This window comes from Micrococcus antarcticus, from assembly GCF_044872765.1.
Taxonomy (GTDB): Bacteria; Actinomycetota; Actinomycetes; order Actinomycetales; family Micrococcaceae; genus Micrococcus.
Window position 1 is genome coordinate 1,982,900 of the sequence record NZ_CP085253.1, and the last position, 55,974, is coordinate 2,038,873.

At 72.9% G+C, this 55,974-nt stretch carries 52 protein-coding genes, 1 pseudogene and 1 riboswitch (2 of these 54 only partly in view); of the genes and pseudogenes, 29 read left to right on the top strand and 24 right to left on the bottom strand.

Annotated elements, in window-relative coordinates:
* Both LG274_RS09350 and LG274_RS09355 read left to right on the top strand, forming a co-directional pair.
* A protein-coding gene (locus tag LG274_RS09350; RefSeq protein ID WP_404464094.1) for an IS481 family transposase crosses the window boundary here: on the top strand, positions 1 to 238 show its 3' portion. Its footprint begins 758 nt before the window's first position; the window shows 238 of its 996 coding nt (coding positions 759–996); its start codon lies off the left edge, out of view; it ends in the stop codon at positions 236 to 238.
* A gap of 302 nt (positions 239 to 540) precedes the next feature.
* On the top strand, positions 541 to 897 hold the full coding sequence (locus LG274_RS09355) for a serine/threonine protein phosphatase (RefSeq protein ID WP_404464096.1): 357 nt from the start codon (positions 541 to 543) through the stop codon (positions 895 to 897).
* Positions 898 to 915: 18 nt separating this feature from the next.
* Here LG274_RS09355 and LG274_RS09360 read toward each other — a convergent pair.
* The 3 genes and pseudogenes from LG274_RS09360 to LG274_RS09370 all read right to left on the bottom strand — a co-directional run.
* Positions 916 to 1,464 (bottom strand): annotated as a pseudogene (locus LG274_RS09360) (formylglycine-generating enzyme family protein); the annotation flags it as partial.
* Positions 1,465 to 1,553: 89 nt separating this feature from the next.
* Positions 1,554 to 2,534, bottom strand: a complete 981-nt coding sequence (locus tag LG274_RS09365) for an NAD-dependent epimerase/dehydratase family protein (RefSeq protein WP_404464098.1) — start codon at positions 2,532 to 2,534, stop codon at positions 1,554 to 1,556.
* Between the two features lie 56 nt (positions 2,535 to 2,590).
* Complete coding sequence (locus LG274_RS09370) at positions 2,591 to 2,905, bottom strand: helix-turn-helix domain-containing protein (protein WP_404464100.1); 315 nt, start codon at positions 2,903 to 2,905, stop codon at positions 2,591 to 2,593.
* 112 nt (positions 2,906 to 3,017) lie between these two features.
* Here LG274_RS09370 and LG274_RS09375 point away from each other — a divergent pair, with 112 nt between their 5' ends.
* The 3 genes from LG274_RS09375 to LG274_RS09385 all read left to right on the top strand — a co-directional run bounded on the left by LG274_RS09375 (position 3,018) and on the right by LG274_RS09385 (position 5,985).
* Entirely contained in the window at positions 3,018 to 3,194 is a 177-nt protein-coding gene (locus LG274_RS09375; protein WP_404464102.1) for a hypothetical protein, read from the top strand.
* 107 nt (positions 3,195 to 3,301) lie between these two features.
* Positions 3,302 to 4,558, top strand: coding sequence for a biotin synthase BioB (gene bioB / locus LG274_RS09380; RefSeq protein WP_404464104.1), 1,257 nt, complete (start codon positions 3,302 to 3,304; stop codon positions 4,556 to 4,558).
* Positions 4,559 to 4,695: 137 nt separating this feature from the next.
* Positions 4,696 to 5,985 (top strand): adenylosuccinate synthase, encoded by a 1,290-nt coding sequence (locus tag LG274_RS09385; protein ID WP_404464106.1) that lies wholly within the window; start codon positions 4,696 to 4,698, stop codon positions 5,983 to 5,985.
* Positions 5,986 to 6,136: 151 nt separating this feature from the next.
* Here the strand turns inward: LG274_RS09385 and LG274_RS09390 are convergent, their stop codons facing one another.
* The gene (locus LG274_RS09390) at positions 6,137 to 8,356 is read right to left on the bottom strand and encodes a catalase (protein ID WP_404464107.1); all 2,220 of its coding nucleotides are present in this window, start codon (positions 8,354 to 8,356) and stop codon (positions 6,137 to 6,139) included.
* Between the two features lie 110 nt (positions 8,357 to 8,466).
* Here LG274_RS09390 and LG274_RS09395 point away from each other — a divergent pair, with 110 nt between their 5' ends.
* Together LG274_RS09395 and LG274_RS09400 are read left to right on the top strand one after the other, a co-directional pair.
* Positions 8,467 to 9,273: a carbon-nitrogen hydrolase family protein gene (locus LG274_RS09395; RefSeq protein WP_404464109.1), complete on the top strand. Its 807-nt coding sequence runs from the start codon at positions 8,467 to 8,469 to the stop codon at positions 9,271 to 9,273.
* Positions 9,274 to 9,395: 122 nt separating this feature from the next.
* A complete protein-coding gene (locus tag LG274_RS09400; RefSeq protein WP_248116440.1) occupies positions 9,396 to 9,971 on the top strand; it encodes a hypothetical protein in 576 nt (191 codons plus the stop codon).
* A gap of 216 nt (positions 9,972 to 10,187) precedes the next feature.
* Here LG274_RS09400 and LG274_RS09405 read toward each other — a convergent pair whose 3' ends face one another.
* Positions 10,188 to 10,838: an IclR family transcriptional regulator gene (locus tag LG274_RS09405; RefSeq protein WP_248116442.1), complete on the bottom strand. Its 651-nt coding sequence runs from the start codon at positions 10,836 to 10,838 to the stop codon at positions 10,188 to 10,190.
* A gap of 149 nt (positions 10,839 to 10,987) precedes the next feature.
* Here LG274_RS09405 and hutU point away from each other — a divergent pair, with 149 nt between their 5' ends.
* The 4 genes from hutU (at position 10,988) to hutH (ending at position 17,151) form a co-directional block, all read left to right on the top strand.
* On the top strand, positions 10,988 to 12,685 hold the full coding sequence (gene hutU / locus LG274_RS09410) for a urocanate hydratase (RefSeq protein ID WP_366371476.1): 1,698 nt from the start codon (positions 10,988 to 10,990) through the stop codon (positions 12,683 to 12,685).
* Positions 12,686 to 12,782: 97 nt separating this feature from the next.
* Positions 12,783 to 14,159 (top strand): YjiH family protein, encoded by a 1,377-nt coding sequence (locus tag LG274_RS09415; protein ID WP_404464112.1) that lies wholly within the window; start codon positions 12,783 to 12,785, stop codon positions 14,157 to 14,159.
* A gap of 56 nt (positions 14,160 to 14,215) precedes the next feature.
* The gene (gene hutI, locus LG274_RS09420) at positions 14,216 to 15,421 is read left to right on the top strand and encodes an imidazolonepropionase (protein ID WP_298986439.1); all 1,206 of its coding nucleotides are present in this window, start codon (positions 14,216 to 14,218) and stop codon (positions 15,419 to 15,421) included.
* 116 nt (positions 15,422 to 15,537) lie between these two features.
* Positions 15,538 to 17,151 (top strand): histidine ammonia-lyase, encoded by a 1,614-nt coding sequence (gene hutH, locus LG274_RS09425; protein ID WP_404464114.1) that lies wholly within the window; start codon positions 15,538 to 15,540, stop codon positions 17,149 to 17,151.
* Between the two features lie 158 nt (positions 17,152 to 17,309).
* Here the strand turns inward: hutH and LG274_RS09430 are convergent, their stop codons facing one another.
* Entirely contained in the window at positions 17,310 to 18,620 is a 1,311-nt protein-coding gene (locus LG274_RS09430; protein WP_404464116.1) for an MFS transporter, read from the bottom strand.
* Positions 18,617 to 19,279, bottom strand: coding sequence for a flavin reductase family protein (locus LG274_RS09435; protein ID WP_298710524.1), 663 nt, complete (start codon positions 19,277 to 19,279; stop codon positions 18,617 to 18,619). The genes LG274_RS09430 and LG274_RS09435 overlap by 4 nt, the downstream gene beginning before the upstream one ends.
* 102 nt (positions 19,280 to 19,381) lie before the next feature.
* Between LG274_RS09435 and LG274_RS09440 the strand changes: the two genes are divergently transcribed.
* Entirely contained in the window at positions 19,382 to 20,059 is a 678-nt protein-coding gene (locus LG274_RS09440) for a GntR family transcriptional regulator (RefSeq protein WP_298710523.1), read from the top strand.
* Between the two features lie 38 nt (positions 20,060 to 20,097).
* Here LG274_RS09440 and hutG read toward each other — a convergent pair whose 3' ends face one another.
* The 5 genes from hutG to LG274_RS09465 all read right to left on the bottom strand — a co-directional run bounded on the left by hutG (position 20,098) and on the right by LG274_RS09465 (position 25,112).
* Positions 20,098 to 21,144, bottom strand: coding sequence for a formimidoylglutamase (gene hutG, locus LG274_RS09445; protein WP_298710520.1), 1,047 nt, complete (start codon positions 21,142 to 21,144; stop codon positions 20,098 to 20,100).
* Positions 21,145 to 21,218: 74 nt separating this feature from the next.
* Positions 21,219 to 21,734, bottom strand: coding sequence for a CoA-binding protein (locus tag LG274_RS09450; RefSeq protein WP_298986453.1), 516 nt, complete (start codon positions 21,732 to 21,734; stop codon positions 21,219 to 21,221).
* Positions 21,735 to 21,737: 3 nt separating this feature from the next.
* Positions 21,738 to 23,099 carry an O-acetylhomoserine aminocarboxypropyltransferase/cysteine synthase family protein gene (locus LG274_RS09455; protein ID WP_404464119.1) on the bottom strand — a complete coding sequence of 454 codons (1,362 nt, stop codon included), beginning with the start codon at positions 23,097 to 23,099 and terminating at the stop codon, positions 21,738 to 21,740.
* A 245-nt stretch (positions 23,100 to 23,344) separates the two neighbouring features.
* Positions 23,345 to 24,163 (bottom strand): DUF1648 domain-containing protein, encoded by an 819-nt coding sequence (locus LG274_RS09460; protein WP_319075454.1) that lies wholly within the window; start codon positions 24,161 to 24,163, stop codon positions 23,345 to 23,347.
* Between the two features lie 46 nt (positions 24,164 to 24,209).
* Positions 24,210 to 25,112 carry an EamA family transporter gene (locus LG274_RS09465; RefSeq protein ID WP_404464122.1) on the bottom strand — a complete coding sequence of 301 codons (903 nt, stop codon included), beginning with the start codon at positions 25,110 to 25,112 and terminating at the stop codon, positions 24,210 to 24,212.
* Between the two features lie 185 nt (positions 25,113 to 25,297).
* Between LG274_RS09465 and LG274_RS09470 the strand changes: the two genes are divergently transcribed.
* The 4 genes from LG274_RS09470 (at position 25,298) to LG274_RS09485 (ending at position 30,501) form a co-directional block, all read left to right on the top strand.
* Positions 25,298 to 26,737, top strand: coding sequence for an acyl-CoA dehydrogenase family protein (locus LG274_RS09470; protein WP_319075457.1), 1,440 nt, complete (start codon positions 25,298 to 25,300; stop codon positions 26,735 to 26,737).
* On the top strand, positions 26,734 to 28,152 hold the full coding sequence (locus LG274_RS09475; protein WP_298710509.1) for an MFS transporter: 1,419 nt from the start codon (positions 26,734 to 26,736) through the stop codon (positions 28,150 to 28,152). The genes LG274_RS09470 and LG274_RS09475 overlap by 4 nt, the downstream gene beginning before the upstream one ends.
* Positions 28,149 to 29,534 (top strand): LLM class flavin-dependent oxidoreductase, encoded by a 1,386-nt coding sequence (locus LG274_RS09480; protein ID WP_298710507.1) that lies wholly within the window; start codon positions 28,149 to 28,151, stop codon positions 29,532 to 29,534. Before LG274_RS09475 ends, LG274_RS09480 begins: the two co-directional genes overlap by 4 nt.
* Positions 29,535 to 29,634: 100 nt before the next feature.
* Positions 29,635 to 30,501 carry a siderophore-interacting protein gene (locus LG274_RS09485; RefSeq protein ID WP_298710505.1) on the top strand — a complete coding sequence of 289 codons (867 nt, stop codon included), beginning with the start codon at positions 29,635 to 29,637 and terminating at the stop codon, positions 30,499 to 30,501.
* Positions 30,502 to 30,594: 93 nt separating this feature from the next.
* On the opposite strand, the gene LG274_RS09490 is transcribed toward LG274_RS09485, so the two are convergent.
* Positions 30,595 to 32,067: an MDR family MFS transporter gene (locus LG274_RS09490; RefSeq protein ID WP_404464126.1), complete on the bottom strand. Its 1,473-nt coding sequence runs from the start codon at positions 32,065 to 32,067 to the stop codon at positions 30,595 to 30,597.
* A 202-nt stretch (positions 32,068 to 32,269) separates the two neighbouring features.
* Positions 32,270 to 34,378, bottom strand: coding sequence for an acetate--CoA ligase (gene acs / locus LG274_RS09495; RefSeq protein ID WP_404464128.1), 2,109 nt, complete (start codon positions 34,376 to 34,378; stop codon positions 32,270 to 32,272).
* A gap of 193 nt (positions 34,379 to 34,571) precedes the next feature.
* Here acs and LG274_RS09500 point away from each other — a divergent pair, with 193 nt between their 5' ends.
* The 7 genes from LG274_RS09500 (at position 34,572) to LG274_RS09530 (ending at position 41,884) form a co-directional block, all read left to right on the top strand.
* Positions 34,572 to 35,846: an acyl-CoA dehydrogenase family protein gene (locus LG274_RS09500; RefSeq protein ID WP_298710501.1), complete on the top strand. Its 1,275-nt coding sequence runs from the start codon at positions 34,572 to 34,574 to the stop codon at positions 35,844 to 35,846.
* Between the two features lie 202 nt (positions 35,847 to 36,048).
* Positions 36,049 to 36,140: riboswitch (SAM riboswitch) on the top strand.
* A gap of 153 nt (positions 36,141 to 36,293) precedes the next feature.
* Positions 36,294 to 37,100: a methionine ABC transporter ATP-binding protein gene (locus LG274_RS09505; protein WP_404464130.1), complete on the top strand. Its 807-nt coding sequence runs from the start codon at positions 36,294 to 36,296 to the stop codon at positions 37,098 to 37,100.
* Between the two features lies 1 nt (position 37,101).
* On the top strand, positions 37,102 to 37,767 hold the full coding sequence (locus LG274_RS09510) for a methionine ABC transporter permease (RefSeq protein WP_298710497.1): 666 nt from the start codon (positions 37,102 to 37,104) through the stop codon (positions 37,765 to 37,767).
* A gap of 246 nt (positions 37,768 to 38,013) precedes the next feature.
* Positions 38,014 to 38,784 carry a MetQ/NlpA family ABC transporter substrate-binding protein gene (locus LG274_RS09515; RefSeq protein ID WP_298710495.1) on the top strand — a complete coding sequence of 257 codons (771 nt, stop codon included), beginning with the start codon at positions 38,014 to 38,016 and terminating at the stop codon, positions 38,782 to 38,784.
* Positions 38,785 to 38,925: 141 nt separating this feature from the next.
* Positions 38,926 to 40,338, top strand: a complete 1,413-nt coding sequence (locus tag LG274_RS09520) for an LLM class flavin-dependent oxidoreductase (protein ID WP_404464133.1) — start codon at positions 38,926 to 38,928, stop codon at positions 40,336 to 40,338.
* A gap of 53 nt (positions 40,339 to 40,391) precedes the next feature.
* Positions 40,392 to 41,117 (top strand): Tat (twin-arginine translocation) pathway signal sequence, encoded by a 726-nt coding sequence (locus tag LG274_RS09525; RefSeq protein ID WP_404464135.1) that lies wholly within the window; start codon positions 40,392 to 40,394, stop codon positions 41,115 to 41,117.
* Positions 41,117 to 41,884, top strand: coding sequence for a hypothetical protein (locus LG274_RS09530; RefSeq protein ID WP_298986484.1), 768 nt, complete (start codon positions 41,117 to 41,119; stop codon positions 41,882 to 41,884). The genes LG274_RS09525 and LG274_RS09530 overlap by 1 nt, the downstream gene beginning before the upstream one ends.
* Positions 41,885 to 41,957: 73 nt before the next feature.
* On the opposite strand, the gene LG274_RS09535 is transcribed toward LG274_RS09530, so the two are convergent.
* Positions 41,958 to 42,362, bottom strand: a complete 405-nt coding sequence (locus LG274_RS09535) for a YtxH domain-containing protein (RefSeq protein WP_298986486.1) — start codon at positions 42,360 to 42,362, stop codon at positions 41,958 to 41,960.
* Positions 42,363 to 42,493: 131 nt separating this feature from the next.
* Positions 42,494 to 45,055 carry an HAD-IC family P-type ATPase gene (locus LG274_RS09540; protein WP_404464138.1) on the bottom strand — a complete coding sequence of 854 codons (2,562 nt, stop codon included), beginning with the start codon at positions 45,053 to 45,055 and terminating at the stop codon, positions 42,494 to 42,496.
* A 247-nt stretch (positions 45,056 to 45,302) separates the two neighbouring features.
* On the opposite strand from LG274_RS09540, the gene LG274_RS09545 reads away from it, so the two are divergent.
* The 4 genes from LG274_RS09545 to LG274_RS09560 all read left to right on the top strand — a co-directional run bounded on the left by LG274_RS09545 (position 45,303) and on the right by LG274_RS09560 (position 48,428).
* A complete protein-coding gene (locus LG274_RS09545) occupies positions 45,303 to 46,121 on the top strand; it encodes a DUF4397 domain-containing protein (RefSeq protein ID WP_404464140.1) in 819 nt (272 codons plus the stop codon).
* A gap of 52 nt (positions 46,122 to 46,173) precedes the next feature.
* Positions 46,174 to 46,863: a class F sortase gene (locus tag LG274_RS09550; RefSeq protein ID WP_404464142.1), complete on the top strand. Its 690-nt coding sequence runs from the start codon at positions 46,174 to 46,176 to the stop codon at positions 46,861 to 46,863.
* 76 nt (positions 46,864 to 46,939) lie between these two features.
* Positions 46,940 to 47,488 carry an RNA polymerase sigma factor gene (locus tag LG274_RS09555; RefSeq protein ID WP_404464144.1) on the top strand — a complete coding sequence of 183 codons (549 nt, stop codon included), beginning with the start codon at positions 46,940 to 46,942 and terminating at the stop codon, positions 47,486 to 47,488.
* Positions 47,475 to 48,428, top strand: coding sequence for a hypothetical protein (locus tag LG274_RS09560; RefSeq protein ID WP_404464146.1), 954 nt, complete (start codon positions 47,475 to 47,477; stop codon positions 48,426 to 48,428). The genes LG274_RS09555 and LG274_RS09560 overlap by 14 nt, the downstream gene beginning before the upstream one ends.
* Positions 48,429 to 48,533: 105 nt before the next feature.
* Here LG274_RS09560 and purL read toward each other — a convergent pair whose 3' ends face one another.
* The 4 genes from purL to LG274_RS09580 form a co-directional block, all read right to left on the bottom strand.
* Positions 48,534 to 50,840 carry a phosphoribosylformylglycinamidine synthase subunit PurL gene (gene purL, locus LG274_RS09565; RefSeq protein ID WP_404464148.1) on the bottom strand — a complete coding sequence of 769 codons (2,307 nt, stop codon included), beginning with the start codon at positions 50,838 to 50,840 and terminating at the stop codon, positions 48,534 to 48,536.
* Entirely contained in the window at positions 50,837 to 51,634 is a 798-nt protein-coding gene (purQ, locus tag LG274_RS09570; protein ID WP_248116496.1) for a phosphoribosylformylglycinamidine synthase subunit PurQ, read from the bottom strand. The genes purL and purQ overlap by 4 nt, the downstream gene beginning before the upstream one ends.
* Positions 51,634 to 51,912: a phosphoribosylformylglycinamidine synthase subunit PurS gene (gene purS, locus LG274_RS09575; RefSeq protein ID WP_404464150.1), complete on the bottom strand. Its 279-nt coding sequence runs from the start codon at positions 51,910 to 51,912 to the stop codon at positions 51,634 to 51,636. Before purS ends, purQ begins: the two co-directional genes overlap by 1 nt.
* 296 nt (positions 51,913 to 52,208) lie before the next feature.
* Positions 52,209 to 53,255 (bottom strand): hypothetical protein, encoded by a 1,047-nt coding sequence (locus LG274_RS09580; RefSeq protein ID WP_404464152.1) that lies wholly within the window; start codon positions 53,253 to 53,255, stop codon positions 52,209 to 52,211.
* A gap of 125 nt (positions 53,256 to 53,380) precedes the next feature.
* On the opposite strand from LG274_RS09580, the gene LG274_RS09585 reads away from it, so the two are divergent.
* Positions 53,381 to 53,614 (top strand): hypothetical protein, encoded by a 234-nt coding sequence (locus LG274_RS09585; RefSeq protein ID WP_248116502.1) that lies wholly within the window; start codon positions 53,381 to 53,383, stop codon positions 53,612 to 53,614.
* 4 nt (positions 53,615 to 53,618) lie between these two features.
* On the top strand, positions 53,619 to 54,095 hold the full coding sequence (locus LG274_RS09590) for a YchJ family protein (RefSeq protein WP_298710480.1): 477 nt from the start codon (positions 53,619 to 53,621) through the stop codon (positions 54,093 to 54,095).
* Between the two features lie 37 nt (positions 54,096 to 54,132).
* Here LG274_RS09590 and LG274_RS09595 read toward each other — a convergent pair whose 3' ends face one another.
* The 4 genes from LG274_RS09595 to LG274_RS09610 all read right to left on the bottom strand — a co-directional run.
* Entirely contained in the window at positions 54,133 to 54,282 is a 150-nt protein-coding gene (locus tag LG274_RS09595; protein WP_404464155.1) for a hypothetical protein, read from the bottom strand.
* Between the two features lie 49 nt (positions 54,283 to 54,331).
* Positions 54,332 to 54,529, bottom strand: a complete 198-nt coding sequence (locus tag LG274_RS09600) for a helix-turn-helix transcriptional regulator (protein WP_248116508.1) — start codon at positions 54,527 to 54,529, stop codon at positions 54,332 to 54,334.
* Between the two features lie 3 nt (positions 54,530 to 54,532).
* Positions 54,533 to 55,078 carry a hypothetical protein gene (locus LG274_RS09605; RefSeq protein ID WP_404464157.1) on the bottom strand — a complete coding sequence of 182 codons (546 nt, stop codon included), beginning with the start codon at positions 55,076 to 55,078 and terminating at the stop codon, positions 54,533 to 54,535.
* A gap of 159 nt (positions 55,079 to 55,237) precedes the next feature.
* Positions 55,238 to 55,974, bottom strand: partial view of a DUF952 domain-containing protein gene (locus LG274_RS09610; protein WP_404464159.1) — the 3' portion only. The gene runs 235 nt beyond the window's last position; only the last 737 of its 972 coding nucleotides appear in the window; its start codon lies beyond the right edge, outside the window — the gene reads right to left on this strand; its stop codon occupies positions 55,238 to 55,240.

Below are 55,974 nucleotides of genomic sequence, written 5' to 3' on the forward strand. Positions count from 1 at the left end.
GCTCGGGATCAAGCCCAAGCGGACTCGGCCCTACCGGCCGCAGACGAACGGGAAGATTGAGCGGTTCCATCGCACGCTCGCTGACGGGTGGGCCTACGCCCGGTTCTACAGCTCAGAGACGGAGCGCAGGGCCGCGTTGCCTGGATGGCTGCACTTCTACAATCATCATCGCGTCCACTCCGCGATCGGCGCCGTGCCTGCCACCAGGCTCAACAACCTCCCTGGACATCACACCTAGCTGTACTGACCGGACACGTTGATCGCCGCCCGCACTATTCCCCTCGCCTCGCGTCTCAGCAGGCGGATCCACTCGGTTCATGGCGAGCGGTCAGGGTTCCACCGCCACGGGTGTCAAGCGCTCTACGGCGTGTCGCGGTATGCAGCATATGTCGAGATGCGGCAAAGACTGCACGCGACTCGCCGTGAACCGTTCGGGGAGGGGGCGGGATCCGGTGTGTGAGGGAGCCTGGCCGGACGCCCCTGCCGTGTTGGGGCGGGGAGCAGGCTGGGGTATCGAGTCGACAACTCTAGGCTGTCACCGTGACCACTATTTTCGATCACCTCCGCGCTGATGACCGCGAGCACGTCGGGTACATCGAGATGACCGACGACGGCCTCTTCATCCCCTACGACCTCCTGCGTCGGCGATGCGGTGAACCCATGGAGTTGACCGAGGCCGAAGAACTGCTTGACACCATCGGTTTGCAGGCGTTGGGCGAACAGTGGCTGCTTCGCACCGAGGGTGACGCATGGGTGCCCGTGGACATCCAGGAGTTCTCACGAGAGTCCGTCACAGTGGCGCCGCAACTCGATGACAGGGCGGTGGCCAAGGCGCTGGATCTCACCGCGACGGTGATGTTGTTGTTGCCGACGGATCGGCTCCGTTCCGCCGAATGAGGCTGGGCGGTTCCCTTCTCAGGCGAAGATCTCCCGCAAGGGTGTCCACCCCACGGGAAGCGGCCCGCGGATGGCGGCTCGTCGCCTGTCTGCCTCGTGGGACCAGCCCTGAGCTTGCCCCGGGCTGCCGACCGGACCCCGGGCAAGGCGGAGTCCCACGTCCTCCAGGACGGCGTTCGGGGCGCTGCCCCGGCGCACTGAGGCGCGCACGCTCCAGGGCTCATCCGCCCAGCCACCCCCGCGCAGACTGCGGTAGTCGCCGTAGCGGGCGGGGCTGGCGTAGTCCCAGCACCATTCCCAGATGTTGCCGAGCATGTCGTGCAGACCGTACGGGTTGGCTTTCTTCATGCCGACGGGCTGGGGGCCCTCGAGGTGGTCGAGGCCGGTCCAGGCGATGTCTTCAAGCGGCCCGTAGGTGGGCGAGGTCGTTCCGGCGCGGCAGGCGTACTCCCACTCGGCCTCGGTGGGCAATCGGTACCCGTCAGCGCTCGTGTTCCAGGTGACGGAACGTCCGTCCCCAGCACGCGTGTAGGCCGGCTGCAGCTCTTCAGCATTGGATAGCTCGTTGCTGTCGAGATGCAGCGAAGAATCCACACGGCTCGCTGTGAACTCGGCGCAGAAGTGGGCGGATCTCGGTCATCGTGAAACCGGGCCCCTTAGCCGCTGGTGGGGCTGAGGGCGGCGCGCAGGGCGGTTTCCTCCTGGTCGGACAGCCCCACGGGGCGCTCCGTCGTGCGCGCCTCCTCGGTGGCCAGGGCGGCCGCGAGGGTTTCGCGCAGCGGGCGGCGGACCAGCCCGTGGGCCAGGGCCGCCGAGGAGTCGACGCTGCCGACGTGACGGAACCCCGGCAGCGGAATCCAGAGGGGCAGCGAGGACGGCCCCGCCCACGGGGCGATGCCCTGGGACAGTAGGACGTCGTCGGGGATCACACGCGGCTGAGCGGCCGACCCGGTGACCTCGATGCTCGCCCGGTAGAGGTCTGCCAAGGTGTGGGTCTGACCGGCGGCGTTGAACGTGCCGGTGACCGTGTGTTCCATGCAATGCAGAATCCACGCGGCCAGGTCTGCCACGTCGATGAGGGAGACGGGGAACGTCGCATCGGGCACCAGCACGTCGGTCCCCGTCGGGTGTGCGAATCGCCAGGGGTAGTAGCCGGACCGTCCGGTGTCGTCGCCAGCGCCGCCGATCAGCCCGGGGCGGATCACGGTGACCTGCCCATCCGCGCCTCGGTAGATGTCTTCGCAGCGGCGCTTGACCCCGGGGTACTGGTTCATCTCGGTCATCAGGTCGATGTCCGCGGGCGGTGCCAGGGGGGCGTCCTCGTCCTGACCGGGTGTGTCGAACGAGGCGTAGACGCTCGTGGTCGAGACGAAGAGGCGGTGGCGGGTGGTGAGCTCCGTGATGGCGTCGCGGGCGTGGGCCGGATGGGATGTCAGGTCGACGACGGCGTCCCAGGTCTGAGCGGCGACCGGGGCGAGGGCGTCGGGATCGTCCCGATCGGCGCGGATGAAGGTGACACCGGACGCGGCGGGGGCTGACCCGCGGGCGAGGCACGTGACGGCGTGGCCGTCGTCGAGCGCGGCGCGGGCGAGTGCCCGGCCGAGGAAGCCGGTGCCGCCGAGGAGGAGGATGTGCATGTCCTCAGTGTGTCGGGCGGACGCGTCGATGTGGGGCGAATCTGCTGTGAGCGGCGTCAGGCTGCCATAGCCAGGACCGCGGGTCCGAGACGGTCCGTCCTGTCGAGTACGGACGCTGCGCGGCGGGCAATCTCGTGGACAGGAGTTTCGAGGGCGTCAGAGACCGCGTGAAGCACCTCGGAGGACGGATCTTTGAGGCCGCGCTCGAGTTCAGAGAGGTACTGCGGAGCGATACCGGCCCGCTCGCCCACGTCTGTGAGCCGCTCTCGTCGCGTGTGCCGCTCCTGCTGAACGACATGGCCGATCGCTTCCCGCCACAGCAGCTGCCGGTGCTGGTCCGATCTATCCGCAAGGTACACGACTTCTCCCATGGGCCCACGATAAGGCGGTGAGCATGCTGTCGGGAGTTCCTTGATTCAGCCAGGGAAGCCCCGGCGGTAAGAGTCCCTTCTCCTGTGCTGTCAAGAGGTGAGGCGCTAGAACGTGTATGAATCAAATTGGCGCGTTTTTGAAATCTTCGCTGCATCTCGACAGCTGGTGGCCGTCACGGCCCTCGGGGCGATGTTCGCTGCTGCCGCCCACGGCATCCTCGCGGCGACGACGACGCTCGAGGAGCAGCCCCGGCCCGAGCCGGTCCCTCTGGACCGGCGCACTCGCTGACGTCAGGGTCGTGGTCCCGCGCTCCTGAACGCTGTTCAATGAACACTGTTAGAGTCCGTCGGGTCAGACCCACCCGGGGCCGAGCCCCGCCCACCGGAGAGGCCCGCATGACCGCCACCCAGGACGCCCCCGCCGTCGACCCCCGCCCCGCCGCCGCCCTCGACCCCGAGGCCCTCGTGGACCGCATCGGGGCGGGCCACCGCCTCACCGCTGACGAGGCCGTCGCTGTGCTGGACGCCCCGGACGCGGACACGTTCCGCATCGTCGCGGCGGCCTCGCGCCTGCGCGAGAAGCACTTCGGCCGCACCGTCAAGGTCAACTACCTGGTCAGCCTCAAGACCGGCCTCTGCCCGGAGAACTGCACCTACTGCTCCCAGCGGCTCGGCACCGAGGCCGAGATCCTGCGCTACACGTGGCTCAAGCCGGAGGAGGCCGTCCGCCAGGCGGGCCTGGGCATCGCCGGCGGCGCCTCGCGCGTGTGCATGGTGGCCTCCGGCACCGGCCCCACGGACCGTGACGTCGACCGCGTGGCCGGCATGGTCGGCGACCTCAAGGCCCAGCACCCGGACGTCGAGGTGTGCGCGTGCCTCGGCTTCCTCAAGGACGGCCAGGCCGAGAAGCTTAAGGACGCCGGCGTCGACGCCTACAACCACAACCTCAACACGGCCGAGTCCCACTACGAGTCCATCTGCACCTCCCACACCTACGAGCAGCGCGTGGACACCGTGCAGCGTGCCGGCGCCGCCGGCCTGTCCTCCTGCAGCGGCCTGATCGCGGGCATGGGAGAGACGCACGAGCAGCTCGTCGAGGCCGTCCTCGCGCTCCGCGACCTGGATTCCGACTCCATCCCTGTCAACTTCCTCATGCCCTTCGACGGCACCCCGCTGCAGGGCCACCAGCAGCTCACGCCGCTCGAGTGCCTCCGCATCCTGGCCATGGTCCGCCTGGCCTGCCCGGACAAGGAGCTGCGGATCGCCGGCGGCCGCGAGATGCACCTGCGTTCCCTGCAGCCGGTCGGCTTGCAGGTGGCGAACTCGATCTTCCTCGGCGACTACCTCACCTCCGAGGGCCAGGACGCCGAGGCGGACCTCGCCATGATCGCCGACGCCGGCTACACCGTGCTCGGCGCAGACACGGCCGCGGCCCCGGGGGCGGACGACGCCGCCGCCTCCTCCTCCGGCGGCTGCTGCGGCTCCGGCGGGTGCGGAGGAGAGGGCGAGCCGACCGCGGAGGCGGGCGCCGACGTCGTGATCCCGGACGAGCCGACGCCGGACATCGCGGACCCGGCGGCGGGCGGCCCTGCCGCGCCCAAGCCCGAGCTGCGCCGCCGCGGTGCAGGCACGGACGCCCCGGCGAACGCCTGAACCGTCCGCGCTCCAGCGACATGACAGCGGTGCCGTTCAGCGGAGGTGCCGCTGAGGCGCGGTCGCCCCCGGGGCCGTGTCCTGGCCCACTGTTAGACTCCGGGGGTATCTGCCCGCGAGCCAGAAGTGAGTGAGAAATGCCAGCCATCGCGATCGTCGGCGCCCAGTGGGGCGACGAGGGCAAGGGCAAGGCCACGGATCTGCTGGGCGGCCGCGTGGACTACGTGGTCAAGCCCAACGGCGGCAACAACGCCGGCCACACGGTGGTGGTGAACGGCGAGAAGTTCGAGCTCAAGCTCCTTCCCGCCGGCATCCTCTCGCCCAACGCGGTGCCCGTGATCGGCAACGGCGTGGTGGTGAACCTGGAAGCGCTGTTCGAGGAGATCGACGGGCTCGAGGCCCGCGGCCACTCGTGCGACCACCTGCTGATCTCGGCGAACGCGCACCTCGTGGCGCCGTACCACCAGACGATGGACAAGGTCACCGAGCGCTTCCTCGGCAAGCGCGCCATCGGCACCACGGGACGCGGCATCGGCCCGGCCTATATGGACAAGGTGGCCCGCCTCGGCATCCGCGTGCAGGACATCTTCGACGAGTCCATCCTGCGCCAGAAGATCGAGGGCGCCCTGCGGCAGAAGAACGAGCTCCTGGTGAAGCTCTACAACCGCCGCGACGTGACCGTGGACGAGATCGCCGAGTACTTCCTGGGCTACGCGGAGCGCCTGCGCCCCATGGTGGTGGACTCCGTGAACCTGCTCAACGACGCCCTGGACGAGGGCAAGGTCGTGCTGATGGAGGGCGGCCAGGCCACCTTCCTGGACGTGGACCACGGCACCTACCCGTTCGTCACCTCCTCCAACCCGACGGCGGGCGGCGCGTCCGTGGGCGCGGGCATCGGGCCGACCCGCTTCTCGCGGACCATCGGGATCGTGAAGGCGTACACCACGCGCGTGGGCGCCGGCCCGTTCCCCACCGAGCTCTTCGACGAGATGGGCGAGCAGCTGCGCACCACCGGCGGCGAGTTCGGCGTGAACACCGGGCGCCCGCGCCGCACCGGCTGGTACGACGCCGTCCTGGCCCACTACGCCGCGCGCGTCAACGGGTTCACGGACTACTTCCTCACCAAGCTGGACGTGCTCACGGGCATCGAGAAGATCCCGGTGTGCGTGGCCTACGACGTCGACGGCGTGCGCCACGACCGCATGCCCATGACGCAGACCCAGTTCCACCACGCGAAGCCGATCTTCGAGCACTTCGACGGCTGGACCGAGGACATCTCGAGCGCGCGGATGCTCGAGGACCTGCCGGAGAACGCTCGGGCCTATGTGCGCGCCCTGGAGAAGCTCTCCGGCTGCCGCATCTCGGCGATCGGCGTCGGCCCAGGCCGCGATCAGGTGGTCCAGGTGCGGGACCTCATCGAGGACTGAGCCTCCGGGCCGCACCCGGCCAGGGCGAGCCCGGTCTGCGGGCGGCCACTCGCCCACCCCCACACTTTCGCTAGGGAAAACGTCGCCTCCATCCCAACGTTCTGGGATGGAGGCGACGTTTTCCCTAGCGAAAGTTCCCCTGGGGGAGGGGTCAGTCGGCGAGGCGGCCCGTCGTCGGGAAGCGGTCCCAGACGCGGTGCGCCGGCATGAGCTCCTGGAGCTTCGCGACGGCGGACGCGCCGTCGGCGACGGTCTCCACGCCCTTGCCGGCCACGCCGGTCGTCTCGAGCACGGGCGCGCCGGCCTCGAGGGCCACGACGGCCTTGGAGTGGCGCCACATCTCCTGCAGGAGCTTGGCGACGCGCGGGTCGACCTGCGCGGCGTCGTCCGCACCGGCCTTGGCGTCCAGGCCGAGCTGCGCGTCCGCGGCGGGCGGGACGGGCCCGGCCACCACCACGGCGTCGAGCTCGACCGAGGCCGCGGTCAGGTAGGTGCGCTGCGCGACGATGCCGCCGGCCACGGGGCCGCCGGTCGGGGCGATCACCAGTGGGGTCATGCCCTCCCCGTGCACGCCCTGCACGAGCGCGTCGAGCTCCTTGGCGTCGACGTCGGCGCCCACCACGATGCCCACCTGGCGGCCGTCCAGCGGCCACTCCTTGCCCACCTGCGACAGCGCCGGCGACGGCGTGACGTCCGCGGGGGCCTGAGTCGGGGCCGGGACCTCCATGCCGAGGCCGGCGGCGACCTGCGCCGCGAGGCGCTCGTCGATCGCGCCCAGGTGCGCCAGCTGGCGCTCGCGGATGGTCTGCTCGTAGCACTTGCCCAGCTCGAAGGTGTAGGCCTGCGCCACGTGCTCGCGCTCCACCTCCGAGAGGGAGAGGAAGAACAGGCGTGCCTGCGAGAAGTGGTCCTCGAACGAGGCGGCCACCGCGCGCTCCTTCACACCGGCCTCGATCGGGGCCGGGGCGTCGATGAACGGGCGCTCGTCCGCCGGGGTCTCGAACGGCAGGCCGCCGTCGAGGGTGTTCGGGCGGTACGGGGCCACGCCGCGGTGCACGGCGCTCTGGTGCATGCCGTCGCGCAGCATGTCGTTGACCGCGGCGTGCGGGCGGTTGATGGGCAGCTGGGTCCAGTTCGGGCCGCCGAGGCGGGTGATCTGGGTGTCCAGGTAGGAGAAGAGGCGGCCCTGCAGCAGCGGGTCGTTGGTGACGTCGATGCCCGGGACCAGGTTGGCCGGGTTGAAGGCCACCTGTTCGGTCTCCGCGAAGTAGTTCGAGGGGTTCGCGTTCAGCGTCATCAGGCCGAGCGGCTGCACCGGGACGAGCTCCTCGGGCACGATCTTCGTGGGATCGAGCAGGTCGATGCCCTCGAACATCTGCTCCTCGTTGTCCTCGAACACCTGCACGCCGAGCTCCCACTCCGGGAACGCGCCGGCCTCGATGGCGTCGGCGAGGTCGCGGCGGTGGTAGTCCGGGTCGGCGCCGTTGGTGATGAGCGCCTCCTCCCACGTCACGGAGTGCGCGCCGAGCTTGGGCTTCCAATGGAACTTCACCAGCACGGTGGAGCCGTCCGCCGCGATGAGGCGGAAGGTGTGGATGCCGAAGCCCTCCATGGTGCGGTACGAGCGCGGGATGCCGCGGTCGGACATGTTCCAGATGGTGTGGTGCTGCGCCTCGGTGTGCAGGGAGACGAAGTCCCAGAACGTGTCGTGCGCGGACTGGGCCTGGGGGATCTCCCGGTCCGGGTGGGGCTTGGCGGCGTGGACGACGTCCGGGAACTTGATGGCGTCCTGGATGAAGAAGACGGGCATGTTGTTGCCCACCAGGTCCCAGGTGCCCTCGTCCGTGTAGAACTTCACGGCGAAGCCGCGGGTGTCGCGGGCCAGGTCGGAGGACCCGCGCGAGCCGAGCACGGTGGAGAAGCGGACGAAGACCTCGGTCTCCTTGTCCTTCGCGAACAGGCCCGCCTGGGAGATCTTGGCGGCGGTGCCGTAGCCGCGGAACACGCCGTGGGCGCCGGCGCCGCGGGCGTGCACCACGCGCTCGGGGATGCGCTCGTGGTCGAAGTGGCTGATCTTCTCGCGCAGGTGGTGGTCCTGCAGGAGGGTGGGGCCGCGGCGGCCTGCCTTGAGGGAGTGGTCAGAGTCCTGCAGGCGGGCGCCGTGCGCGGTGGTCAGGAACTGGCCGCCCTGGGCGACGGCGGCCGGATCGGCGCCGGTGGCCTGGCCGGTGGGGGACACCGTGGCGGGGCCCTTCTGGTCCGGGGCGGGGACCGCGACGGGGGCGTCCGGCGAGGCCTGCGCCGTCGGCTCCATCAGCTCGGGCGTGACAGGCCCGGGGGTGCCGGGAATGGGGGGCTGCTTCGAGGTCATGATCGTTGCCTTCCGTGTCGACGGGCCCGCACGGCTGCGCGCGGGCGAGGTCTGCCCTCCTAGCGTGGACCCCCCCTGTGGGTGCTGACCAGTCATGGCAGGCTGGGTGCATGAGGATCAGCGTGGGACAGTTCGGGCCGGGGGCCCGGGTCGAGCAGAACCTGGCCGCCGCCGGACGGCTCGCCGAGCGCGCCGCCGCGGAGGGCGCGGGGCTGCTCGTGCTCCCGGAGGAGGCCATGCTCGCCGCCCGGGCGACGTCGGAGGCGGACTTCCCCGGCGCCGTCGCGGCTGCGTGGGGGCCCTTCGCCGAGGGGCTGGCGGGGCTGGCCCGCGAGCACGGTCTGGCGGTCATCGCGGGCGGCTACGAGCCGAGCGGATCCGACCGCCCGTACAACACTCTCCTCGCCGTGGACGCGGCGGGTGCCGTGGCCGGCTCCTACCGCAAGCTGCACCTCTACGACGCCTTCGCGCACCGCGAGTCGGACCGCATCACCCCGGGTGACGGCGGAACCGCCGTCGTCCAGCTGGCCGGCCTGCGGGTGGGCCTGCAGACCTGCTACGACCTGCGCTTCCCCGAGGTGTCACGGGCCCTCGCGCTCGCGGGAGCGGACGTGATCGCGACCCCCGCCGCGTGGTTCTCCGGCGAGCACAAGGTGGACCACTGGCAGACGCTCCTGAAGGCGCGTGCCGTGGAGAACACGGTGTGGGTGGCGGCGGCGGACACGTGCGCCCCGGACTCGTCCGCGAGCGGTGGCACCGTGGGCCACTCGGCGGTGATCGATCCGCTCGCGCTCACCGTGGCGGCCTTGACCGACGAGCCCGAGGCCGTGGCCACCGCCGATGTGACCCGCGAACGGATCGACCAGGTGCGGCAGTTCCTCCCCGTGCTCGCCAATCGACGCGCGGACGTCCTCTGACGGTCCGCGTTACCCCTTTGCCTGGGAGCACGCCTAAAATCAGCTCAGACGTGCATCCACGCGGGCGCCCCCCCGGCGCTCGGAACGCGCCCCGTGCGACGGGGAGGAACGGGAGTATCCACATGAACACCGCCCAGAACCCCGCCCACGGCGCCACCGCCGTCGAAGCCCGCGCCGGCCGCACGGAGCCCGTGCGCCCGGTCCGCCACGCCACCGTGGACGAGACCATGATCGAGCCGACCCGTCCCGTGGACGGCTGGGGCTTCGCCAACCGCGTGATGATCGCCGCGGCGGTGCTGACCATCGCCTTCATGATCGCCCGCGTGGTGCTCTTCCCCGAGGCCGGCACCGCTGCGGTGCGGGACCTGAACCTGGAGCAGAACGGCTTCCTCCCGTCCACCGGCGAGACCGGCCGCGGGTGGGTCGTCACCCTGCAGTCCGTCATGTTCGGCCTCGTGGGCGGCGCCCTCACCGCCGCGTTCGGCTACGGGATCGTCCTCATGATGGGCGGCGCGGCCCGCTCCGCGGCCCGCTACGTGATCGGCGGCGTGATCGGCGGCCTGATCGCCGCCGCGCTCCTCCTGATGGTCTTCTCGAACACGGCGGTCGAGTCCATCGGCTTCCACGTCTTCTGGCTGCTTCCGCTGGGCGGCCTGATCGGCGGCCTCTGGGCGGGGCTCACCTCCGCGCGTCGCTGACCCACGACGGCGGTCCTCCCGTGCACGCCCGGCACGGGCGGTCGGGGGACCGCCGGACGGAATCAAGGCCCCGAGGCCCGGCATCGCGCCGGCCCTCGGGGCCTTGGTCCGTCATCACTCGCACCGTCATCACTCGCACCTTGATGAGGTGCCTTCAGCGTAGGAGCCGAGGGTGGGTAATCCAGGGGAGCCGCCTGTGGTTTGGCTGGGAATGGTTCAGTCGCCGGAGAGCGCGCGCGCGATGCGCGCCGTGGCGGCCACCAGGGCCCGGCCGCAGCGCTCGGCCAGCTCGTCCGTGCACCGGTAGTCGGGCACCAGGGTGCTGAGCGCCCCGACGACGGCGCCTCGCACCACGACGGGGGAGGTCAGGGCGGTGACGTCCGGCTCCACGGAGTGGGTGCGCTGCGTGTACTCCCCGGCGGGCACCTCTCCCCGGAAGGCGCGGCCCACGGCGCTCTCCGCGAGCGGCACCGTGCGGCCCACCCAGTTGGTGTGCCGGACCGAGTGGGTGCCCTCCACGATCGCGATGTAGAGCGCGGTCTCGCCCGGACCGTGGATCGCCAGGTACACGGACTCGCCGGTCCCGGCGACCACCTCCTCCATCGCGTCACGCGAGAGGGCCACGAGCGGTTCCCGCGTGAAGGCCCGGGCGCCGATCTGGAGGAGACGCGGTCCGGGGCGGTACTGGGCGTCGTCGTCGCGGGCCACGAGCCCCGCGCTCTCGAGGCTGCGCAGGAGGCGCAGCGCCGTGGAGGGGGGGAGGTCGGCGGTCCGCGCCGCCTCCGAGAGGCTCAGGGGCGCCTCCTCGGTGACGGCCGCGAGCAGCTCGAGCGCGCGGTCCACGGTGCGAGTCGATGCGGTGGCCATGAAGGGGAGAGTACTGCCCGGCACGCCGAGGGGGCTTGCATGTGTCGATGCTCACTGTTTCAATGGGTGGCAACACGTTGCCGCGCAACGGCAAGCCTGGGGAGTCCCCCTCGGCGACGCCGCGCACCGCCTTCTCGAGAGGAACCACCATGGCCGAGGGCTTCACCCAGCACGATCCGTCCCGCACCATCCGCGCCGACCGCGGCACCGAGCTCTCCGCCAAGTCCTGGCAGACCGAGGCTCCCCTGCGCATGCTGATGAACAACCTGGACCCGGAGGTCGCCGAGCGCCCCGAGGACCTGGTCGTCTACGGCGGCACCGGCCGCGCCGCCCGCTCGTGGGAGGCGTTCGACGCGATCGTCGAGACCCTCAAGGACCTCGAGGACGACGAGACGCTGCTCGTGCAGTCCGGCAAGCCCGTGGGCGTCATCCGCACCAACACGTGGGCGCCGCGCGTGCTGATCGCCAACTCCAACCTCGTGGGCGACTGGGCCAACTGGAAGGAGTTCCGCAAGCTCGAGGCCGAGGGCCTCATGATGTACGGCCAGATGACCGCCGGCTCGTGGATCTACATCGCCACCCAGGGCATCCTGCAGGGCACCTACGAGACCTTCGCCGCGATCGGCCGCAAGAAGTACGACGGCACGCTCAAGAACACCCTGACCCTCACCGGCGGCTGCGGCGGCATGGGCGGCGCCCAGCCCCTGGCCGTGACCCTCAACGGCGGCGTCTGCCTGATCGTGGACGTCTCCGAGGAGCGCCTGCGCCGCCGCATGGGCAAGCGCTACCTCGACGAGGTGGAGACCGACATCGACAAGGCGATCGAGCGCGTCATGCAGGCCAAGCGCGACGGCGAGGCCGTCTCCGTGGGCCTCGTGGGCAACGCCGCCGAGGTCTTCCCCGAGCTGCTCGAGCGCCAGAAGGCCGGCGAGGTCGAGATCGACATCGTGACGGACCAGACCTCCGCGCACGACCCGCTCTCCTACCTCCCGCTGGAGTACACCGTGGAGGAGTGGCACGCCGAGGCCGAGGCCGACGCGGACACGTTCACCAAGAAGGCCCAGGAGTCCATGGCCCGCCAGGTCGAGGCCATGGTCGGCTTCCAGGACATCGGCGCCGAGGTCTTCGACTACGGCAACTCCATCCGCGACGAGGCCCGCAAGGCCGGCTACTCCCGCGCGTTCGAGTTCCCGGGCTTCGTCCCGGCCTACATCCGCCCGCTCTTCTGCGAGGGCCTCGGCCCGTTCCGCTGGGTGGCGCTCTCCGGCGACCCGGAGGACATCCGCGTCACCGACGAGGCCCTGAAGGAGCTCTTCCCCGAGAACGAGCACCTGCACCGCTGGCTGGACGGCGCCGCCGAGTTCGTGGAGTTCGAGGGCCTGCCGGCGCGCATCTGCTGGCTCGGCTACGGCGAGCGCCACAAGGCCGGCCTGCTCTTCAACCAGCTCGTGGCCGAGGGCAAGGTGAAGGCCCCGATCGTGATCGGCCGTGACCACCTGGACTCCGGCTCCGTGGCGTCCCCGTACCGCGAGACCGAGTCCATGCTGGACGGCTCCGACGCGATCGCCGACTGGCCGCTGCTCAACGCCCTGACCGCCACCTCCTCCGGTGCCACGTGGGTCTCCATCCACCACGGCGGCGGCGTGGGCATCGGCCGCTCCATCCACGCCGGCCAGGTGGGCGTGGCGGACGGCACCGAGCTGGCCGCGGCCAAGCTCGAGGCCCTGCTGACCAACGACCCGGCCATGGGCGTCTTCCGCCACGTGGACTCCGGCTACTCCCGGGCCGCCGAAGTCGCCGCCGAGCGCGGCGTGCGCGTGCCTATGGAGGCGAAGATCCGCGACTGAGCGGGTCTCGGCGCGGGCGGCAGCCGCCGCCCGCGCACCTGAAGAAGCGGCCCGGGCGGGCATGACCGCTCGGGCCGCTCGGTGAAAGGACACCACGATGGCGCAGGCCCATCCCGGAGACGCAGAGCTGCATACGAACACGACGGCGATGGCCGCCATCCGCAACGACGATCCCCGCCCTCCCGCGCGGTGGCGCATGCTGGTGTACTCGGCGATCGGCGTCTTCATGTTCTTCGTGCCGATCACCATCGACGGGGTCAGCACCATCCCCCTCGACCACATGGTGACCTGGGTCCGCAGGATCCTGGGACCGGCCGAGCGCTTCGTGGGCCTGGCCATCATCGCGGCCGGCGCGGTGTACCCGTTCGCGACCGGCCGGTGGCGCCAGGGCCCCATGCGGATGACCTTCGCCTTCCTCGCGGTGCTGGGCTTCGTCACCGCGAGCATGGTGGTGTTCGGCTTCGGCCCGAGCTGGATCCTGGACAAGGCCATCGGCCCGTTCCTGCTGGACAAGCTCGTGGTCCCGGTCGGGCTGATCGTGCCCATCGGCTCCGTCTTCCTCGCCCTGGTCATCGGATACGGACTCATGGAGTTCGTGGGCGTGTACCTGCGCCCGGCCATGCGGCCGATCTGGAAGGTGCCCGGCCGTGCGGCCGTGGACGCCGTGGCCTCGTTCGTGGGCAGCTACGCCCTCGGACTGCTTCTGACGAACCGCATGTACCGCGGCGGCCGGTACACGGCGAAGGAGGCGGCCATCATCGCCGTCGGCTTCTCCACGGTGTCCGCGACCTTCATGGTGATCGTGGCCCGCACGCTCGGTCTCATGGACGTGTGGCTCTGGTACTTCTTCGGCACCCTCGTGGTGACATTCCTCGTCACCGCCATCACCGTGCGCATCCCCCCGCTGAGCCGCATCCCGGACGAGGTCCACCCCGGCGTCGAGCACCATCCGGAGCAGCCCGTCACGGCCGACCGCTTCAGCGTCGCGCGCCGGGCCGCGGAGCAGACGCTCGCCGAGGCTCCGTCGCTGGGGCGCAATGTGTGGCTCAACTTCCGCGACGGTCTCGTGATGGTCATGCAGATCCTGCCGTCCATCATGTCCGTGGGCCTGATCGCGCTGCTGCTGGCCACCCATACCCCGGTCTTCACGTGGGTGGGCTACCTCTTCTTCCCGCTCTTCGCCCTCCTCGGCTTCTCGGACCCGGGCCTGTTGGCCACGGCGTCCGCCACCTCCATCGCCGAGATGTTCATCCCGGCCACCATGGCGGCGGGCCACGAGGACTTCGTGGCGCGCTTCGTGATCGGTGTGATCTGCGTGTCCGCGATCATCTTCTTCTCGGCGGTGGTCCCGGCCATCCTCGCCACGGACATCCCCGTGAAGCTCTGGCACCTCGTGGTCGTCTGGGCGGAGCGTGTGATCCTCACGATCCTGCTCGCCACCCCGGTGGCCCATCTCGTCGCCGCCCTGACCTGACATCCTGGGAACGTCGCTCCTCCGTCTCCCTCGCCCGCCCGCTCCGAAAGGCCCCCATGCGCTCCACGCTCCTCACCGACATCGCCGAGCTGACCACCGTCGACCCCGAGGGCCGGGTCCTGGCGGACGCCGCCGTCGTGGTGGAGGACGAGCGGATCGCGTGGATCGGCGCCGCCGCCGAGGCCCCCGGGGCCGACGAGCGCGTGTCCGTGGGCGGGCGTGCCGTGCTGCCCGGCTGGGTGGACTCGCACACCCACCTCGTGTTCGACGGCGACCGCTCGGCCGAGTTCGAGGCCCGCATGGCCGGGGAGTCCTACGCCGCCGGCGGCATCGGCGTGACCACGTCGGCCACGCGGGAGGCCTCCGACGAGCGTCTGCGCGCACTGGTCGCCGGGCGTGTGGCGGACGCCGTCGCCGGCGGCACCACCTACCTCGAGACGAAGACCGGCTACGGCCTCTCCGTCCAGGAGGAGGCCCGTCACGCGCGCCTGCTCTCGGAGCTGAAGGCCGAGGGGCAGATCGACGAGGTGACGTTCCTCGGCGCCCACCTGGTGCCGAAGGGCCGCGAGGCGGAGGACTACCTCGACGACGTCGTCGGCCCCATGCTGGACGCCGTGCGCGAGCACGTGGGCTGGATCGACGTCTTCTGCGACAAGGGCGCCTTCGACGCCGCGCAGACCCGCCGCGTGCTCGAGGCGGGCACCGCCGCGGGCCTGCGCGTGCGCCTGCACGGCAACCAGATCGAGGAGGGCCCCGGCGTCGGCCTGGCCGTCGAGTTCGGCGCCGCCTCCGTGGACCACGTGAACTTCCTCGCCGACGCGGACGTCGAGGCGCTGGCCGGCACGTGGGGCGACTGGGACCGCGCGTCGGCCGCCGGCACCCCCGGCACCGTGGCCGGCTGCCTGCCCGCGTGCGACCTCTCCACCCGCGCCCCCCTGGCCCCGGCCCGCCGCCTGCTGGACGCCGGGATCGAGATCGCGCTGGCCTCCAACTGCAACCCCGGCACGAGCTACACCACGTCCATGAACTTCAACGTGGCCACCGCGGTGCTGCAGATGGGCCTCACGCTGGCCGAGGCGCTGCGGGCCGCGACGCTCGGCGGCGCGATCGGTCTGCGCGCGCAGGACCGCGTGGGCAGCCTCGAGGTCGGCAAGCGCGCGGACCTCCACGTGCTCGACGCCCCCGCCGCCATCCACCTCGCCTACCGCCCCGGCATGCCGCTCACCCACGCGGTGTGGCGGGCCGGCCGGCGCGTCGTCTGAGGTCGCCCACCCCGTACGATCACCGCCGGGACCACCCGCCCGGTGACGCCCGACGTCGGACACACCCGCCCGGCGTCGGGCCCGACCCACCCCACCACCCGAGGAGCGCACCGCCCATGACCACCCCTCCCGCCACCGTCACGCTCGGCACGTCCGGGGCCACCCTGGACGACGTCGTCGCCGTGGCCCGCCACGACGCCCGCGTGGTGCTCGCCGACGACGTCCTCGAGACCGTCGGCGCGGTGCGCCGCCACGTCCAGGCACTGGCCGAGGCCGAGACCCCCACCTACGGCGTCTCCACCGGCTTCGGCGCACTCGCGGACAAGCACATCCCGCTCGAGTCCCGCGCGCAGCTGCAGAAGTCGCTGATCCGCTCCCACGCCGCCGGCATGGGCCCCGTGGTGGAGCGTGAGGTCATCCGCGCGCTGATGTTCCTGCGCGCCACCACGCTGGCCTCCGGCCGCACGGGTGTGCGCCCCGTGGTCGTGGAGACCTTCGTGGCCATGCTCAACGCGGGCATCACCCCGGGCGTGCGCGAGTTCGGCTCGCTCGGCTGCTCGGGCGATCTGGCCCCGCTGTCCCACGTGGCGCTCGCGCTCATGGGCGAGGGCGACGTCGTCGGGGAGGACGGCGCGCTGCGTCCGGCCGGCGAGGCGCTCGCCGAGGCCGGGATCGAGCCGGTCGAGCTGCGGGAGAAGGAGGGCCTGGCCCTCGTCAACGGCACCGAGGGCATGCTCGGCATGCTGATCCTCGCGCTGGCCGACCTCGAGGAGCTCGCCGATACCGTGGACCTCACCGCCGCGATGTCCGTGGAGGCCCTGCTCGGCACCGACCGCGTGTTCGTGCCCGAGCTGCACGCCCCGCTGCGCCCGCACCCCGGCCAGGCCGCCTCGGCGGACCGCATGCTGAAGATCCTCGCCGGCTCGCCGATTGTGGCGAGCCACCGCGTGGGCGACTCCCGCGTGCAGGACGCCTACTCGCTGCGCTGCGCCCCCCAGGTGGCCGGCGGCCTGCGCGACACCCTCGCGTACGTCACGTCCGTGGCCGAGCGCGAGCTCGCCGCGACCATCGACAACCCGGTGGTGCTCGACGACGGCCGCGTCTCCTCGAACGGCAACTTCCACGGCGCCCCGATCGCCTACGTGCTGGACTTCCTGGCGATCCCGGTGGCCGACGTCGCCAGCATGTCCGAGCGCCGCACCGACCGCATGCTGGACCCGGCCCGCTCGCACGGGCTGCCCGCGTTCCTCGTGGACGACCCGGGCGTGGACTCCGGCATGATGATCGCCCAGTACACGCAGGCCGGGCTCGTCTCGGACATGAAGCGTCTGGCCGTGCCCGCGTCCGTGGACTCCATCCCGTCCTCCGCGATGCAGGAGGACCACGTCTCCATGGGCTGGCACGCCGCCCGCAAGCTGCGCTCGGCCGTGGAGAACTTCCGGCGCGTGCTCGCCGTCGAGCTCGTGGCCGCCGCCCGCGCGATCGAGCTGCGCGCCCCGCTGCAGCCCTCCGCCGCGACCGGCGCCGCCGTCCGCGTGATCCGCGAGGCCGGCGTCCCCGGCCCCGGCCCGGACCAGTACATGGCCCCGCAGCTGGCCGCCGCTGAGCAGGCCCTGCGCGACGGGTCCGTGCTGAAGGCGGTGGCGGGGGTGCTCGCGGGCGTGTCCGCCGACGCCGAGCCGCAGGACCTGGCCGAGGAGCCCGAGGGCGCCGAGGCCGAGGGGCACTGACGCCGCAGAGTGCTCAGACGCCACAGAGTGGTCACGACATGCCGCGTCCGTCTGCACGAGGCGGCGTGTCGTGACCACTCTGTGTGTGGAGGGGTCTGTGTGTGGAGGGGTCTGTGTGTGGAGGGGGCGGCCTGCGGGTCGGGCCCGGTCACCCCGGCTCAGGCCGCCAGGTCCACGTCCTTCGTCTCCTTCATGAACAGGCCGGTCAACCCGGTGAGGCCGCCGACCACCATGAGGTAGATCGGGAACGCGCTGGTCCAGCCCTGCGCCGTCAGCCACGTGATCAGGTACGGCGCCGTGCCGCCGAAGATCGCGGTGGCCAGCGAGAGCATGGTGGCCACGCCCCTGGCGCGCACCGCCGTGGGCAGCACCTCGGACCAGACGGCGCCGTTGACGCCGAACAGCAGCGCCACGGCCAGCAGGGCGATGCTCTGCACGAGCACGAACGAGGCGAAGGTGCCGTCCAGCATGCCGAACAGCGGGAACGGCAGCAGCACGAAGAGCAGGCCGAAGGCGATGACCAGCGGACGGCGCCCGACCCGGTCACCCAGCAGGCCCGCCCCGAGGATGGCGGCCAGGAAGATCACCTGGGCCACGAGTGAGGCCGAGAGCGTGGTGGACTTGTCCATGTGATGGGCCACCTGCGCGTGCGTGGGCAGGTAGATCAACCACGTGTAGAACATCAGGGAGCCGCCCGCGGAGACCAGGAAGATCGTCAGCAGGCCGCGCCACACTGCGCCCGGCTCCCGACGTGGGGCCTCGTCCGCGGTGGGCACCACCTGCTGCGCCGCCGTGAAGTGCTCCGACTCCGTCAGGCTCCGTCGCAGGTACAGCGCGTAGAGGCCGAGGACGCCGCCGATGCCGAACGCCACGCGCCAGCCCCAGGACGCCACCTGCTCGTGGGAGAGCAGCGTGTTGATGGCCAGACCCACGAGGGTCGCCAGGATCGTGCCCACCACCACGGACACCCACGACGTCGCCCCGAACAGCCCGCGCCGACCCTGCGGCGCGCGCTCCACGAGGTAGGTCACGGAGGTGCCCATCTCGCCTCCGTGCGCCAGGCCCTGCAGCAGGCGGGCGATGACGAGGATGACCGAGGCGAAGACGCCCACCGTGCCGTAGGTGGGGGTGACGGCGATGATCAGGCTGCCGAGCGCGGTGATCATCATCGCCGCGAAGAGGCTGCGCTTGCGGCCCACCCGGTCCGCGTAGGCGCCGAACACGTAGCCGCCGATGGGGCGGGCGACGAAGCCCACCGCGAAGACGGCCAGGGTCGCGAGCAGCCCGGAGGTGGGGTTGTCCGTGTGGAAGATCTGCGCCGCGAAGACCGGGGCGAAGATCGTGTAGACGTTCCAGTCGTACCACTCCAGCGCGTTGCCGAAGTTCACGGCCAGCATGTCCTTCAGGCTCCGGGGGCGGGCCTGGGGCACGGGAGTGGGCCGGGCCGCGCCGGTGGCCGCGGTGCTCATGCCCGTCCCTCGAGGCCGGCCTGGGCGTCGCCGTCGGCGCCGGGCACCCGCATCTCGAAGGTCTCCCGCACCACGGTGTAGTCGAAGTAGCCCAGACGCGCGATCGGCTGGATGCGCGGGATGTCGATGCGGCCGTCGGCGGTGATGACGTCGTCGTCGATGTGGATGGTGTCCACGTGGGCGAAGACCACGTCGATGGTGCCGACGTTCGAGTCGCCCTTGATGCGGTGCGTCGAGTGGTAGCGGCACTCGAAGCGCACGGGGGACTCGGCGACCATCGGGATGGGGTGGTTGTCCGCGTAGACCTTGGTGACGCCGTGCTCCGCGATGCGGTCCCACTCGCTCTCGCCCGGCTCCAGGGCCATGGCGGAGACGTTGACGGCCTCGCGCAGGTCGTAGGTGGCCATGTTCCACACGAACCAGCCGGTCTGCTCCGCGTTGAGGACGGTGTCCTTGCGGCGTCCGTCCGGGTACTGGTTCGCGGAGAACATCACCATGGGCGGGTCGAAGGTGAGGTTCTGCCACTGGCTGTAGGGGGCGATGTTCTCCATGCCGTCCGGGCTGACGGAGGACAGCCAGCCGATGGGCCGCGGCACGGTGGAGCTCTTGAAGGGGGAGAAGGGCAGGGGGTTGGCGTCGTGCTGCGGGCGGTACTTCATGAGTCCTCCGTGTGATGGCGGTAACAGGATGTGGGTCACGCTACGCCGCATATTCCGGATATATCAAGCGGATGTGCGCAGATGACTGCCTAGGCTGGGCCCATGAACAAGTCGGAGGAGGCCTACGCCCGCCTGACGCAGAAGATCGAGACCGGGGAGCTGCCACCGGGCGCCGTCCTCAGCGAGGCGGCCCTCATCGCCGCCGCCGAGACGGGACGCACGCCCCTGCGCGAGGCCGTGCAGCGCCTCATCCGCGACCACTGGCTCCTGACCGGTGGGGGACGTGGCCTGCAGGTCCCCGCGATCTCCGTGGACGACCAGCTGGAGAGGCTGGAGGTGCGGCGGTCGCTCGAGGCGCTGGCCGTGGGACTGGCCTGCGCGCGGGCGGGCGAGGAGCAGCTGGCCGCCGTCGCGGCCCACGTGCGGCACCTGCGCACGGTGGAGGACCTGCCGGCGTACGTCGCCGCCGTCGGGCGCTCGCACGAACTCCTGCGCACGATCGCGAACAACCGCTATCTCGCCGATTCCCTGGTCCCGCTCCAGGGGCTCTCCCGGCGGTTCTGGCTCGCCACCACGAAGGGTCTGCCCGACGAGGTCGAACGCGGCCGGGCGTTCTACGTCCCGGCGCTGGAGGCGGTGACCCGGAGGGACTCGGCGGGAGCCCGGGCCGGGGTGCTGGCCCTGCACGACTTCCTGGCACGCTCAGCGCTGGACTACGCCGCCCGACGCGCGGCCCACGGCAGCGCCGAGCCCCCGGCCCCGTGGGCGGACCGACGCTGACGCGCGCGGCCCCCGCGCCTGAACGAGTCCCGGCCCGCTCAGGCCAGCAGCGACGCGTCCGTCCGGTGACGGCTGACGATCGCGTGGATCAGCCGGGCCGCGGCCTTCGCCGTGCGGCCGTCCACGTCCAGGGAGGGGTTGAGCTCCACGACGTCGGCCAGGGCCAGCTTCCCGGACTGGGTGGCCTCCAGCGTGCACGCGTGGATCACCTCGTACGGCACGCCGAAGCCGGCCGGTGCGCTCACCCCCGGGGCGACGGCGGCCGGCAGCACATCCAGGTCGATCGTCAGGTAGAGCACGTCCACGGCGTTGATGAACGAGCGCACCCAGCGGCGCACGCCGGTGACGTCGGCGGTCTGGGCCTGCTCGTCGGTCACCCACGTGACCCCGCGTTCGCGCGCGGTGTCGAACAGGACGCGGGTGTTGTTGGCCTCGCTGATGCCCACCACCGCGTAGGAGAGCTGATGCTCCGCCCCCTCGGCGTCGCGCAGCGCCTGCAGGAACGGGGTGCCGGAGCTGGGCCGCGGCGCCTCGCGCAGGTCGAAGTGCGCGTCCAGGTTGAGGATGCCCACGCGGGTGCCCGCACCCACGCGCGTGGAGCCGGTCAGGCCCGTGATCGAGGCGTAGGCGGTCTCGTGTCCGCCGCCGAGCACCACGGCCAGGTCGTGGGCGTTCAGCAGCCCGCTGACCACCGTGCCCAGCTCGGCCTGGCCCGCCTCGAGCTCGCCCGGGGCGTCGTCGTCACCGCGGTCCACGGACACGTCGCCCGCGTCCACGAGCGCGCCCGTGCCCTCGAGGTACGCGAGCGAGGCGAGCGCACCGCGCAGCGCCTCCGGGCCGTCCTCGGCGCCCACGCGGCCGTGGTTGCGGCGCACGCCCTCGTCCGAGGCGAAGCCGACGAGCGCCGTGGACCGCGCGCCCGACGTCGGGGCGCCGGCGCCGGGGTGGCGCTGCGTCGTCGTGGGCTCACCGTGGCCGGCGGCGGGGCGGACGACCTGGTGCCAGCGCAGGTGCTCGGGGGCGTCGCCGTCGGTGCGGCCGGTCCAGGTGGGGGAGAGGGAGGGGGAGGGGAGCTCGGAGGTCATGGGCCCATCCCACGCCATCGACGGGCGGGTGCGCAACGAGGGCCGGACGACGCCCGACATGGGGCGTCGTCCGCCTAGCGGTCGAGTTCCTGGCGCCGCGAGCTGATCACGCCGGTGACGAAGCCGGCGAGGTTGAGCCCGCCGTGGAAGCGGGCGTGCTCGATCTTCACGCAGCGGTCCATCACGATCTCCAGGCCCGCGGCCTCGGCCTGACGCGCGGCGTCCTCGTTCCAGATGCCCAGCTGCAGCCACACGGTCCTCGCGCCCACGTCGTGGGCCTCCTCCACGACGCCAGGGGTGTCCCCCGCCTTGCGGAACACCTCCACGAGGTCCGGCACCACGGGCAGGTCCGCCAGCGACGCGTAGACCTGGTGGCCGAGGATCTCCTTGCCGGCTTCGGCGAGCACGGGGTTCACGAAGTAGACGTCGAACGTGGTCGAGCTCAGCAGGTACGTGGCCACGAAGTAGGACGCGCGCTCGGGCTTGTCCGAGGCGCCGACGATCGCGATCGAGCGGGTGCGCCGCAGGATCGCCAGGCGCTCGGGGGCGCTGGGGCCGGTCCAGGTCCGCTCGGGGTGGGTGGTGCTCATGGCTCAGGCCTCCTTCTCGACGTCGGCCTCGACGGCGGTCGGCGCACGGACCGGGGCGACGTCGTCGTCCTCTCGGGTGCGGCCCGTGGCTGCGGTGAGGGCCTGGTCCAGGTCCCACAGGATGTCCTCGACGTCCTCGATCCCCACCGAGATGCGGATCAGGTCCTCCGGCACGCCGCCGGCCACGAGCTGCCCGGCGGTGAGCTGCTGGTGCGTGGTGGACGCCGGGTGCAGCACGAGCGTCTTGGCGTCGCCGATGTTGGCCAGGTGGCTGGCCAGCCGCAGGTGCGCGATGAAGTCCGCGCCGGCGTCGCGACCGCCCGCCACGCCGAAGCTGAACACCGAGCCGACGCCCTGGGGCAGCAGCTCCCGGCCGCGCGCGTGGTGGGGATGGCCCGGCAGGCCCGCGTACGCCACCCAGGCGACGCGCGGGTCCTCGTCCAGCCACTGCGCCACGGCCTGCGCGTTGGCCAGGTGCGCGTCCATGCGCTGCGCCAGGGTCTCCACGCCGATCATCAGCTGGAACGCGGACTGCGGCGCCAGGGACGGGCCGAAGTCGCGCAGCTGCTCAGAACGCAGCTTGGTGAGGAAGCCGTATTCGCCGAAGTTGCCCCACCAGGACACGCCGCCGTAGCTGGGCACGGGCTCGGTCATGGACGGGAACTTGCCGTTGTCCCACGGGAACCGGCCGGACTCCACCACGACGCCGCCGAGCGTGGTGCCGTGCCCGCCCAGGAACTTCGTGGCCGAGTGGATGACGATGTCCGCGCCGTGCTCGATCGGGCGGATCAGGTAGGGCGGGGTGAGGGTGGCGTCCACCACGAGCGGCACGCCGTGCCGGTGGGCGACGTCGGCCAGGCCCGGCAGGTCCACGACGTCACCGGAGGGGTTGGCCACGATCTCCGTGTAGACGGCCTTCGTGTTCTCCCGGAGGGCCGCCTCGAAGTCCTCGGCCTCCATGGAGTCCACGAACGTGGTCTCGACGCCGAACCGGCGCAGGGACACGTCCAGCTGGGTGATCGTGCCGCCGTAGAGCTTCGAGGACGCCACGATGTGGTCGCCGGCCCCGGCGAGGGCCGCGAAGGTGACGAACTCGGCGGCCATGCCGGACGCCGTCGCCACCGCGCCGATGCCGCCCTCCAGCGTGGCGATCCGCTCCTCGAACGCGGCGACCGTGGGGTTGCCGATGCGCGAGTAGATGTTGCCGTACTTCTGCAGCGCGAAGAGGTTGGCCGCGTCGTCCGCGGACTCGAACACGAAGGAGCTCGTCTGGTGGATCGGCACCGCGCGGGAGCCGTGGACGGCGTCCGGGACGGCGCCGGCGTGCAGGGCCTTGGTGCGGAATCCGAACTCGTGGTCGGCCACGGCGGTCCTCTCTGGCAGGGGGCGAGAATGCGCGCCCCACCCTGCCAGGCCCGGGCGACGACGTCGGACACCGCGTCACATACGCGCCGCCGGGGCGCTCGCGGCCCCCGGCCGCCGGCCCCCGACCCCGGCCTCCCCAGCGAACGAGGTGTCACGAAACGTTGGAATGGCGCCCGCGTTCCCACATTTCGTGACACCTCGTTCCGAGAGGAGGGGGAGCGTGGCGGGGAGCAGCAGGCGCGTGGTCATCGGTTCAGGGCCGCCGCGATCCAGACGGCCGCGGGCAGACCGACGATGAAGACGCCCACGAACCCGTAGGTGAGAAGGCGGCCCGTGCGCGAGGCGAGGTTCACCGTGGCGCCCACGCCGTAGCCCTCGCGCTTGGGCGGGAAGGCAGAGGGGTCGTCGGGGTCGCGCTTCAGGCCCGCCGCGGTCCACTTCTCCTCCTCGGCGGCCTCCTCGGCGGTGGGGCGGTGGCCGAGGTCCTGGGCGACGCGGTCCGACCAGCGGGTGCCGCCGCGGATCGCCGCGCTCAGCGCGACCATCACCCCGACCATGAGGAGGGTGAGGCTGAGCGGCATGAGCCACCAGGGCATCCGCCACGCGCCCGCGGTGAGGACCTCCACCGTCGACGGGAGCATCGGGAGCAGGGTCAACGCGGCGATCCACCCGAGGGCCGTGCGCATGCCGCGGTCCACCCCGGCCTGCCGCACGCGCCGCCACGGGGAGGCGTCCGGAGGCAGGGGAGACATCATCGGCACGATGGCGGCCATGAGCGCCATGAGCACGGTCATGCCGAGGGCGACGATCGGCCCCATGCCGACGGTGCCCAGGGACTTCTCGTCCCAGTCGTCGGGACGGCCGTCGATGCCCCAGTGCACCGGGACCCGGTCCGGGAGGTCGGGCAGGGCGACCGTGACCCACCCGAGCATGCCGATGCACACCGCCGCGGTCAGCAGGAACGGCAGCCAGGGCCGCCACGCCCCGCGGCGCAGGGCCTCCCGCTCGGCGGCGGGGACGTCGTCGTCGGGCCGGCCCGGGCCGGGGGGTGTGGCGGGGGTCATGCGTTCAGGCTACAGAATCCTGTGGACGCGCTGAGGGCGGCGGGCGTCAGGCCCGCGCCGCCCGGTCCCCGCGGTCCGTCGCCCGGCGCATGCGACGCTCCGGCGCCCGCCCCAGCCACACCGCCGCCGCACACGCCGCGACCACGAGCAGCATCCCGGCCACGTCCGGCACGTCCAGCACCTGCCCGCGCACGGCCCACGCGGTGAGCGCGGCGGCCACGGGGGACAGGCACGTGAGGAGGGAGAACAGTGAGGTGGGCATGCGGCGCAGCACGTGCATCTCGATCCCGTACGGCAGCGAGGAGCTCAGCACCGCCACCACCAGCCCGACGCCCAGCACGACGGGGTCGAGCAGGGCGGGCCCCGCCGTCGTCGCGCCGATGGGCAGGGCGAGGAAGGAGCCCGCGACCATGGCCAGCGCGAGCCCCTGCACCCCGGGCAGATGCCCGCCCGCGGCCCGACTCATCAGGATGCAGCCCGCCCAGAAGGCGGCGGCGCCCACGGCGCACGCCACGCCCACGGGATCCAGCCCGGCGCCCGCGCCCGCGCTGAACCCGTCCCGGCCGAGCAGCACGATGCCCGCAAGGGCGACGCCGGCGCAGGCCCATGCGTCCCAGCGCCGCCGCGCCAGGACGGACAGCGCGAGCGGTCCGAGCACCTCGAACGTGACGGCCACGCCCTGGGGGATCCGGTCGAACGCCTCGTAGATGAGCAGGTTCATCCCGGCCATGGTCAGCCCCAGCCCGACGACGGCGGCCCACCCCTGCGCGGTCAGGCTCGCCAGGGCGCGGCGCCCGGGGCGGGCGAAGGCCAGCAGCAGGAGGGCGGAGAACACGAGGCGCAGGGCGACCATCCCGGAGGCGCCGACCTGACCGAACAGCAGGCCGGCGATGGAGGCGCCGAGCTGCTGGCACAGCACGGAGAGCAGGACCAGCAGCACGGGAGGCACGCGGCCAGCGTACGGGTCATCCAGGGGCGGCCGGACGCGTTCGGCGGTGCGGCAGCGCCGTCGTGACTCCGGCCCGGGGCCCGGTTCAGACCGTGGGCGGGCGCGCTCCTAGCGTGGCGGCAGACCACGCACTCGGCCGTCGGTGCCGGACACCACCGCTGACCGCCCCGCTGACAAGGACCCCCATGACCGAGACCCTCACCGCCGCCCGCGCGGAGGACGTCCGCCCCGAGCCGCCCCGCGCGGAGGCCTCCGTCCTCACCCCGCCCGAGGTCGACGTGGCCGACCTGCCCCGCGACCTCGCCGGGCTGCGCGCCCACTTCGCGCCGCTGTTCGCGCAGATCGCGGAGGGCTCCCGCGAGCGCGATCACGAGCGGATCCTGCCCTTCGAGGAGGTCCGCGCGCTCCACGCCGCCGGCTTTGCGGTGCTGCGCGTCCCGGCCGAGGCGGGCGGGCCCGGCGTCGACGTGCGCACCGCGATCGCCCTGCTCGTGGACCTCGCCGAGGCCGACTCCAACGTGGCCCACCTCTACCGCTCACACCTGGGCTTCCTCGACGCGCTGCGGTTCCAGCCCGAGGACGTCCGCACGCGCTGGTACGGGCGCGTCCTCGCCGGCGCCACGGTGGGCAACGCCTCCACGGAGAAGGGCGGCAACGCGCTCGGCACGCTCAACACGGTGCTCACGGAGGACGCGGCGGAGGCGGGCGACGACGGCGCGGCGGACTCCGCGCCCGCGTGGACGCTCTCCGGCACGAAGTACTACGCCACGGGCTCGATCTTCTCCTCGCACACCCGCGTCTCCGCCTCCGTGCGCCGCGCCGACGGGAGCGTGGACGCCGGGCGCGGCTTCGCCGTCGTGCCCGTGGACGCCGCCGGCGTCACCCTCGAGGACGATTGGGACGGCTTCGGGCAGCGCCTCACCGGCACGGGCACCGCGGTGTTCGAGGATGTGAGGATCCCCGCGGGCGACGTGCTGCGGCGCATCCCCGGCACCCCCGAGGCCGTGTTCGAGGCCGCGTACTTCCAGCTGATCCTGCTCGCGGTGCTGGCCGGGATCGCCCGCGCCTCCCGCCGCGACGCCGCCGCCCGCGTGGCCGCGCGCGTGCGCACCTTCAACACGGGCCTGGGCCTGCCGTTCCGTGAGGACCCGCTGATCCAGGAGGCCGTGGGCCGGATCGCCGCGAAGGCGTTCACCGCGGAGGCCGCGGTGCTGGCGGCGGCGGAGGCGCTCGACGCCGCGCTCGCCGCCGGGGCGGCCACCGGCGCCGACCGCTGGGGCTACGACGGGGAGACGCCGCTCGCGTTCGCGAACGCCGAGGTCGCGGTGGAGCACGCGCAGATCACCGTGCCCGAGCTCGCGATCGGCGCCGCGCAGGAGCTCTTCCTCACCGGCGGCGCCTCGGACACGTCCACCGCCAAGGGCCTGGACCGCCACTGGCGCAACGCGCAGACCGTTGCCACACACAACCCCATCGCCTTCCGCGCCCGGGCCGTGGGCGACTACTGGATCAACGGCACCCTGCCCGAGGGGCTCTCCGCGATCGGCGATGCGCCGGCGACGGGTTCAGGGCCGACCGACGCCGCGGCGTCCGCGGTCGTCATCACCGAGGGGGACGCCCGATGAGCACCGTCCTGGACGCTCCGGAGGCGACCCCGCCGTCGTCGGGACCCGGCACCGGGAACGCGCCCGCCTCCCCGGCCGCCCCCGCCGAGGACCCCGCGGCCCGGCGCCATCGCACGCGCGCCGTCGTCTCCTCGCTGCTGGGGACCACGATCGAGTGGTACGACTTCTACCTCTACGGCCTGGCCGCCGCCCTCGTGTTCAACGTGCAGTTCTTCCCGGGCGCCACGCAGCTCGGAGCCACGCTCGCCTCCTTCGCCACCCTCGCGGTGGGCGTGGTGATGCGCCCGCTCGGCGGGGTCGTGGCCGGGCACTTCGGGGACCGCGTGGGGCGCAAGGCCCTCCTCGTGGTCTCCCTCCTGCTCATGGGCGTCTCCTCGTTCCTCATCGGCCTGCTGCCCACCTTCGCGCAGGCCGGCTGGTGGGCCGTCGCCGGTCTCGTCCTCCTGCGCCTCGTGCAGGGCGTCTCTGCCGGGATGGAGTGGGGCGGGGCCGCGCTGATGTCCGTGGAGCACGCCCCCGCGCACCGCCGCGGCTTCTTCGGCTCCTTCACGCAAATCGGCTCCTCGGCGGGCATGCTGCTGGCCACGGCCGCGTTCAGCATCGTCCACCTGTTCACCACGGAGGAGCAGTTCGCCGCCTACGGCTGGCGCATCCCCTTCCTCGCCTCGGCCGTGCTCGTGGCGATCGCCCTGGTGATCCGGCTCGGCGTGCAGGACGCGCCGGAGTTCCAGGAGCGGCGCGCGGCCGGCGAGCTCAGCGCCTCCCCGGTCCGCGAGCTGCTGCGGGACCACGGCCGGGCCGTGCTCGTCACGGCCGGCCTGCGCCTGGGACAGAACGGGGTGTACTACCTGATCACCGTGTACCTCGTGAGCTTCCTCGTGCTGCGCGGGCATGACAGCGGGATCCTCCTCACCTCGATCATGGTCGCCTCCGCGATCGGACTCGTGAGCACCCCGCTGTGGGCCGCGCTCTCCGACCGGTGGGGCCGGCGCCGGGTATCCCAGCTCGGCTACGCCCTCATCGCCGGCGCCGGGTGGGCCGTGTTCGCCGTGACCGAGGCCGGGCTGATCGCGTGGCTGCCGATCGTCGTCGTGCTCGTGATCAACGTGGCCCACGACTCCGTGTACGGCCCGCAGGCGGCGTGGTTCGCCGAGCAGTTCCCCGTGCAGGTGCGCTACTCCGGCGTGAACCTCAGCTACCAGATCGGCACGGTGCTCGGCGGCGGCATCGCCCCGTTCGTCGCGGCCCTGCTCTTCGAAGCCGGAGGGCGCACCCCGTGGCTGATCGCCGCGTACCTCACCGTCCTGGCCGGGCTCTCCCTGTGGGCGTCCAGCCAGGCCGCCGATCCGACCGCGCGCCGCGGCGAGGCGTCCGGATCGGCGCCCGCCGTCCCGACCGTCCAGGAGACCCGATGACCCCGCAGCCCGAGGCGCAGAGCGCCCAGCCCTTCCTGCTCAGCGCGTTCGAGATGATGACGCCCGTGCACCAGTCCCCGGGGCTGTGGCGGCACCCGGACTCGCGGATCGCCGAGTTCGACCGCCTCTCCTACTGGACCGACCTCGCCCGCACCGTGGAGGAGGGCGGGTTCACCGCGCTGTTCCTCGCGGACGTCCTGGGCCTGTACGACGTGTACGACGGCGGGGTCGAGGCCACCGTGCGCGGCGGTGTCCAGTGGCCGCTGCTCGAGCCGACCGTGGCCGTGCCCGCCATGGCCGCCGTGACCGACCGCCTCGGCTTCGGCGTGACCGCGTCCGTCACGTACGAGCAGCCGTACCAGTTGGCCCGCACCTTCGCGACGCTCGACCACTTCACGCAGGGCCGCGTGGCCTGGAACGTCGTGACCAGCTACCAGGACTCCGCGGCCCGCAACCTCGGGCTGGACAGGCAGCTGCCGCACGACGAGCGCTACGACCGCGCCGACGAGCACCTCGACGCCGTCTACCGCCTCTTCGAGGGATCGGTGGAGCCGGGCGCCGTGGTCAAGGACGCCGCCGCCGGCGTCTTCGCGGACCCGGAGCGCGTGCACCCGGCCGGCGTGGCGGGCACGCACTTCCGCGTCCCCGACGCCGCGCTCACCCACCCCGGTCCGCAGGGCACCCCGTTCCTCTTCCAGGCCGGCGCCTCCGCGCGGGGGCTGCGGTTCGCGCAGGAGCACGCCGAGGCCGTCTTCGCCATCGGCCCGACGACGGCGCACGTCCGCCGCTTCGTCGAGCAGACGCGGGCGGGGCTCGTCGACGCCGGCCGCGCCGAGGACGCGATCCGTGTGCTCGCGATGGTGACCGTCGTCGTCGCCGAGACGGACGAGGCGGCGGAGGAGCGGCTGCGTGGCTACGCGGACTTCGTGGACGTCGAGGGTGCCCTCGCCCTGTTCGGCGGCTGGACCGGCGTGGACTTCGCGGGCCTGGACCCGGACGCGCCGCTGGAGCACGTGGTGACGGACGCGAACCGCTCCGCGCTCGCGGCCTTCACCGCGGACCCCTCGGGGAAGCTGTGGACGCTGCGGGACGTGGCCGAGTTCGTGGCGATCGGCGGGCGCGGCCCCGTGATCGTGGGCTCCCCGGCGACCGTGGCGGACGAGCTCGAGCGCTGGCAGGCCGAGACCGGTGTGGACGGCTTCAACATCTCCGCGGCCGTGCGCCCGGCCGACCTCGAGCGGTTCACCACGCTCGTGAGCCCGGAGCTGCGCCGCCGCGGCGCGCTGCGCGAGCCCGAGGCCGGGAGGACGCTGCGCGAGAACATCACCGGCGCGGGGCCGCGCTTGCCGGAGGATCACCGGGGCGCGGGGTTCCGCGGCTGACCTCCCCGTCCTCGACGAGCCCTGCGTCGTGCTGCCGTTCCCGCGGGAACAGGCACCACAACGCAGGGCTCGTCGCGCCGTGGCGTGGGAGAGTGAGGGCATGACCCGCCCCGACGAGCCTGGCCGCCCCGCCCGCCCCCAGACCGTGCTGACGGTCCAGCGCACCGAGCGCCTCAGCCCGCACCTGGTCCGCATGACGCTCGGCGGCGAGCAGTTCGCGGACTTCCACGCCCGCTGGGCCGCCAAGGGTGCGGCGGATCAGTACATCAAGCTGCTCTTCACCGACCCCGTGCTCGGCCTCACCCCGCCCTACGACCTGGACGCCCTCCGCGAGCGCCTCACACCCGAGCAGATGCCCGTCCGCCGCACCTACACGGTGCGCGCCGTGGACGCGGCGGCCGGCACGGTGGACGTGGACTTCGTGGTGCACGGGACCGGTCCCGACGACGGCCTCGCCGGTCCGTGGGCCGCCTCGGCACAGCCGGGGGACACGGTGGCGTTCATGGGACCCGGCGGCAGCTACAGCCCCGATCCCGGGGCGGACTGGCACCTGTTGGTCGGTGACGACTCCGCCCTGCCCGCGATCGCCGCCGCCCTGGAGGACCTCGCGCGCACGGCCCCGGACGCCGTCGGGACCGCGCTGATCGAGGTGGGCGGCGCGGAGGACGAGCTGCCGCTCGAGGCACCGCTCGGCGTCGAGGTGCGCTGGCTGCACCGCGGCGGGGACTTCACCCCGGAGGCGACGCGCTGGGCTGCCGAGCTGCGCGCGCTCCCGTGGCGCGAGGGCCGGGTGCACGCGTTCGTGCACGGGGAGCGCGAGCAGGTGAAGGCCGCGCGGGCGTACCTCACGGACGAGCGCGGGGTGGACCGGCGGTCCATGTCCGTCAGCGCCTACTGGGCGTTCGGCCGCGCCGAGGACGCGTTCCAGGCGGAGAAGCAGACGCCGGTGGGGCAGATCTTCCCCTGAGGGGTGACGTGCCCATGCGACGAACCCTGCGTCGTTGTGCCTGTCGCGCGGTCTCCAGGGCGACAGCGCAGGGCTCGTCACCCGGGGCAGGGCTCACGCCGCGTCGGCCGCCGGGCGCTTCACGAACCACACCGCCACCACGTTGAGCGTGAACACCGCCGCGCCAGAGAGGAACGCCAGGTGCACGCCGTCCATCATGGCGGCCCGCGCCGGCAGGCCTGCCGCGGCCGACGACGCCGTCCCCACCGTGAGCAGCGTGATGAACAGCGCCGTGCCCGCCGCGCCGGCCACCTGCTGCAGCGTGGACATCAGGGCGGAGCCGTGCGCGTACAGCGGCCGGGGCAGGGCGCTGAGCGCCGTCGTCATGAGCGGGGAGAACAGCAGGGAGAGGCCGATCGAGATGGCCACGTGCAGGCCCACCACCATGAGGGCGCTCGAGTCCTCGCTCAGCGTGGTGTAGCCCCACAGTCCCGCGGCGCCGAGAACCGAGCCCGGCACGACGAGCGGGCGCGGGCCGACGCGGTCGTAGAGGGCTCCCACCACGTAGCCGAGCACCGCCATCACGACGCCGCCGGGCAGCAGGGCCAGGCCGGACTGCTGGGTGCTCCAGCCGAGCACCTCCTGCAGGTAGATGGGCAACAGGATGATGGTGCCGAACAGGGCCATCATGGACACGAGCATCACGCCCAGCGCCACCGTGAACGTGGGCCGGGCGAGCGTGCGCAGGTCCAGGAGCGCGCGGTCCTTGAGCCGCAGCTGGCGGGCCGCGAACGCCGCCAGGGCGAGCACTCCCACCAGGATCGGGATCCACGGCGCGACGGCCGCGTGCCCGCCCGCGGCCTCGCCGATGCTGGAGAGGCCGAAGACCAGGCCCGCGAAGCCGACGGCGGAGAGCGCTCCGGAGGGCACGTCCAGGCGGACAGGATGCGGCTCGGTGACGTTGCGGACCCACGCGGCGCCGGCGGCCAGCGCGAACAGGGCGATGGGCAGCACGGTGAAGAACAGCCAGCGCCACGTGAAGTGCTCGAGGATCACTCCGCCCACGGTGGGGCCGCTGGCCGGGGCCACGGCGATGACGATCGAGATGACGCCCATGATGCGCCCGCGGCGGGCCAGCGGCACCACGTTGAGCACCGTGGTCATCAGCAGCGGCATCATGATGGCCGTGCCGACGGCCTGCACCACGCGTCCGGCGAGCAGGATCCCGAAGGTCGGCGCCAGTCCCGCCAGAGCGGTGCCGAGCGTGAACGTGCTCATGGCGATGATGAACACGGTGCGGAGCGTGAACCGGTTCAGCAGCCACCCCGTGAAGGGGATGACCACGGCCATCGTCAGCATGAAGCCGGTGGAGAGCCACTGCGCCGAGGCGGCCGAGACCGAGAACTCCTCCATCAGGCGCGGCAGCGCCACGGACATGATCGTCTCGTTGAGGATCACCACGAAGGCGGCGGAGACGAGCAGGCCGATGAGTCGGCCGGTGCCGGGGGCGAGGGTGTCGGCGACGAGGGCGCGCTCGCCGTCGTCGTGCGCGGGGCCCGGGGAGCCGGCGTCGGGGGATGAGGTCACGGGGGCCTTTCAGGGGGCGGGACCGAGCGGGGAACGGCCGCCAGTCTATGGGGGCGGGCGGGCCCCCGCCCCGTGACGGTTCCGGACGGGGGTGAGAGGCTGACGTCGTCATCCTCGATCCGCGAGTCGGCCGGGCCCGCGGGCTCGCCCTCCTCCGAGATCCAGTCCGCGAACGCGGACCTCGCCGGCGAGAGCGGGGCGGTCAGGCGCGGGCGGCCAGCACCTCCGCGATCTGCCCGACGCACCACTCGTTCTGCAGGCTCGTGGTGTCCCCGAGGCGGTCCCCGGTGTGCAGCTGCGAGAGGAGGCGCCGCATGATCTTGCCCGAGCGCGTCTTCGGCACATCCGGGACGAACACCACCTCGCCCGGCTTGGCCACCGGGCCGATCATCCGGCCGACGTGCCGGCGGAGCTCCTCGGCGCGCTTCGCCGCGACGTCCTCGCCCCCGTCCGCGAACGCCGTCGCCCACTCCCGGCTCGGCACGACGAAGGCCACCGCCGCGTGTCCGGTGCGCTCGTCGGGCACGGGGCACACGCCCGCCTCCACCACATGGGGGTGCGCCACGAGCGCCGACTCGATCTCGATCGTGCTCAGCCGGTGCCCGGAGATGTTGATGACGTCGTCGATGCGCCCGAGGATCCAGACGTCGCCGTCGTCATCGGTCTTGGCGCCGTCTCCGGCGAGGAACCAGCCCTGCTCCGCGTAGTCCGCCCAGTAGGAGCGGAAGTACCGTGCCGGGTTGCCCCACACCGTGCGCGCCATGGACGGTGAGGTCCGGGTGACCACGATCTTGCCCTGCAGGTGCGCGGACACGGGCGCGCCGTCGTCGTCGACCACGGCCACGTCGACGCCGGGCAGCGGGCGGGAACCGCAGCCCGGCTTGAACGTGGTGTCCGTGGGGCGGGGGGAGATGACGGTGGAGCCCGTCTCGGACTGCCACCACGTGTCCACCATGGGCACCGGGGTGCCGGTTCGCTCGAGCCCGGCCCGGCCGATCTGGGTGCGGGCCCACGCCCACGCCTCGGGATTCACGGCCTCGCCCACGGTGCCGATCAGGCGGATGGACGCGAGCGAGGGGCCGCCGGCATCCTCCGCCGGGATCCCGTCCGGGTGCCAGCCCATGAGCGAGCGGATGAGCGTGGGCGCGGTGTAGTAGCTGGTCACACGGTAGCGGTCGATCACCTCGAAGTGACGGCCCGGATGTGGTGCATTGGGCACGCCCTCGTAGATCACCTGCGTGACGCCGTTGGAGAGCGGTCCGTAGATCTCGTAGGTGTGGGCGGTGACCCACGCGAGGTCAGCGGTGCACCAGTGCACGTCGTCGCCCCGGCGGGACACGTCCGGGTGGGAGAAGAGGAAGTCGTGCGTCCACGAGGCCGCGGCGAGGTAGCCCGCCGAGGTGTGCACGAGACCCTTGGGCTGCCCCGTGGTGCCCGACGTGTACATGATGAACAGCGGGTGCTCGGCCTCGAAGGCGCGCGCGGCGTGGGTGGCCGGCTGGCGGTCCACGACGTCGTGCCACCACAGGTCCCGGCCGGCCGTCCACGCGATCTCTCCCGGTCCGGTGAGGCCGCAGCGGTCCACCACGAGCACGTGCTCGACCTGGTTCTGACCGGCGACGGCGGCGTCTGCGTTCTCCTTGACGGGCACCACCTTCCCACGGCGGTGCTGGCCGTCCGTGGTGACGAGCAGCTTGGCGCCGGTGTCCTCCACGCGGAAGCGCAGCGCCTCGGCGGAGAAGCCCCCGAACACGAGGGAGTGCACCGCGCCGATGCGCGCGCACGCCAGGGCGATGACGATCGTCTCCACGATCACGGGCAGGTACACGACGACGCGGTCGCCGGCGGTGATGCCCAGCTCCTCGAGCGCGTTCGCCGCGCGGGCCACACGGCGCTGCAGCTGCGCGTAGGTGACGGCGCGGCGGTCGCCGGGCTCGCCCTCGAAGTACAGGGCGACCTTCTCCCCGCGCCCCGCCGCCACGTGCCGGTCCACGCAGTTCACGGCCACGTTCAGGGTGCCGTCCTCGTACCAGCGGATCTCCGGGCCGCGCTCGGCGGCCGGGTCCGGGGCGGTGAGGGAGTGCGTCCGGGTGAAGTCGCGGTCCCACGTGAGGCGCCGTCCGACGGCCTCCCAGAAGGCGAGCCGGTCCGCCTCGGCCACCGGACGGCCCGGGTGCACGTCCGGGTCGGCGGCGTCCACGACCTCCCGCGGCAGCGGGCCGGGCAGCGTGGCGAGCGCGGCGGCGGGGACGCCGTCGTTCGGGCGGCGCACCGGATCGGCGGGGGAGGCTGCGGGGACGGACGCGGTCACGGGAGGGAACCTCGGTTCGGTCGGGGGTGTGGCGAGCGCAAGCGGCGGGCGTCTCGGAGGAGCCCGGGCTCGGTCCTCGAGCGTACGAATCCCCGCGGCCGCCCCGCCCGCCCCGCGTCACGCAGGGCCGGCCGCCGCCTGCCGCGCCGCCGGCTGCCCGGCACCCCCGGGGCGCTCTGGAAGAGTGGTGCCCATGCAGAGCCCCGCCGCCGACCACGCATCCCTCTCCGCCGAGTTCGCCGAGGTGTTCCACGCCGCCGCCCAGGGCGAGCGGGCCCGCGAGGCCGGGCGCCACCTGCCCTTCGTGGCGCAGCAGCGGCTCCAGGAGGCCGGGCTGGGGAAGGTCAGCGTCCCGGCCGAGTTCGGCGGGCGCGGAGCCGGGCACGAGACGGTGCTGCGCCTGCTGGCCGACCTCGCCGCGCGGGACGTGAACACCGCACACCTGTGGCGTTCGCACCTGGTGTTCGTGGCCGCCGTCGACGACCAGCCTCAGCGCCTGAGGAAGGCCTGGATGCCTCACGCCGCCGCGGGGGAGTGGGCCGGCTCCGCCCTCGCGGAGCGCGCCGGATCCGGGGCCGCGCCGGGCCGGGCGGCGGCGCGTGCCGCCCGCGACGAGGGCGGCACGTGGGTGGTCACGGGCCACAAGTACTACGCCACGGGCTCGGCGTTCGCGCAGTGGACCATCGTCACGGTGGGCGTGGACGGGGCCGACCTCGTCTCCCGACGCAACTCGAAGCGGGCCGGCGGCGCGGTGCGCGAGCCGGAGCGGGCGATCGCGGTGGTGCGCGTGCGCCAGCCGCGCGTGCGCATCAAGGATGACTGGGACGGATTCGGCCAGCGGCTCACCGCCACCGGGTCCGTGGTGCTCGACGGCGCGGCCGCGGAGGACCTGCTCGAGGTGCCGCGTTCGCACGGGCCCGTGCCGGTGCTCGAGGAGGCCACGCTGCTGGCCCTGCAGGTGGGCGTGGCCCGCGCGGCCCTCGACGAGGGCGTGGCCCTCCTGAAGGCCCGCACCCGAACGTTCAACACCGGCACGGCGGACCGCCCGCAGCAGGATCCGCAGCTGCTCGAGATCGTGGGGCGCATGGCCGGGCAGGTGAGCGCGGCTCGGCTGCTCGTGCGCGAGGTCGGGAGGGCCATGGACGCCGCCGCGGCGTGGGACGCGGCCCATCCGGACGACGTCGAGGGCGAGGTGAGCGCCCGCCTGTGGGACGAGGCGATGGACGCGGCCTACCGGGCTCAGGCCGTGGTGCCGGACTTCGTCCTCGAGGTCTGCACCCGGATCTTCGACACCCTCGGCGCCTCCGCGACCTCCACCGAGCTGCAGCTGGACCGCCACTGGCGCAACGCCCGCACCCTGGCCACGCACGATCCTGCCGTGTTCAAGGTCCGGATGGTCGGGGACCGCCTGGTCAACGGCGCGGCCCCGGTCGCGTACACCTCCGCCGGCGAGGTCCCGGAGGACTGAGCGCGGCGGGGTCGGCGGGCACGGTGGCCCCACCACGACGACGGCGGCGCACCCGGGCGGGGGCGTCGCCGTCGTCGTGGTGGGGGCGGTCCTGTGACGACGTGTGCGCGGCGCCGAGATCCCCCACGGCCCTGGCGGCCGCGATGCGTCCTCGCCGGTCGGCCCGGCTGTGAGGCGCGGGGCCGGTGTGATGAAGTCATTGCACCCATCCAGAGCGGCCGAGAGATCTGGCTCGACGACGCCGCAGCAGCCCGCCCGTACGGACCAGGGTGCTACCGCCAGAACCGATGGAGGAATGCATTGATCTCACTTCGCCATGTCTCGACCACCTTCACCCGGGAGGCCTCTCCGCGGCGGGCCCGGCCTGCCTCGCCGGCCGCTTGGCTGCGCCGACGGAACGCCGTGGTGGTGGACCCGCCGTCGTCGTCCGGTGCATCCTTCACCGCCGTGGACGACGTCTCACTGGACATCCCGGCCGGGGCTATCCACGGCATCATCGGCTTCAGCGGCGCCGGGAAGTCCACCCTTCTGCGCAACATCAACCTCCTGCAACGTCCCACCGCCGGCGAGGTGTGGTTCGATTCCGAAGAGCTCACGGGCCTCTCCGAGGCCGAGCTACGGATCCGCCGTCATGAGATCGGGATGATCTTCCAGGGCTTCAACCTCGTGCACAACCACACCGCCTTGGGCAACGTCGAGCTGAGCCTGAAGTTCACCGGCGAGCGCAATGCCCGAAACCGACGGAAGCAGGCACTGGAGGCGCTCGACCTGGTGGACCTGGCGGACAAGGCGTCCTCCTACCCCGCGCAACTCTCCGGAGGGCAGAAGCAACGTGTGGCCATTGCCCGTGCGCTGGCGACGCGCCCGAAGCTCCTCCTGTGCGACGAGCCGACGTCCGCCCTCGACCCCTTCACCACGGCCACGGTGCTCCAGTACCTGGCGGACATCAACCGTCAGCTGGGCATCACCGTGGTGATCGTGACCCACGAGATGGAGGTCATCAAGGCGTTGGCCGACGACGTGTCCGTCATGGAGGCCGGGCGCGTGGTGGAGAGTTTCAGCGTGGAGGACCTGTCTTCGGGACGGTTCATACCCACCACCTCCATCGGCGCCTACCTGGTGTCTGAGGGCATCCACCTCGACCGGGCTGGACGCGGGCACACTCCACCCCCGGAGCCCCCGGCCGAGCGCCGAGACGGCCCCCTGGACGCCGCGCCGAGCCTGCCCCTCCTGGCCGGGGCGGAGGTGGCCTGAGATGGAGCGCATCGTCGAACTCCTGCCGGAGCTCACCGTCGCCCTGGGCCAGACGCTGCTGATGATCGCCGTGGCCATCCCAGCGGCCGTGGCCCTGGGCATTCCGCTCGGCGTGTGGCTCTTCACCCATGCGCCCGGCGGCATCTCCCCGTCGCCGCGGGCGCATCGCCTCGTCTCAGGCCTGGTGAACGTGTTCCGTTCCTTCCCGTTCCTGATCCTGCTCATCGCCATCATCCCGTTCACCCGCCTGGTGGTGGGGACAACCGTGGGAACCGCCGCGGCGATCGTGCCCCTCACCGTCAACGCGATCCCGTACTTTGCCCGGCTCGTGGAGCAGAACATGACGCAGCTCGGCGGGGGAGCCGTCGAGGCGGCAAGCGCGATGGGGGCGACGCGCGGCCAGATCATCCGCAACGTCCTGCTGGTCGACGCACGCCCGGCACTCATCGGATCGATCACCATCACCATGGTCAGCTTCATCTCGTTCTCCGCCATGGTCGGACTCGTCGGCGGCGGTGGCATCGGCGATTTCGCCATCCGATACGGCTATTACCGCTACGAGACGGAGGTCATGGCGGTGGCCATCCTCGCCATGCTCCTGCTGGTCACGGCGGTCCAGTTCGTCGGCGGCCGGCTGGTCCGCCGCACGGACAAGCGCCTGGCCTGATCTGTGTGCGCGGTGCACGCGCCCCTTTTCACGTACGCCACTCTCCCGCCCGAGATCGCCCCCCCCGTGCCCTTGCGGCCTCATCGAAAGGTAACCCCCATGCTCCTGCACGCCCACTCACCGTCGTCCAGGCCCACCCGCCGCCGTGTCCTCCAGGGGCTGGCCTTGACGGCCTTCGCAGGTCTGTCCTCCACCGGTTGCGGATCGTCCCAGGAGGCCGGCGCCACTCCGGACAGGAAGATCTCCATGATCGTCACGGAGTCCGCCCCTTACCAAGAGCCCACGGAGCTTGTGAAGAAGAAGCTCGCGGGCCAGGGGTGGACGTTGCAGACGACGTACGTGACGGACATCATCCAGCCCAACAACACCGTCCAACAGGGCGAGTATGACGTGAACTTCTTCCAGCACCTGGCCTACCTGAAGCAGTTCAACAGGGACAACGGCACGGCCGTGGAGCCGCTGTTCTCCGTCTACTACGGACGCAGCGGCCTCTTCTCCCTCACCCTCGACTCCTTCGACGACCTGCCGCAGGGGGCCAAGATCTCCATCCCGGTGGACACCTCCAACAACGGCCGTGCGCTCCAGCTGTTGGCAGAGGCGGGTGTGATCGAGGTCGATCCCGACAAGCCGGTGACCCAGCTGTCCCAGCGCGACATCACGTCCAATCCGAAGAAGGTCGAGTTCGTCGAGGTGGACCAGCAGTCGCTCGCCCAGACTCTCCCTGACGTCGCCGCGGGCTTCGGGTTCGTCCGCCTCATCGCGGAGGCGGGGTACGACGTCGACGAGTCCACCTTGATCCTGGAGGACGACCCGGGGGTCCAGCTGCCGTTCTCCGTCGTCGTCGCTGCCAAGGCGGACTTCCGGGACACCGAGGCCGCACGGGTCCTGCAGGAGGCCTACCACTCTCCGGAGGTCCAGCAGTGGTACGCCGACTACGAGGGAGGAGTGGTGGCCTACACCGGTGAGGTCACCCTGGAGAACTCCGCTCAGGTCTGGAAGGAGTTCTCGTCCGAGTGATACGTGGCGGGCCTGGCACGGCGCGTCACATGGGGGCGGCCGGGCCGTGGCAGAGCCGGGCACGACGGCGGCATGACGCCCGCCGCCGTCGTGCCGTCACACGATTTCCCACAGCGTCGGGGCACTGCATTGACTGGCGCCATGACCACCGAGCATGCCCACAGCGCACCGTCCGTCACCCCTCGTCAGATCCTCTTCAACGCCTTCGACATGAACTGCGTGGCCCACCAGTCGCCGGGCCTGTGGCGCCATCCGGACGACCACGCCCGCGACTACAACACGCTGGGCTACTGGACGCACCTGGCCAAGACCCTTGAGCAGGGTCTCTTCGACGGCCTGTTCATCGCGGACGTGCTCGGCCCCTACTCCGTCTACGGGGGCACCTCCGAGGCCGCCATCCGCACTGGTGCGCAGACCCCGGTCAACGACCCGTTCCTGCTGGTCTCGGCGATGGCCGCCGTCACCGAGCACCTCGGCTTCGGGGTCACCGCCGGCACCGCCTACGAGCACCCGTACCCGTTCGCCCGCCGCCTGGCCACGCTGGACCACCTCACGGGCGGCCGCGTGGGCTGGAACGTCGTCACCGGCTACCTGCCCTCGGCGGCCCAGAACATGGGCCAGGACGACCAGATGGAGCACGACGAGCGCTACGAGCACGCGGACGAGTACCTCGACGTCGTCTACAAGCTCCTCGAGGGCTCGTGGGAGGACGACGCGGTGGTCTACGACAAGGAGACCGGCGTGTTCGCGGACCCGGCCAAGGTCCACGACATCGCCCACGAGGGGACGTGGTTCAAGGTGCCCGGCCATGCCGTGACCGAGCCCTCCGCGCAGCGCACCCCCGTGATCTACCAGGCCGGCGCCTCGACGCGCGGCCGCGCCTTCGCGGGCAAGCACGCCGAGGCGGTCTTCATCAACTCCCCCACGAAGGAGCTGGCCAAGGCCACCACCGCGAAGATCCGCCAGGCCCTGGTGGACGCCGGCCGTGACCCGTACGACGTGAAGATCTTCGCGATGCAGACGATCGTCACCGGGGCCACCGACGAGGACGCGCGGGCCAAGTACGACGACCTGGCGCAGTACGTGGACCCGCTGGGCGGCCTCGTGCTCATGTCCGGCTGGATGGGCATCGACCTGTCCCAGTACGACCTGGACGAGTCGATCGGGGACGTGAAGTCGAACGCCATCCAGTCCACCGTGGAGACCTTCCAGAAGGCCTCCGGCACGGACGAGGAGTGGACCGTGCGCAAGCTCGCCGAGTGGGTGGGCATCGGCGGCTTCGGCCCGGTGATCGTGGGCGGCGGCGCATCGGCGGCCCGGCAGCTGGCCGAGTGGGCCGACGAGACGGACGTGGACGGCTTCAACCTGGCCTATCACATCACCCCCGGGACGTTCGAGGACGTCGTGGAGCACGTGGTGCCCGAGCTCCAGCGTCTGGGCCGCTACAAGACCGCGTACACGGACGGCACGCTGCGCCACAAGCTCTTCGGTCGTGGCGACCACCTCCCGGAGGGCCACCACGGGGCGTCCTTCGCGCTGCGCCGTCGTCGGTAAGGTGAGGCGCGAGGACCGCGGGCCCACCCCGCGGCCGCACCGAGGAGGAGAACATGCACCGCAGACGTGCCGTCCACGCGGCGGGACTGGGGCTCATCGGCGCCCTGGCCCTCGCCGGGTGCGCGTCGGATCCCCAGCCCGCGGGTGAGGCCTGGAAGCAGGCCCGCACCCAGCTCGACGAGGCGGAGTCGGTCCGCCTCTCCACCGCGTACACCACGGGACGCCAGGGCCCCAGCGTGGTCACGTGGGACATCGCCGGCACGCTCGACGGCGGCAACGCCACCTCGACCGCCACCATGGGAGTGGGGGAGGACTCCCGCATGGTCGTGGACACCCGCACCGTGGGCGAGGACGTCTACGCGCGCGTCAGCACGGAGGGCGAGGACGTCCCCGCGCAGGTGCGCGCCGCGTACGGCGACGACGGGTGGAAGCGCCTCCCCGCGGACCAGGCGCAGGCCCAGGCGAACCCGCTGCGCACCGAGCTGGACCGGATCGCCCTCCCCGCCGCGGACGCCCTCGAGGGTGCGGACGTGGAGCCGGAGGAGGTCGAGCTCCAGGACGGCCACGCCCAGCGGTACGCGGTGCCGGCCGACGTCGCGGGCGCGGCCCAGGCCGCCGCGGGCGAGGGCGAGCCCGTCCGCGTGCGCTCCTTCACGGTGGATGAGGACGGCTCCCTCGTGGGCCTGCAGGTGGAGGCCGCGAACGCCCTCCAGCAGTACGAGCTCAGCGACTGGAACGCGATCGACCCGGCCGAGGTGCCGGAGGAGGTGTCCGAGTGATGCGTGGCGACCTGATGAAGCGGCGCGGCGCGCGCCGGGCCCTCCCGCTGGCCGTCCTGGGGACGGGGGCGGCCCTGCTGCTCTCGGGGTGCGGGGCTGACGGCGGCGACGCCCCCGAGGCGTGGGCGAAGGCCCGCACCCAGCTCGAGCAGGCCGACTCGGTCCGCATGGTCACCGAGCTGCGCTCCGGCGCGCAGACGTCCGCCGGCGCCACCGTGCCGGACTCCACGGACATCTCCGGGCCGACGTCGGGAGAGGCCTTCCGCTACGTGAGCGAGTTCCGCGACGGCGCGTACACCACGCGCGACGAGAGCCGCACCGTGGACGGGCGCACCTACTCCCGCTTCACGCTCGAGGAGCGCGGCGGCGTGGCCGGGGAGGACCCCGAGTACGCCGAGAAGTGGACCGCGGCCAAGGCCACGGGCGACCCGTCCGCACAGGGCATGGGGGCCATGGTGGACTCGCTGCTGGCGGCGCTGCCCGCCGGCGACGGCCTGGACGGCAAGGAGGCGGACGCGGACACCCTGCGTCGCAGCGGCCAGGACGCCGTGCGCTACGTGCTCGACGTGCCGGCGAGCGGGGAGGGCGGCGGCGTCGCGCTGCGGGCCTTCACCGTGGCCCAGGACGACGGCGAGCTGCTGACCGTGGAGACCGAGTCCGCGGGCACCGGGGCCGTCACCACGTTCTCCGAGTGGAACGCCGTGCCGCCGATCGAGGCGCCGGCCGAGGACGCGATCGCCGAGCCCGCCGCGGCACCCGCGACCTGACCCTCGACGACGCGACGCGGCCCGCCGCCCCGGAGGGGGAGGCGGGCCGCGTCGTCGGTCCGGGGTGCGCGGGTCAGCGGGCCGTGGGGCCCTCGTCGCCGAGCGCGGTGGAGGGATCCGAGATGAAGTCCGGATCGGCGCCGGTCGCGTTGGCCGCCTGCACGTTGTCGTTGTTGGACTCGGTCACGCGCTGGTCGGCGAAGGAGTCCTCCGAGCGGCTCGCGCGGTCATCCCCCTTGAGCGCGTCCTTCTCACCCGCGCCGACCTTGGCGGCGAGGTCCTGGACCTTGTCCGAGTTCTTCACCTCGGCGAACTTCTGCTGAGCGGTCTCCTGCACGTGTCCCACCTTCTCCTGGGTCTTGGGGTCGTTCCAGAGCTTCTGCGCGTTCTGGGACATCTTGTCGAGGTTCTGGCGGCCCTCGCCGGAGGCGAGGAAGTAGCCGAGGGCGGCACCGAGGCCGAGAGTGAGCCAACGCATGGTGTTCTCCTTCTGTGTCGATCGGGTGGATCCGCATCGCCGCGCCCGGCCCCGAGAGGGATCGGATCGCGACGACATCGGGTCCCACTCTCGACCCCCGGCGCGTTCCGCGTCAACGGTCGAGCCGCGATTCAGCCGCGGCCTGTCGCGGAATCCGCGGGGTCCATGGCCCGTGCGGCCGGGTCCACCCGGCGCCGGTGGACCTGGTGGACCGCCTCGATCCCGGCGCACGCGAGGACGCCGAACCCGAGCGCGGCGGCGAGCACGTCCGGCGTCGGGAGCTCGAGGAGGTGGTACCAGCGGGAGGCGGGCACCAGGAGCGTGACGGCGAGCAGCGCGTACATCGCGCCGATCAGCGCGGCCGTGGCGCGCGTGAACGGCCGGGCCATGGCCGCGAGGACCCACAGGCCGGCGAGCGTCAGGGTGATCATGGCGGCGGCCTGGGCCTGGGGCGCCGGGACCTCGGCGCCGCGCGTGCGCAGGAACCAGCCGAGCGCGAGCATCGACGCCAGGATGACCGTGCCGCTGGGCAGCGCGAACCCGAGCGCGCGCCCGAGGAAGCCGGGGACGTAGCGACGGGCGTTGGGCAGCAGCGCCAGGAAGAACGTCGGGGCGCCGATCATGAGGAAGTCCACCGTGGACGCCTGGCGGGGCAGCAGCGGGAACGGCCAGGCCAGCAGCGAGAAGACGACGCCGAGCAGCAGCGCGTAGGTGGTCTTCGTGAGGTAGATGTGGGCGAGCCGCTCCATGTTCGCGATGACCTGGCGGCCCTCCGCGAGCACGGCGGGGAGGCGGTCGAAGCGCCCGTCCAGCAGCACCATGCGGGAGACCGCCTTCGTGGCGGGGGCGGCGTTGCCCATGGCGATGCCCAGGTCGGCGTGCTTGAGCGCGAGGGCGTCGTTGACGCCGTCGCCGGTCATGGCGACCACGTGGCCGTCGGCCTGGAGGGCCATGACCATGGCCTTCTTCTGCTCGGGGCTCACGCGGCCGAACACGTCGTGGGTGCGGAGGACCTCGCGCAGGGCGTCCTGGTCCTCGGGCAGGGTGCGGGCGTCGACCGCGTCGCCCGCCAGCTCGACGCCGACCTGCCGGGCCACAGCGCCCACCGTGCGGGGGCTGTCGCCGGAGATCACGACGATCTGCACGCCCTGCTCGCGGAAGAAGTCGAGGGTCTGGCCGGCGTCGGGGCGGACCTTCTCCTCGAAGGTGAGGACGGCGTGAGGGCGGCGGCCGGCGGGCAGTTCCTCGCCCGCGGGAGCGTCGGCCGAGTGGCACAGGAGGATCGTGCGCAGCCCGCGGTCCGCGGCGGCGTCGCACTGGGCGCGCACGGCGGCGTGGTCGGCCTCGCCCAGGTGGGCCGCGTCCAGCAGCGCCTCGGGGGCGCCGAGGAGCCAGGTGCCCTGGAGACCGGGAATGTCCGCGTCGGCCTCCGGGCCGAACGCCACGGAGGACCAGCGCCGGGCGCTCGAGAACGGCACCGCCGAGGCGGGGGCCGCGGACGGAGCCGAGGGGAAGGGCTCGCGGAGGGCGACCGCCGTCGGGTTGCCGTCCACGTCCGCGCCGAACCAGGCCAGGGCGGCGCGGGCGCCGGGGGCGAGGTCCGACGTCGTGGCGGCGGGGTTCACGGAGGCGGGCGAGCCGGCCGTTGAGGCGAGGTGGGGCGCGGAGGCGGGGCGGGAAGCGAAGGCGGGACGGGAGGCGCCGTGGAAGCGGATGCCGCCCTCGGTGAGCGTGCCGGTCTTGTCGAGGCAGACGGTGTCCACGCGGGCGAGCACCTCGACGGCCGGCTGCTCCTGGATGAGGACCTCGTGGCGGGCGAGCTTGAGGGCGGCGACGGCGAAGGAGATCGTGGTCATGAGGGCGAGGCCCTGCGGGATCATGCTGGTCACGGCCGCGACCGAGGCGATGAGCGCCGGCTCCAGCGCGGCCTCACGGGGCGCGCCGAGCGCGTGCCCCCAGCCGCCGACGGCGCGCATCTGCCCGTTCACGATCACCGCGACGATCGGCACGAGGGCCACGGTGAGCCAGCGCGCGACGGTGTTGAGCCCGTCGCGGAGCTCCGAGTGGATGGCGCGGAAGGCGCGAGCCTCGGCGCCGATGCGGGCGGCATGGGACCCGGGTCCCACGGCGGTGGCGAGCACCAGGCCCGTGCCCGCGACGACGGCCGAGCCCGAGAGCACGGCGTCCCCCGGGCGCTTCGGGACGGGGTCGTTCTCGCCGGTGAGGAGGGCCTCGTCCAGGTCGAGCCCCTCGGCGGTGAGGACCTCGCCGTCCACCGGCACCTGGTCGCCGCGGCGCAGCACCACGACGTCGTCCCGCACGATGTCCGCCACGCGCACCGGGACGCGCTCGCCGTCGCGGACCACGATCGCGTCGTCCTGGTGGAGGAGGGCGATGCGGTCCAGCGTGCGCTTGGCCGAGTACTCCTGCACGACGCCGATGACGACGTTGGCCACCGCCGCGAGGCTGAAGAGGAGGTCGAACCAGCGCCCCAGGAGGATGACGACGAGCGCGCACAGGCCGATCGCGAGGTTGAACAGCGTGAGGACGTGCACCCGCAGGATGGTGCCGAGGCTGCGCGACGTGTCTCGCGGCTGGGCGTTCGTCAGGCCGGCGGCCGTCCGCTCGGCCACATCGACGGCGCTGAGGCCGCGGGGCGGGGCGGTGGGGAGGCTCGCGGGAGGGGTGTGCACACGATGAATCTACGGGGCGGGCCTGGGGGGCACATCCGCCCCAGGTCGGAGCTCCTTCAGTTACGACGAACCCTGCGCAGTGGGACCTATCCGGGCTGGATAGGCCCCACTGTGCAGGGCTCGTCATCGGAGGGGAGGAAATCTTCTGCAACGGATCGAGCGCGGCGTCGGTAGTCCTGGTGTGAGCGCATTCCGCGCCTCGCCCCGCCTGCCGCGTGCAGGACCCTCGACGAACAGGAACGACACCATGCGCAAGTCCCTCCCGGCCGCCGTCACCGCCGCCATCGGCATCGCCGTCCTCGCTCCCCTGTCCGCCGCGGCCATGGACGCCCCGTCCGGCGCCGAGCTCTCCGTGCTGCACGCCGTGCCCGCGACCCCCGTGGACGTCTACGTCAACGGCGCCCTCACCCTGGACGACTTCGAGCCCGGGGACCTCGCCGGTCCCCTGGAGCTGGCCGCCGGCGACTACAAGGTCGCCATCACCGCCGCGGACGCCATGGACGACTCCGCCCCGATCCTCGGTCCCGTCACGCTCACCCTCGCCGACGGCGGCGACTACACCGCCGCCGCCCACCTCGACGCCGCCGGCAAGCCCACGGTGACCGCGTTCGAGAACGACACGACCGCCGTCGCCGCCGGCGAGGGCCGCCTCACCGTGCGTCACATCGCCGCCGCGCCGGCCGTGGACGTCTGGGCGGGCAAGGACGTCGTCGTGCCCGGCCTCGAGAACCCGGACGAGGCCTCCCTCGATGTGCCTGCCGGCACCGTCTCCGCCGCCGTGTCCGTGGCCGGGACCACCGACCCCGTGATCGGCCCCGCCGACGTCGAGGTCAAGGACGGCGTCACCACGATCGCCTACGCCTGGGGCTCCGCCGCCGACGGCACCCTGGCGCTCGCCACCCAGGAGGTCGCCGCGAGCCACAGCGCGCCGGGCTCCGTCCCGGCGGGCATCGACGTCGCCCCCGCGCAGGCCCCCACCGGGATGCTGGCCGCCGCCGGTGCCGGCGCGGCCGCCCTGGTCGCCGGCGCCGTCCTCATGACCCGCCGCCGGGCGGCCCGTGCGTGATGAGTCCTGCGGGCGGGGTCCCTCCCGCCCGGGGATGAGGACCGCCGGCCACGTGTCGGCGGTCCTCGCGCTCGCCGCCGTCGTCCTCACCGGCTGCGCGCCGTCGGCGGCGGTCTCCTCCCTCCCGTCCGAGCAGGGGCGAAGCTCCGTCGTCGCGATGACGCCGGGTCCCGGGGAGGGAACGGGAACTCCCCCGGCCGCAACCCCCTCCGCGGCCCCGGCCGTCCCCGGGCGGACGCCGTCGTCGGGGATCGCCGTCCGGCGCGCCACCCAGAGCCCAACGGACGACGCCAGGATCCCCGTGCGCGTGGACTATCCGGCCATCGGGGCCACGCTGAGCGTGGTCTCGGTCGGGGTCACGGAGGACGGGGCGATGGAGCTGCCCGACGACAGCTCCGTCGGCGGCTGGTACCGCCACGGCTCGGCCCCCGGGGATCCTGAGGGGACGGCGGTGATCGCCTCCCATTCGGGTTCACCGCGCAATCCCGTGGGGGCCCTCTACGGGCTGCGGCAGGCCACGGTCGGCGACGAGGTCACCGTCACGGATGCGGCGGGGACCGCCCGGCGCTATCGGGTGGCCTCCACCCAGAGTCTGGGGAAGGGCGAGCTGGACCTGTCCCCGTACTTCCGCCGGGACGGCGCCGCCGAGCTCGTCCTCATCACCTGCGGCGGCGAATGGCTGCCGGACGAGCGGGACTACACGGAGAACATCGTGACCATCGCCACTCCAGTCGAGGGCTGACCGGTAGCCTGTCGGAAGGTCTGGCCTGAGCCGGGCCGCGCCGCGCCGACGCGGAACACCGCGGGAGAGGAGCCCCATGTTCGAGGACGACGGGCTCGACCGCCGGTTCGCCGCGGGGGAGGCCGCCGCCGTGCGCGAGGCGTACGAGCGCCACGGCCGCCTGGTCTTCTCCCTGTGTCTCACCGCACTGCGCAGCCGGCAGGACGCCGAGGACGCCGCCCAGCAGGTGTTCACGCGGGCGTGGCGCTCGCGGGACACCTACGATCCCGCCCGGCCACTCGGCGGGTGGCTGACGGGCATCACCCGTCGCGTCATCGCCGACATGTTCGCCGGCCGTGCTCGTGACGCGCGGAAGATGGAGGCGGAGGTCGTCCACCTCCCCCGCGCCGAGGGCGCGGAGGACGCGGTCAGCGACGCCGTGGTGGCCGCCGTCGTCGTGCATGACGCCCTCGCCCTGTTGGGTCCGCCCCAGGACGAGGTGCTGCGCCTGGCCTTCCTGGAGGACCTGGCGCACCAGCAGATCGCCGAGCGCCTCGACATGCCGCTCGGCACCGTCCGTTCCCACATCCATCGCGGCCTGGCCGCACTGAGAAGACGTCTGGAGGCCGCCGATGCCCGAGCGTGAGCATCCCCGCGGCCGACAGTCCGCGGAGGAGATCTCCGACCTCGCCGTCCGGCTGCACGAGCGCGTGCGCGACGGCGGCCCGCTCGCCGCACCCGCCGACGTCGCGGCGTCGCTCCATCCGGAGGACGCGGCCGAGCTGGAGGCCATCCTGCGTGTGCTGGCCGCCCTCGACGGCCCCGCCCCGGACCTGGCCGACCCGCCGCCGCACCTGTGGGGGCGGATCGCCGCGGAGCTGGAACCCGAGACGGAGGCCGTGGCTCACGACGGGCCGGGGGCGGGCGACGCGACCGATGTGGGGATGAGGCCCGGCGGCGTCGCGGCCGTTCGTCCCATCGGCTCCGCCCGATCCGTCGCCCGTGGCCGCTGGTGGCCGCTCGCCGCGGCGGCGGCGGTCGGGCTCGTCATCGGTGGAGGGGCCGTGGGCGCCGCCATGTCTGGCGGACCATGGCAGGGCGGTGCCCCGGAGGCGGGGAAGCCCGCGGCGACGTCGCCCGCCCCGCCGACCCCCGCGCCGCCGACGCCCGTCTCCCCGACGCCCGCCTCTCCGACGAGCGGAACGGACGCTCCCGGCCAGGGGGCTGAGCTGGGCGGCGGCGAGGACCTCATCGGCACCGCCGTCATGGCGTCCGTGACCACCGACGGATCGGCGGCCCGCGCCGAGATGACGCGTGCCGCCGACGGGGAGATGCACCTGGCCGTGCACGTGCCCCAGGTCCCCGCACCCGAAGACGGCTACCTGGAGGTCTGGATCCGCGACGAGGCCGCCACCCGCATGATCTCCTTGGGCACCGTGACCCGCCAGGACTCGGTGCTGACCGTCCCGGAGGGTGTGGACCTGGCGTCCTACCCCATGCTGGACGTCTCGCATGAGCACTTCGACGGCGACCCGTCCCACTCGACGATCTCCCTGTGGGTCGGCGAGATGCGCCGGGCCACCTGAGGAGTCTCCGAGGACGACGAGCCCCCAAGGACGACGAACCCTGCGCAGTGGGGCCTATCCGGGCTGGATAGGCTCCACTGCGCAGGGCTCGTCGCTATAGCAGGCTCAGCCGAAGTGCTTCGGCAGGGTCGCCTCCCACGCCTCCCGCAGCTCGGCGATCGGCAGCTCGAAGCCGCCCTGCACCTCGAGGGCGCCGGACTCCGTGTCCACGACGCCGATGCGCGTCACCGTGTAGCCGCGGGCCGTGGTCATGTCATTGAAGCGGACCTCTTCGGTGCGCGGGACGGACACGACGGCGCGCCCCTGCGTCTCGGAGAACAGCGCGGTGAACAGGTCCACTCCGTCGCGGCGGTGGACCTCGTCCAGCACGATCCGCGCGCCGACGCCGAAGCGCAGCACCATGTCCGCCAGGGTCGCCGCGAGGCCGCCCTTGGAGACGTCGTGCGCGGCGTCGATCATGCCGTCGCGCGAGGCGTTGACCAGCAGCTCGCCGAGCAGGCGCTCCTGCTCGAGGTCCACCTTCGGGGGCGTGCCGCCCAGGTGGCCGCGCAGGTTCGCGAACTCGGAGCCGTCCAGCTCATCGCGGGTGACGCCGAGCAGGTAGACCGCCTGCCCGTCCGCGTCCCGGCCGAAGCCCGAGGGCGTGCGGCGCGCGACGTCGTCGAGCTGGCCCAGCACGCCCACGGTGGGGGTGGGGTGGATGGCGACGCCGCCGGTCTGGTTGTAGAGCGAGACGTTGCCGCCGGTGACGGGCACGCCGAGCACCTGGCACGCATCGGCGAGGCCGCGGACGGCCTCGGCGAACTGCCACATCACCTCGGGGTCCTCGGGGGAGCCGAAGTTGAGGCAGTCGGTGACGGCGAGCGGCACGGCGCCCACGGTGGCCACGTTGCGGTAGGCCTCCGCGAGGGACAGCTGCGCGCCCGCATACGGGTCGAGGTACGCGTAGCGGTCGTTGCAGTCCGTGGCCAGGGCCACGCCCATGCCCGTCTCCTCGTCCACGCGGACCACGCCGGCGTCGTCGGGGGAGGCGAGCGCGGTGTTGCCGCGCACGTACCGGTCGTACTGCCGGGTGATCCAGGAGACGTCCGCCATGTTGGGGGAGGCCATCAGCTCGACGACGGCGGCCTTGAGCGCGTCGCCGTCCTGCGGCAGGTCCTGGCCGGCCGCGGAGGAGCGGAACGTGTCCGCCTGCAGCGCGTCCTGGAAGGAGGGGCGGTGGTAGGGGCGCTCGTACACGGGGCCGTCGTGGGCCACGGTGCGCGGGTCGACGTCGACGATGGTCTCGCCGTCCCACGTGATGACGAGGCGGCCGTCGCCGGTGACCTCGCCGAGCCACGAGTACTCCACGTCCCACTTGGCCATGACGGCCTCGAACGCCGCGACGTTCTCCGGCGTCACGACGGCCATCATGCGCTCCTGCGACTCGGACATGAGGATCTCGCCCGGGGTCAGCGTGGAGTCGCGCAGCAGCACGTCGGTCAGCTCGACGCGCATGCCGCCTTCGCCGTTGGAGGCGAGCTCGGAGGTGGCGCAGGAGATGCCCGCGGCACCGAGGTCCTGGATGCCCTCCACGAGGGAGCCGTGGAACAGCTCGAGACAGCACTCGATGAGCACCTTCTCCGCGAACGGGTCGCCCACCTGGACGGAGGGGCGCTTGGCGGGCTTACCGCCGGCGTCGAAGGACTCCGAGGCCAGCACAGACGCGCCGCCGATGCCGTCGCCACCGGTGCGGGCGCCGAAGAGCACCACCTTGTTGCCGACCCCGGACGCGTTCGCCAGGCGCAGGTCCTCGTGCTTGAGCACGCCCACGGCGAGCGCGTTCACGAGCGGGTTGCCCTGGTAGGAGGCGTCGAAGGAGACCTCGCCGCCGATGTTCGGCAGGCCGAGGCAGTTGCCGTAGCCGCCGATGCCGGAGACGACGCCGTGCACCACGCGGGCGGTGTCCGGGTGGTCGATCGCGCCGAAGCGCAGCGGGTCCATGACGGCCACGGGGCGGGCGCCCATCGAGATGATGTCGCGCACGATGCCGCCGATGCCGGTGGCCGCGCCCTGGTAGGGCTCCACGAAGGAGGGGTGGTTGTGCGACTCCACCTTGAAGGTCACGGCCCAGCCGTCGCCGAGGTCGGTGACGCCGGCGTTCTCGCCGATCCCCACCATGAGGTTCTTCTTCATCTCCTCGGTGAGCTTGTCCCCGAACTGGCGCAGGTGCACCTTCGAGGACTTGTAGGAGCAGTGCTCCGACCACATCACGGAGTACATCGCGAGCTCCGCCGCGGTGGGGCGGCGGCCCAGGATCTCGCGGATCCGCGCGTACTCGTCCTCCTTGAGGCCGAGCTCCGCCCACGGCTGGGCGACGTCCGGGTTCGCCTCGGCGTGCTCCACGGTCTCGATGGTGAACTGCTGGCTCATGCGGCGCCTCCCCGGCTCGCGAGGGTGGTCAGGACGGAGGTGAAGAAGCCCAGGCCGTCGGTGCCGGCGCGCACGCCGTCCGCGGTGTCCGGGCCGAAGCCGGCCTCGACGGCGTGCTCCGGGTGCGGCATCAGGCCCACCACGTTGCCCGCCGGGTTGGCCACGCCCGCGATGTCGCGGCGCGAGCCGTTGGGGTTCCAGCCCTTGTAGCGGAACACCACGCGGCCCTCGGCCTCGAGGGCGTCGAGGGTGGCGTCGTCGGCCACGTACTGGCCGTCCTGGTTCTTCAGGGGCACGGTGATGGTCTGGCCCGGCGCGAAGTCGCGGGTCCACGCGGTGTCCGTGGACTCGACCGTGAGCTCCTGGTCGCGGCAGATGAAGTGCAGGTGGTCGTTCTTGATCATCGAGCCCGGCAGCAGGTGGGACTCCGTGAGGATCTGGAAGCCGTTGCAGATGCCGAGCACCGGGAGCGCGTCCGCGCCGCCCTGCGGGCCGCCGGCCGCCTCCGCGATGGCGTCCATCATGGGGGCGAAGCGGGAGATCGCGCCGGCGCGCAGGTAGTCGCCGTAGGAGAAGCCGCCGGGGACGACGACGGCGTCCAGGCCGGACAGCGCGGCCTGCGGGTCCGCGTCGGCGTGCCACAGGGCCACGGCCTCCGCGCCGGCGAGGCGGATCGCGCGGGCGGCGTCGACGTCGTCGAGCGTGCCCGGGAAGGTGACGACGCCGATGCGGGCGCCGGACAGGGGAGTGGCGGGCGTCGAGTAGTCGCCGATGAGGGGGAGGTCCGCGGCCATCAGGCGTGGGCCTCGTCGTCGGTCCCCGCCTCGTCGACGAGCTCGACGTTCACGACGTCCTCGATCACCGGGTTGGAGAGCATCTCCTCGGCGGCCTTGCGGGCGGCGGCCAGGATCTCGTCCGTGACCTCGCCGTCCACGGTGAGCTCGAAGCGCTTGCCCTGGCGGACCTGGCTGAACTGGGTGAACCCGAGGCGGGGCAGGGCCCCGTTGATGGCCTTGCCCTGCGGGTCGAGGATCTCGGGCTTGGGCATGACGTCGACGACGATGATGGGCATCCAACGCTCCTGGTGTCTGAGGGGGCCGTGCGGGTGGCGCTCCGGGGCGGCCAGAGGAGAGCGGTGGTGCCGTCTCACGCCGGGGCCGCCGGACGCTCCGCGAGCTTGCCCGGCCAGTCTACCGAGGGGGCGCGCGGCCCAGTCCGGGGCCGTCCTGCCCCGCCCGCTCCGACCTCCGTCCCGCCCCGCCCGCCCCGACCTCCGGCTGTGCTCAGGACCGCGTCCTCATGACGAGGTCCTGAGCACAGCCGGAGGTCCTGAGTCGGAGCACGCACCGACCCGCCGGCCCCGACCCCTCACCCGCGACGCCGGGGCACGCCGTGGCGCACCAGCTCGGCCTCCAGTCGGGCGGGGGAACGCAGGTCCTCCCACGTCCAGCGGGCGAGACCGGACAGCAGCCGGCGCAGGCGGACCTCCCGCTCCTTCTCCGCCCGGATCGCCCGGCGTCGGTCCGCCTCGGAGGCGTGCAGCCCGACGTCGTACTTGGTGATCCCGTCGAACTCGCCGCCCACACGGAGCTGCGGCCACCAGAAGTCCACCCGGTCCTCGTGCGCGGCGCCCGGGGTGCGGACGCGGTGCTGCAGCACGGGAGGGGCGAACCCCAGCTCATGGACGAGGACGCGGCTCAGCGACTCCCCGGGCGACTCGGACGCGCCGTCGGCGAATGCGCAGGCCCGGGAGAACCGCTCGCGGGCCGCCCGGGAGGCGGGGAGCTCGGCGTGGGCGGCGGCCCATGCGGTGCACTCCCGGGGCCGGTCGCGCAGCAGACGGTCCAGCGGGGCCACGCTCTCCCGCAGGGGCAGGCCGGCCGCCAGCTGCAGGTGCACGGTGGAGAGCGACTCCGCCCGGGCCGTGCCGAGGAGGACTCCGCCCGCCGTCCGCAGCAGGATCTCCACGGGCTCGTGGCCGGGCGCGGAGACCGGGTTCCACACTGGGGAGAGGGTCGGCGGCGGAGGGAGCGGGGCGGCGCCGGGGGCGAGAGCCTGGCGGACGAGGGTCGACCGACCGTGGTGGTGCGGCGTCGTGGCGCGCACGTGCAGCGTCCGGGGCGTCTCGATCAGGGGCAGCCCGTGGAGGTGGGCGGCGGTCGCGCCAGTGAACACCGCGTCCGGGCGGGCGAGCACCACCGCCGACGCCGCCAGGGTGAACCGGTCCCAGGGTGCGGCCCCGAGCCAGTCGGCCACGGGGCAGTAGACGCCGCGCACGAGGCGCAGCAGCTTCCCGGCATCCCAGGCCCGCGCCACCCGGCGGCGCGTGGTCGCGTCCGTGCGGGCGGTCACTCGCAGCAGCGGGCCGCGGCCGGTGCGGAGACCGGGGTCCTCGGGCAGGGGTGCGGGGTCCATGCGCTCAGGATCGGCCGCGCGGGCGAGGCTGGGCGCGGGGAGGGCGGCCGCCTGGGGAGGGCGAGGGTTCTGTGGAGGCCTGTGCAGGAGCGGCGGGGCCGTGCGTCGGCGACTAGCCTGGGCGCATGATCCTGGCCCGCATCCCCCGCCGTCGCGACGACCGCGCCGCCGCCCCTCGTCCCGTCCGCCTGGCCGCGGGCCGACGCGCCGCCGTCGCCCCCGACTCCGGGCGTGTCCGTCCCGTCAGCCCGCTGGGCCCGGCCATGGTGCTGGCCCTCGGCGGCGTCGCGCTGTCCGCCGTCCGCCGCATGCGCGCCCGCGCCGGGCGACGACGCGCGGCCGGCACCGATCGCGCCTGAGCCGGTGACAGCCGACCAGCCGGGAGCCGAGCCCTGCCCGTGCGGCCGGGGCCTGCCGTACCCCGACTGCTGCGGCCGCTGGCACGCGCGCCACGCCGCGGACGGGACCCTCGCCGCGCCCACGGCCGAGGACCTCATGCGCTCGCGGTACACGGCGTTCGCCCTCCTGGTCGCCACGGATCACGACGACGCCGCCCGCACCGCGGCCGCGATGGTCGCCTACCTGCGCGCCACCTGGGCGGCCGAGACGCGTCCCGCCGCGGCGGACCTGACCCCGGGGCCGGGGGAGACGCCCACCGCGTTCACCCGCTTGGCGGTGACGGACACGACCGGCGGCGGCCCCTTCGACACGGTCGGGACCGTGACGTTCACGGCGCTCGGCCGGGACGCCTCCGGGGCGCGCGTGCGCCTGACCGAGCACAGCCGGTTCCGCCGCGAGGACGGCGTCTGGCGCTACGTGGACGGGGACGTCGCCGGCTGAGCCGGCCGCGCGGCGTCGTCGGGGCCGGAGGGAGGGGTCAGAAGGCGGAGAGGAACGCGGCGGCCACGCTGAGGATCAGACCCGCGATGCACAGCAGTGCCACGATCGTGACCACCGGCCGGGTGTGGCGCGGGGAGTCGTCCGGGGCGAGGTCGGCGTCGCGCAGCTCGGGGGGAAGGCCGGTCATGGTGCTCCTGGGGTGGGGCCGGTCGGGGGTCGCGCCACTCTACGGGCGTTCAGTCCGCGTCTGGGGTGAACAGGTCCTCGATGCGCCGGCCGAACACGGCGGCCAGGCGGAAGGCGAGGGGGAGGGAGGGGTCGTATCGGCCCTTCTCGAGGGAGATGACCGTCTGGCGCGAGACGCCGAGCTCGTCGGCGAGGCGCTGCTGCGACCACCCGAGGCGTGCGCGCTCGGCCGGCAGGGAGTTCTCCACGGCTCAGCTCCGCCGCTTCAGCAGGAGGTACCGGACGGCGGCGGAGGCCGCGGCGACGACGATCAGGGTGGCACCCGTCAGGGACGGCGACGGCTGCCACCCGGTCATGCCGATCACGAACGTGCCCAGCCCGATCACCACGAGCAGGTCACCGAACGCCCCGGACTGCGCCTTCTCCAGCCAGCGGCCCTCGACGGTCTCCTCGGTGTCCCGGATCGCGCCGCGGACGGTCGTGCGATCCACGAACAAGAACCAGGCGACGCCGGTGCCGATCGGCAGGGACGTGGCCGCCATGATGAGGCCCATGATCCAGGGGTAGCGAGCGTCCGGCTGCTCGCGCAGGGTGGCCAGGCCGTAGGCGGCGGCGCCGATCAGCAGGGCGATGAGCAGGCCCAGCACCAGGCTCACGAGGAGGAGCCGGCCCGTGCCACCGCCCAGCCGGGCGGACCGGCCCCAGAACGATCGCGTGTCCCGGCGGGGGTCGGTGGTGGCGCGGGGCGCCTCGGCGGTGGGGGCGGTGACGTCGTCGGTGCCGTGGTCGGAGGTCATGGCCTGCTCCTTCGTGCGGTGCCGGGGCCCGTCCCCGGCGGTGTGAAGCAAGCTTGACAGTCAAGGACGCTGGACGTCAAGGGAGCTTGACCCTTTCACCCCCCTGCTTGAACATCGGTTGAGTTCTCGGGGGTGCCGGGCCGGAACACGCCCGAGAACTCAACCGGCGTTGGTGGGGGCGGGGGTCGGCGGCACGAGGGCCAGCCACAGCGGCTCGAGCGCGAACCCGAGCGCCTCGTTCATCCGCAGGGACGCCGCGTTCACCTCGGCGCCGCCCGTGCCCCAGATCCGCCCGCCCCGGGCGTGCGTGGCCAGCACCGACGCCGCCTTCACCGCCTTCCCCAGGCCCCGCCCCTCGTGCCCCTGCCGCACCGCCGTCCGGTCGACGTCCCACCGGACGTCCCCGTCCGCTCCGTGCGTGCGGAACAGCAGGGTGACACCGATCAGCTCCGCGCCCGCGAACGCCCCGACGGCGACCCCGTCCTCGCCGTCCAGCCGCGCCTCGAGATCGTCGGACAGGGGCGTGTGGAACGAGCCGTCGGTGCGCGGGAAGCGCGGGGCGGCCTCGGCGTCGAGTGCGCGCAGGGCGAGCGAGTCCGCAGTCTCCAGCACCCGCACCTCGACCCCCTGCGCCTCCGCCGCGGCCACCAGGTCCCGGTACGGGGCGAGGTCGGCGTCGTCGGCCAGGTGCAGGCGTGCGCCCCAGGACCGCGAGCGCACCGTCCACCCGGCGTCCTGCAGTGCGGCGGCCTCGGCGGTGTCCTGCCGGAGGACGCGGGCCTCAGCGCCGGGCATGGCGACGGGCGTCATCAGCGGCACGGGGATGTGGTCCCGGGCCTGCGTGCCCGGGTGGACGTGCGGAAAGCACTCGGAGGCGGGGTCGGCCGGGTCGCCGG

Coding starts and splice junctions, on each gene's coding strand:
- LG274_RS09365 (WP_404464098.1), bottom strand. CDS start 2,534: ATGCACATCCTCCTCCTCGGCGGCACCGGCTTCCTCGGCCGGGCACTC.
- LG274_RS09370 (WP_404464100.1), bottom strand. CDS start 2,905: ATGGGAGAAGTCGTGTACCTTGCGGATAGATCGGACCAGCACCGGCAG.
- bioB (WP_404464104.1), top strand. CDS start 3,302: ATGACCGCCACCCAGGACGCCCCCGCCGTCGACCCCCGCCCCGCCGCC.
- LG274_RS09385 (WP_404464106.1), top strand. CDS start 4,696: ATGCCAGCCATCGCGATCGTCGGCGCCCAGTGGGGCGACGAGGGCAAG.
- LG274_RS09390 (WP_404464107.1), bottom strand. CDS start 8,356: ATGACCTCGAAGCAGCCCCCCATTCCCGGCACCCCCGGGCCTGTCACG.
- LG274_RS09395 (WP_404464109.1), top strand. CDS start 8,467: ATGAGGATCAGCGTGGGACAGTTCGGGCCGGGGGCCCGGGTCGAGCAG.
- LG274_RS09400 (WP_248116440.1), top strand. CDS start 9,396: ATGAACACCGCCCAGAACCCCGCCCACGGCGCCACCGCCGTCGAAGCC.
- LG274_RS09405 (WP_248116442.1), bottom strand. CDS start 10,838: ATGGCCACCGCATCGACTCGCACCGTGGACCGCGCGCTCGAGCTGCTC.
- hutU (WP_366371476.1), top strand. CDS start 10,988: ATGGCCGAGGGCTTCACCCAGCACGATCCGTCCCGCACCATCCGCGCC.
- LG274_RS09415 (WP_404464112.1), top strand. CDS start 12,783: ATGGCGCAGGCCCATCCCGGAGACGCAGAGCTGCATACGAACACGACG.
- hutI (WP_298986439.1), top strand. CDS start 14,216: ATGCGCTCCACGCTCCTCACCGACATCGCCGAGCTGACCACCGTCGAC.
- hutH (WP_404464114.1), top strand. CDS start 15,538: ATGACCACCCCTCCCGCCACCGTCACGCTCGGCACGTCCGGGGCCACC.
- LG274_RS09430 (WP_404464116.1), bottom strand. CDS start 18,620: ATGAGCACCGCGGCCACCGGCGCGGCCCGGCCCACTCCCGTGCCCCAG.
- LG274_RS09435 (WP_298710524.1), bottom strand. CDS start 19,279: ATGAAGTACCGCCCGCAGCACGACGCCAACCCCCTGCCCTTCTCCCCC.
- LG274_RS09440 (WP_298710523.1), top strand. CDS start 19,382: ATGAACAAGTCGGAGGAGGCCTACGCCCGCCTGACGCAGAAGATCGAG.
- hutG (WP_298710520.1), bottom strand. CDS start 21,144: ATGACCTCCGAGCTCCCCTCCCCCTCCCTCTCCCCCACCTGGACCGGC.
- LG274_RS09450 (WP_298986453.1), bottom strand. CDS start 21,734: ATGAGCACCACCCACCCCGAGCGGACCTGGACCGGCCCCAGCGCCCCC.
- LG274_RS09460 (WP_319075454.1), bottom strand. CDS start 24,163: ATGACCCCCGCCACACCCCCCGGCCCGGGCCGGCCCGACGACGACGTC.
- LG274_RS09470 (WP_319075457.1), top strand. CDS start 25,298: ATGACCGAGACCCTCACCGCCGCCCGCGCGGAGGACGTCCGCCCCGAG.
- LG274_RS09475 (WP_298710509.1), top strand. CDS start 26,734: ATGAGCACCGTCCTGGACGCTCCGGAGGCGACCCCGCCGTCGTCGGGA.
- LG274_RS09480 (WP_298710507.1), top strand. CDS start 28,149: ATGACCCCGCAGCCCGAGGCGCAGAGCGCCCAGCCCTTCCTGCTCAGC.
- LG274_RS09485 (WP_298710505.1), top strand. CDS start 29,635: ATGACCCGCCCCGACGAGCCTGGCCGCCCCGCCCGCCCCCAGACCGTG.
- LG274_RS09500 (WP_298710501.1), top strand. CDS start 34,572: ATGCAGAGCCCCGCCGCCGACCACGCATCCCTCTCCGCCGAGTTCGCC.
- LG274_RS09510 (WP_298710497.1), top strand. CDS start 37,102: ATGGAGCGCATCGTCGAACTCCTGCCGGAGCTCACCGTCGCCCTGGGC.
- LG274_RS09515 (WP_298710495.1), top strand. CDS start 38,014: ATGATCGTCACGGAGTCCGCCCCTTACCAAGAGCCCACGGAGCTTGTG.
- LG274_RS09520 (WP_404464133.1), top strand. CDS start 38,926: ATGACCACCGAGCATGCCCACAGCGCACCGTCCGTCACCCCTCGTCAG.
- LG274_RS09525 (WP_404464135.1), top strand. CDS start 40,392: ATGCACCGCAGACGTGCCGTCCACGCGGCGGGACTGGGGCTCATCGGC.
- LG274_RS09530 (WP_298986484.1), top strand. CDS start 41,117: ATGCGTGGCGACCTGATGAAGCGGCGCGGCGCGCGCCGGGCCCTCCCG.
- LG274_RS09535 (WP_298986486.1), bottom strand. CDS start 42,362: ATGCGTTGGCTCACTCTCGGCCTCGGTGCCGCCCTCGGCTACTTCCTC.
- LG274_RS09545 (WP_404464140.1), top strand. CDS start 45,303: ATGCGCAAGTCCCTCCCGGCCGCCGTCACCGCCGCCATCGGCATCGCC.
- LG274_RS09555 (WP_404464144.1), top strand. CDS start 46,940: ATGTTCGAGGACGACGGGCTCGACCGCCGGTTCGCCGCGGGGGAGGCC.
- LG274_RS09560 (WP_404464146.1), top strand. CDS start 47,475: ATGCCCGAGCGTGAGCATCCCCGCGGCCGACAGTCCGCGGAGGAGATC.
- purL (WP_404464148.1), bottom strand. CDS start 50,840: ATGAGCCAGCAGTTCACCATCGAGACCGTGGAGCACGCCGAGGCGAAC.
- purQ (WP_248116496.1), bottom strand. CDS start 51,634: ATGGCCGCGGACCTCCCCCTCATCGGCGACTACTCGACGCCCGCCACT.
- purS (WP_404464150.1), bottom strand. CDS start 51,912: ATGCCCATCATCGTCGTCGACGTCATGCCCAAGCCCGAGATCCTCGAC.
- LG274_RS09580 (WP_404464152.1), bottom strand. CDS start 53,255: ATGGACCCCGCACCCCTGCCCGAGGACCCCGGTCTCCGCACCGGCCGC.
- LG274_RS09585 (WP_248116502.1), top strand. CDS start 53,381: ATGATCCTGGCCCGCATCCCCCGCCGTCGCGACGACCGCGCCGCCGCC.
- LG274_RS09595 (WP_404464155.1), bottom strand. CDS start 54,282: ATGACCGGCCTTCCCCCCGAGCTGCGCGACGCCGACCTCGCCCCGGAC.
- LG274_RS09605 (WP_404464157.1), bottom strand. CDS start 55,078: ATGACCTCCGACCACGGCACCGACGACGTCACCGCCCCCACCGCCGAG.